The 56477-nt window shown below is 67.0% G+C and carries 58 protein-coding genes (2 of these 58 cut by a window edge); 40 read left to right on the plus strand and 18 right to left on the minus strand.

From position 1 onward, the window contains the following. Positions 1-186, plus strand: the final stretch of a protein-coding gene (gene ribD, locus ROZ37_RS00255) for a bifunctional diaminohydroxyphosphoribosylaminopyrimidine deaminase/5-amino-6-(5-phosphoribosylamino)uracil reductase RibD (RefSeq protein WP_312656554.1). The gene continues 906 nt to the left of window position 1, outside the view; only the last 186 of its 1092 coding nucleotides appear in the window; its start codon lies beyond the left edge, outside the window; its stop codon occupies positions 184-186. A gap of 20 nt (positions 187-206) precedes the next feature. Here ribD and ROZ37_RS00260 read toward each other — a convergent pair whose 3' ends face one another. The 5 genes from ROZ37_RS00260 to gpmA all read right to left on the minus strand — a co-directional run bounded on the left by ROZ37_RS00260 (position 207) and on the right by gpmA (position 5035). Continuing rightward, entirely contained in the window at positions 207-962 is a 756-nt protein-coding gene (locus ROZ37_RS00260; RefSeq protein ID WP_312656556.1) for a molybdopterin-synthase adenylyltransferase MoeB, read from the minus strand. Between the two features lie 68 nt (positions 963-1030). Continuing rightward, positions 1031-1480: a hypothetical protein gene (locus tag ROZ37_RS00265; protein WP_312656557.1), complete on the minus strand. Its 450-nt coding sequence runs from the start codon at positions 1478-1480 to the stop codon at positions 1031-1033. A 20-nt stretch (positions 1481-1500) separates the two neighbouring features. Beyond that, positions 1501-2886, minus strand: a complete 1386-nt coding sequence (locus tag ROZ37_RS00270; protein ID WP_312656559.1) for a S41 family peptidase — start codon at positions 2884-2886, stop codon at positions 1501-1503. A gap of 35 nt (positions 2887-2921) precedes the next feature. Continuing rightward, complete coding sequence (locus ROZ37_RS00275) at positions 2922-4274, minus strand: peptidoglycan DD-metalloendopeptidase family protein (protein WP_312656560.1); 1353 nt, start codon at positions 4272-4274, stop codon at positions 2922-2924. Positions 4275-4285: 11 nt separating this feature from the next. Beyond that, on the minus strand, positions 4286-5035 hold the full coding sequence (gene gpmA, locus ROZ37_RS00280) for a 2,3-diphosphoglycerate-dependent phosphoglycerate mutase (RefSeq protein WP_312656561.1): 750 nt from the start codon (positions 5033-5035) through the stop codon (positions 4286-4288). Positions 5036-5182: 147 nt separating this feature from the next. Here gpmA and ROZ37_RS00285 point away from each other — a divergent pair, with 147 nt between their 5' ends. Genes ROZ37_RS00285 through ROZ37_RS00310 form a run of 6 tightly spaced genes read left to right on the plus strand, consistent with a single transcriptional unit; the run spans position 5183 to position 8199 of the window. After that, the gene (locus ROZ37_RS00285) at positions 5183-5512 is read left to right on the plus strand and encodes a metalloregulator ArsR/SmtB family transcription factor (RefSeq protein WP_312656563.1); all 330 of its coding nucleotides are present in this window, start codon (positions 5183-5185) and stop codon (positions 5510-5512) included. A 29-nt stretch (positions 5513-5541) separates the two neighbouring features. Further along, positions 5542-5958, plus strand: coding sequence for a rhodanese-like domain-containing protein (locus ROZ37_RS00290; RefSeq protein WP_312656565.1), 417 nt, complete (start codon positions 5542-5544; stop codon positions 5956-5958). Positions 5959-5960: 2 nt separating this feature from the next. Beyond that, positions 5961-6221, plus strand: coding sequence for a glutaredoxin 3 (gene grxC / locus ROZ37_RS00295; protein ID WP_409449917.1), 261 nt, complete (start codon positions 5961-5963; stop codon positions 6219-6221). A gap of 60 nt (positions 6222-6281) precedes the next feature. Continuing rightward, complete coding sequence (gene secB / locus ROZ37_RS00300; protein WP_312656569.1) at positions 6282-6755, plus strand: protein-export chaperone SecB; 474 nt, start codon at positions 6282-6284, stop codon at positions 6753-6755. Beyond that, a complete protein-coding gene (locus ROZ37_RS00305) occupies positions 6752-7207 on the plus strand; it encodes an SH3 domain-containing protein (protein WP_312656571.1) in 456 nt (151 codons plus the stop codon). Before secB ends, ROZ37_RS00305 begins: the two co-directional genes overlap by 4 nt. 5 nt (positions 7208-7212) lie before the next feature. Next, the gene (locus tag ROZ37_RS00310; RefSeq protein ID WP_312656572.1) at positions 7213-8199 is read left to right on the plus strand and encodes an NAD(P)H-dependent glycerol-3-phosphate dehydrogenase; all 987 of its coding nucleotides are present in this window, start codon (positions 7213-7215) and stop codon (positions 8197-8199) included. A 22-nt stretch (positions 8200-8221) separates the two neighbouring features. Here the strand turns inward: ROZ37_RS00310 and ROZ37_RS00315 are convergent, their stop codons facing one another. Both ROZ37_RS00315 and ROZ37_RS00320 read right to left on the minus strand, forming a co-directional pair. Then, on the minus strand, positions 8222-8686 hold the full coding sequence (locus ROZ37_RS00315) for a tRNA (cytidine(34)-2'-O)-methyltransferase (RefSeq protein ID WP_312656573.1): 465 nt from the start codon (positions 8684-8686) through the stop codon (positions 8222-8224). 1 nt (position 8687) lies between these two features. After that, complete coding sequence (locus tag ROZ37_RS00320; RefSeq protein WP_312657474.1) at positions 8688-9386, minus strand: ComF family protein; 699 nt, start codon at positions 9384-9386, stop codon at positions 8688-8690. Between the two features lie 73 nt (positions 9387-9459). Here ROZ37_RS00320 and bioB point away from each other — a divergent pair, with 73 nt between their 5' ends. The 3 genes from bioB to ROZ37_RS00335 are packed head-to-tail and all read left to right on the plus strand — an operon-like array spanning position 9460 to position 11997. Beyond that, positions 9460-10446, plus strand: a complete 987-nt coding sequence (gene bioB / locus ROZ37_RS00325) for a biotin synthase BioB (protein ID WP_409449921.1) — start codon at positions 9460-9462, stop codon at positions 10444-10446. Between the two features lie 4 nt (positions 10447-10450). Next, positions 10451-11344, plus strand: coding sequence for a methyltransferase domain-containing protein (locus ROZ37_RS00330; protein WP_312656576.1), 894 nt, complete (start codon positions 10451-10453; stop codon positions 11342-11344). Between the two features lie 5 nt (positions 11345-11349). Continuing rightward, entirely contained in the window at positions 11350-11997 is a 648-nt protein-coding gene (locus ROZ37_RS00335; protein WP_312657475.1) for a pyrimidine 5'-nucleotidase, read from the plus strand. Between the two features lie 20 nt (positions 11998-12017). On the opposite strand, the gene hemB is transcribed toward ROZ37_RS00335, so the two are convergent. Together hemB and yihA are read right to left on the minus strand one after the other, a co-directional pair. Further along, on the minus strand, positions 12018-13034 hold the full coding sequence (gene hemB / locus ROZ37_RS00340; RefSeq protein WP_312656578.1) for a porphobilinogen synthase: 1017 nt from the start codon (positions 13032-13034) through the stop codon (positions 12018-12020). 208 nt (positions 13035-13242) lie between these two features. After that, positions 13243-13893, minus strand: a complete 651-nt coding sequence (gene yihA, locus ROZ37_RS00345) for a ribosome biogenesis GTP-binding protein YihA/YsxC (protein WP_312656580.1) — start codon at positions 13891-13893, stop codon at positions 13243-13245. A 121-nt stretch (positions 13894-14014) separates the two neighbouring features. Between yihA and ROZ37_RS00350 the strand changes: the two genes are divergently transcribed. The 4 genes from ROZ37_RS00350 (at position 14015) to phoU (ending at position 17500) form a co-directional block, all read left to right on the plus strand. Further along, positions 14015-14641 (plus strand): c-type cytochrome, encoded by a 627-nt coding sequence (locus ROZ37_RS00350; RefSeq protein WP_312656581.1) that lies wholly within the window; start codon positions 14015-14017, stop codon positions 14639-14641. 142 nt (positions 14642-14783) lie between these two features. Continuing rightward, a complete protein-coding gene (gene glp / locus ROZ37_RS00355; RefSeq protein ID WP_312656582.1) occupies positions 14784-16034 on the plus strand; it encodes a gephyrin-like molybdotransferase Glp in 1251 nt (416 codons plus the stop codon). A gap of 23 nt (positions 16035-16057) precedes the next feature. Then, positions 16058-16744: a ribose-5-phosphate isomerase RpiA gene (rpiA, locus tag ROZ37_RS00360; protein ID WP_312656583.1), complete on the plus strand. Its 687-nt coding sequence runs from the start codon at positions 16058-16060 to the stop codon at positions 16742-16744. Positions 16745-16795: 51 nt separating this feature from the next. Continuing rightward, positions 16796-17500 (plus strand): phosphate signaling complex protein PhoU, encoded by a 705-nt coding sequence (gene phoU, locus ROZ37_RS00365; protein WP_312656584.1) that lies wholly within the window; start codon positions 16796-16798, stop codon positions 17498-17500. Between the two features lie 113 nt (positions 17501-17613). On the opposite strand, the gene ROZ37_RS00370 is transcribed toward phoU, so the two are convergent. The 4 genes from ROZ37_RS00370 to ROZ37_RS00385 form a co-directional block, all read right to left on the minus strand. Continuing rightward, positions 17614-17886, minus strand: a complete 273-nt coding sequence (locus tag ROZ37_RS00370) for an oxidative damage protection protein (protein WP_312656585.1) — start codon at positions 17884-17886, stop codon at positions 17614-17616. Between the two features lie 24 nt (positions 17887-17910). Then, positions 17911-19596 carry a diguanylate cyclase gene (locus ROZ37_RS00375; protein WP_312656587.1) on the minus strand — a complete coding sequence of 562 codons (1686 nt, stop codon included), beginning with the start codon at positions 19594-19596 and terminating at the stop codon, positions 17911-17913. A gap of 61 nt (positions 19597-19657) precedes the next feature. Further along, positions 19658-20974 (minus strand): amino-acid N-acetyltransferase, encoded by a 1317-nt coding sequence (argA, locus tag ROZ37_RS00380; protein WP_312656589.1) that lies wholly within the window; start codon positions 20972-20974, stop codon positions 19658-19660. Between the two features lie 207 nt (positions 20975-21181). Next, entirely contained in the window at positions 21182-21904 is a 723-nt protein-coding gene (locus ROZ37_RS00385) for a 16S rRNA (uracil(1498)-N(3))-methyltransferase (protein ID WP_312656591.1), read from the minus strand. Positions 21905-21944: 40 nt separating this feature from the next. Here ROZ37_RS00385 and ROZ37_RS00390 point away from each other — a divergent pair, with 40 nt between their 5' ends. The 10 genes from ROZ37_RS00390 to ROZ37_RS00435 all read left to right on the plus strand — a co-directional run bounded on the left by ROZ37_RS00390 (position 21945) and on the right by ROZ37_RS00435 (position 32553). Next, a complete protein-coding gene (locus ROZ37_RS00390) occupies positions 21945-22502 on the plus strand; it encodes a thioredoxin family protein (protein WP_312656593.1) in 558 nt (185 codons plus the stop codon). After that, positions 22502-23311 (plus strand): inositol monophosphatase, encoded by an 810-nt coding sequence (locus ROZ37_RS00395; RefSeq protein WP_312656595.1) that lies wholly within the window; start codon positions 22502-22504, stop codon positions 23309-23311. The genes ROZ37_RS00390 and ROZ37_RS00395 overlap by 1 nt, the downstream gene beginning before the upstream one ends. A gap of 63 nt (positions 23312-23374) precedes the next feature. Further along, complete coding sequence (locus ROZ37_RS00400; protein ID WP_312656597.1) at positions 23375-23638, plus strand: hypothetical protein; 264 nt, start codon at positions 23375-23377, stop codon at positions 23636-23638. Between the two features lie 43 nt (positions 23639-23681). Further along, complete coding sequence (locus ROZ37_RS00405) at positions 23682-24557, plus strand: phosphoribulokinase (RefSeq protein ID WP_312656598.1); 876 nt, start codon at positions 23682-23684, stop codon at positions 24555-24557. A 144-nt stretch (positions 24558-24701) separates the two neighbouring features. After that, positions 24702-26735: a transketolase gene (tkt, locus tag ROZ37_RS00410; protein ID WP_409449918.1), complete on the plus strand. Its 2034-nt coding sequence runs from the start codon at positions 24702-24704 to the stop codon at positions 26733-26735. A gap of 46 nt (positions 26736-26781) precedes the next feature. After that, positions 26782-27798, plus strand: coding sequence for a type I glyceraldehyde-3-phosphate dehydrogenase (gene gap / locus ROZ37_RS00415; RefSeq protein ID WP_312656599.1), 1017 nt, complete (start codon positions 26782-26784; stop codon positions 27796-27798). Between the two features lie 58 nt (positions 27799-27856). After that, positions 27857-29041 (plus strand): phosphoglycerate kinase, encoded by a 1185-nt coding sequence (locus ROZ37_RS00420; RefSeq protein ID WP_312656600.1) that lies wholly within the window; start codon positions 27857-27859, stop codon positions 29039-29041. Positions 29042-29070: 29 nt separating this feature from the next. Then, positions 29071-30519, plus strand: a complete 1449-nt coding sequence (gene pyk / locus ROZ37_RS00425) for a pyruvate kinase (RefSeq protein ID WP_312656601.1) — start codon at positions 29071-29073, stop codon at positions 30517-30519. A gap of 192 nt (positions 30520-30711) precedes the next feature. Beyond that, on the plus strand, positions 30712-31776 hold the full coding sequence (gene fba / locus ROZ37_RS00430; RefSeq protein ID WP_312656602.1) for a class II fructose-bisphosphate aldolase: 1065 nt from the start codon (positions 30712-30714) through the stop codon (positions 31774-31776). Between the two features lie 108 nt (positions 31777-31884). Then, the gene (locus tag ROZ37_RS00435; RefSeq protein WP_312656604.1) at positions 31885-32553 is read left to right on the plus strand and encodes a hypothetical protein; all 669 of its coding nucleotides are present in this window, start codon (positions 31885-31887) and stop codon (positions 32551-32553) included. 32 nt (positions 32554-32585) lie between these two features. Here the strand turns inward: ROZ37_RS00435 and ROZ37_RS00440 are convergent, their stop codons facing one another. The 3 genes from ROZ37_RS00440 to ROZ37_RS00450 form a co-directional block, all read right to left on the minus strand. Further along, positions 32586-34451, minus strand: coding sequence for a diguanylate cyclase (locus tag ROZ37_RS00440; protein ID WP_312656606.1), 1866 nt, complete (start codon positions 34449-34451; stop codon positions 32586-32588). 196 nt (positions 34452-34647) lie between these two features. Further along, a complete protein-coding gene (locus ROZ37_RS00445; protein ID WP_312656607.1) occupies positions 34648-35778 on the minus strand; it encodes an FAD-dependent oxidoreductase in 1131 nt (376 codons plus the stop codon). Then, complete coding sequence (locus ROZ37_RS00450) at positions 35775-36557, minus strand: DUF3047 domain-containing protein (RefSeq protein ID WP_312656608.1); 783 nt, start codon at positions 36555-36557, stop codon at positions 35775-35777. The genes ROZ37_RS00445 and ROZ37_RS00450 overlap by 4 nt, the downstream gene beginning before the upstream one ends. A 335-nt stretch (positions 36558-36892) precedes the next feature. Between ROZ37_RS00450 and arsS the strand changes: the two genes are divergently transcribed. The 13 genes from arsS to ROZ37_RS00515 all read left to right on the plus strand — a co-directional run bounded on the left by arsS (position 36893) and on the right by ROZ37_RS00515 (position 53993). Beyond that, on the plus strand, positions 36893-37843 hold the full coding sequence (arsS, locus tag ROZ37_RS00455) for an arsenosugar biosynthesis radical SAM (seleno)protein ArsS (RefSeq protein ID WP_312656609.1): 951 nt from the start codon (positions 36893-36895) through the stop codon (positions 37841-37843). Between the two features lie 13 nt (positions 37844-37856). Continuing rightward, positions 37857-40028, plus strand: coding sequence for an FAD-dependent oxidoreductase (locus tag ROZ37_RS00460; RefSeq protein ID WP_312656610.1), 2172 nt, complete (start codon positions 37857-37859; stop codon positions 40026-40028). Next, positions 40025-40699, plus strand: coding sequence for a TIGR04283 family arsenosugar biosynthesis glycosyltransferase (locus ROZ37_RS00465; RefSeq protein WP_312656611.1), 675 nt, complete (start codon positions 40025-40027; stop codon positions 40697-40699). The genes ROZ37_RS00460 and ROZ37_RS00465 overlap by 4 nt, the downstream gene beginning before the upstream one ends. 16 nt (positions 40700-40715) lie before the next feature. Then, the gene (locus ROZ37_RS00470) at positions 40716-41387 is read left to right on the plus strand and encodes a TIGR04282 family arsenosugar biosynthesis glycosyltransferase (RefSeq protein WP_312656613.1); all 672 of its coding nucleotides are present in this window, start codon (positions 40716-40718) and stop codon (positions 41385-41387) included. 158 nt (positions 41388-41545) lie between these two features. Next, a complete protein-coding gene (locus ROZ37_RS00475; protein WP_312656614.1) occupies positions 41546-44119 on the plus strand; it encodes a GGDEF domain-containing phosphodiesterase in 2574 nt (857 codons plus the stop codon). A gap of 128 nt (positions 44120-44247) precedes the next feature. Then, positions 44248-44652, plus strand: a complete 405-nt coding sequence (locus tag ROZ37_RS00480; RefSeq protein ID WP_312656615.1) for a PA2779 family protein — start codon at positions 44248-44250, stop codon at positions 44650-44652. A 4-nt stretch (positions 44653-44656) separates the two neighbouring features. Further along, a complete protein-coding gene (locus ROZ37_RS00485; protein ID WP_312656616.1) occupies positions 44657-45616 on the plus strand; it encodes a PA2778 family cysteine peptidase in 960 nt (319 codons plus the stop codon). 235 nt (positions 45617-45851) lie between these two features. Continuing rightward, a complete protein-coding gene (locus ROZ37_RS00490) occupies positions 45852-46550 on the plus strand; it encodes an OmpA family protein (RefSeq protein WP_312656617.1) in 699 nt (232 codons plus the stop codon). A gap of 279 nt (positions 46551-46829) precedes the next feature. Then, positions 46830-48125, plus strand: a complete 1296-nt coding sequence (locus ROZ37_RS00495) for a DUF3422 domain-containing protein (protein WP_312656619.1) — start codon at positions 46830-46832, stop codon at positions 48123-48125. A 44-nt stretch (positions 48126-48169) separates the two neighbouring features. Then, positions 48170-49105 carry a phosphoribosylaminoimidazolesuccinocarboxamide synthase gene (locus ROZ37_RS00500; RefSeq protein ID WP_312656621.1) on the plus strand — a complete coding sequence of 312 codons (936 nt, stop codon included), beginning with the start codon at positions 48170-48172 and terminating at the stop codon, positions 49103-49105. A gap of 369 nt (positions 49106-49474) precedes the next feature. Continuing rightward, on the plus strand, positions 49475-50755 hold the full coding sequence (locus tag ROZ37_RS00505; protein ID WP_312656623.1) for an MFS transporter: 1281 nt from the start codon (positions 49475-49477) through the stop codon (positions 50753-50755). 310 nt (positions 50756-51065) lie between these two features. After that, positions 51066-51836, plus strand: coding sequence for a DUF2189 domain-containing protein (locus ROZ37_RS00510; RefSeq protein ID WP_312656625.1), 771 nt, complete (start codon positions 51066-51068; stop codon positions 51834-51836). 99 nt (positions 51837-51935) lie between these two features. Further along, positions 51936-53993 (plus strand): M3 family metallopeptidase, encoded by a 2058-nt coding sequence (locus ROZ37_RS00515; protein ID WP_312656626.1) that lies wholly within the window; start codon positions 51936-51938, stop codon positions 53991-53993. Positions 53994-54035: 42 nt separating this feature from the next. Here ROZ37_RS00515 and ROZ37_RS00520 read toward each other — a convergent pair whose 3' ends face one another. After that, entirely contained in the window at positions 54036-54215 is a 180-nt protein-coding gene (locus tag ROZ37_RS00520) for a hypothetical protein (protein WP_312656627.1), read from the minus strand. Between the two features lie 184 nt (positions 54216-54399). On the opposite strand from ROZ37_RS00520, the gene xth reads away from it, so the two are divergent. The 3 genes from xth to ROZ37_RS00535 all read left to right on the plus strand — a co-directional run bounded on the left by xth (position 54400) and on the right by ROZ37_RS00535 (position 56222). Beyond that, entirely contained in the window at positions 54400-55194 is a 795-nt protein-coding gene (xth, locus tag ROZ37_RS00525) for an exodeoxyribonuclease III (protein WP_312656628.1), read from the plus strand. Further along, entirely contained in the window at positions 55191-55868 is a 678-nt protein-coding gene (locus ROZ37_RS00530) for a Crp/Fnr family transcriptional regulator (RefSeq protein WP_312656629.1), read from the plus strand. The genes xth and ROZ37_RS00530 overlap by 4 nt, the downstream gene beginning before the upstream one ends. 159 nt (positions 55869-56027) lie before the next feature. After that, the gene (locus tag ROZ37_RS00535) at positions 56028-56222 is read left to right on the plus strand and encodes a DUF2892 domain-containing protein (protein ID WP_312656631.1); all 195 of its coding nucleotides are present in this window, start codon (positions 56028-56030) and stop codon (positions 56220-56222) included. A 125-nt stretch (positions 56223-56347) separates the two neighbouring features. On the opposite strand, the gene rsmA is transcribed toward ROZ37_RS00535, so the two are convergent. Continuing rightward, a protein-coding gene (rsmA, locus tag ROZ37_RS00540; protein ID WP_312656632.1) for a 16S rRNA (adenine(1518)-N(6)/adenine(1519)-N(6))-dimethyltransferase RsmA crosses the window boundary here: on the minus strand, positions 56348-56477 show its 3' end. The gene runs 665 nt beyond the window's last position; the window shows 130 of its 795 coding nt (coding positions 666-795); its start codon lies beyond the right edge, outside the window — the gene reads right to left on this strand; it ends in the stop codon at positions 56348-56350.

The raw sequence follows: 56477 nt of genomic DNA on the forward strand, positions 1-56477 counted from the left end.
CTGCTGCGCGAGGGCTGCGTCGACGAACTGCTGCTTTACGTAGCGCCGATGATCGTCGGCGACGTTGCACAAGGACTCTTCAACCTCCCCGAACTCACCGGGCTCGGGACCGCAATGCGTCTCGAATTGCGTGACGTGCGGAGCGTAGGCGAGGATCTCCGCGTGCTTGCACGGCCGAAAGCCTGACGCGGGACCGGCGCGAACGCTCAGTCCTCGCGCCCGCCGCACACCTCGCACGCCGGATCGCGCCCGAGCAGCACCGTCCGCCACTCCATCGCGAGGCCATCGAGCAGCAGCAAGCGGCCGTCGAGCGACGTGCCGCAGCCGACCAGCAGCTTCAGCGCTTCGGCTGCCTGGGTCGTGCCGATGATTCCGGTCAGGGGCGCGAACACGCCCATCACCGCGCAGCGCACCTCCTCGACATCCTGACCTTCGGGAAACAGGCAGTGGTAGCAGGGACTATCATCTCGGCGCAGGTCGAACACCGACACTTGCCCGTCGAAGCGGATTGCCGCGCCGGAGACGAGAGGCTTGCGGAAGCGCACACATGCGCGATTGATTGCGTGCCGCGTCGCGAAGTTGTCGCAACAGTCGAGAACGAGGTCCGCGGCCGCGACTTGCTCGTCTAGCGCCGAACCCTGCAGCCGCAGCGCGAGCGTCTCGATGCGCGCCTGCGGATTGAGGCGCAGCAGGGTGTCCCGCCCCGATTCGACCTTCAGCCTTCCCACCGCTTCCGCGGTATGCAGGATCTGCCGCTGCAGGTTCGTCAGGTCGACCGTGTCGTCGTCGCACAGGACGACCGTGCCGACCCCAGCGGCGGCAAGATACATCGCAGCGGGAGACCCGAGTCCGCCGGCGCCGACAATCAGCACTCTCGCCGAAAGAATCGCCTCCTGCCCCTCGACCCCGATTTCGGGCAACAGGATATGGCGGCTGTAGCGCAGGAGCTGATCGTCATCCATCGACACGGCTGATTCGGAAAGTTGCTGGATCGGTCGTCCAGGAGCGGCATCGCCGGACGAATGGAAGGCTACTTGTACTCGCGGAACTCCGCCGGGGTATCGTCGTGGTCGCCATGCGGATGCTGGTCGTAGACCGTCACGTACACCTCGTTCGACTTCTTGATCAGCCGCTCCGGCGACACAAGGTTATGACGCTGCGTTTCCTCGCAGAAATAGACGACCGCCCGGACGAGCTTCACGTACATCGTATCGTCGAGACGGAACCCAGCCTCGCGCAGCGCGCCTTCGAGCACTTCGAGGGAATGGTCGAGCACCGAGTAGGAAACGAGCAGACTGCCCGGCCGTTCGGCGTACACGACGCGCACCCCCCTCAACATTTGAAGTGCGCGCAGCGCCTGACGGACCTGACCGTCGGGCGCTGCGGCGAAGCGGATCTCGCGCCGCTTGTGCAGGCCGGCGCCGGCTATCGGGTGATCGTGATGCCTGCCGGCCAGCTTGTAAGCAGTCTCCCGCCGCATCACGCCTCCTGTTAGCCGAATTATTCCTTTTTATTCTGGACGATCTGCAGCCCCTTGAGAAGGTTGATCGCCTGATTCAGCTGATAGTCGTCCTTGCTTGCGAGTTCGAAGCGCGCCGCCGCGCTGTCTTCGTCGCCCGGGCTCTGCTTGGTGTCGGTCTTCGGCTCGACCGCTTTCATGCGCTCGACTTCCGGGTCGCGATCATTGCCGAGATGGCGCTCGAGGTCCGCTTCGCGCAGGCGCCGCGACGAGCCGTTCGTCGTTTCCTCGACGACGATGTCGGGTTCGATGCCTTTGGCCTGGATCGAGCGTCCGTTCGGTGTGTAGTACCGTGCGGTCGTGAGCTTGATCGCCGTGCTGCTGTTCAACGGCAGGATCGTCTGCACCGAGCCCTTGCCGAAGGTCTGCGTGCCCATGACGACCGCCCGCTTGTGATCCTGCAGCGCACCCGCGACGATTTCGGACGCCGAGGCGGAACCGGCGTTGACGAGAACGACCATCGGAAGCGTGCGCGCCCAGGCTGGCAAGGTCTTCAGGAAGTCATCGCGATTGCCGCGCAGGTAGTCTTCGGAGACCGCCCGGTACTCGCGCTTCGCGTCCTCGGTCCGTCCGTCGGTCGACACGACCAGCGCGTTCGGCGACAGGAATGCCGACGCGACGCCGACGGCGCCGTGCAGGAGGCCGCCCGGGTCGTTGCGCAGATCGAGCACCAGCCCCTTCAGCTCGCCCTCCTTGGCCAGTTTGCCGAGATGGTCCACGACCGACTGCGCGGTGTTCTCCTGGAACTGGGCGATGCGCAGGTAACCGTAGCCGGGCTCGACGACCTTCGACTTGACGCTCTGCACCTTGATGACTTCACGCGTCAGGGTCAGCACCAGCGGGCGATCCTCGCCCTTGCGGACGATCGTCAGCGTGATGTCGGTCTTCGGCTTGCCGCGCATCCTTTTGACGGCGTCATTGAGGCTCATGCCCTTCACCGGCGTTTCGTCGAGCTTGACGATGAGGTCGCCCGCCTTCACCCCCGAGCGGAACGCGGGCGTGTCCTCGATCGGCGAAATCACCTTGACGAACCCGTCCTCCATGCCGACTTCGATACCCAGGCCGCCGAACTCGCCATGGGTGCCGACCTGCAGTTCCTTGAACGCTTCCGCATCGAGATACGACGAATGCGGGTCCAGCCCGTTCAGCATCCCGCTGATCGCATGATTGATCAGCGTCTTGTCTTCGACCGGCTCGACGTAGCCCTGCTTGATCGCGTTGAACACATCCGCGAACGCGCGCAACTCCTCGACGGGCAGGGGTGCCGGCGCGACCTTGTCCGCGCTGGCTGAAAAATTGAGGCTGATCAGCACTCCGGCAAAGACACCGGTCATGACCAAGCCCGCCTTCTGAAACTTGTTACGCATGACGACTCCGTCGAGGGAAAATCACCGGGAAAGACCTAGTCGAGCCTGACCCACTGGAGGGGATCGAGCGGCTGGCCGCGGTGACGAATTTCAAAGTATAAACCCGATTCCAGACCGCCTCCGCTCGCTCCGACATTGGCGATCGTGTCCCCGCCGGCGATGCCGTCGCCCAACTCCTTGAGCAGCGCATCGTTGTTGCCATAGATCGACAGATAGTCGTTGCCGTGGTCGATGATGATCAGGTTGCCGTAGCCGCGAAGCCAGTCCGAGAACACGACTTCCCCTGCCGCCACGGCCCGCACCGGCGCGCCTCCCGCCGCGCGGATGAAAACTCCCCGCCACGTCGTTCCGCCTTCCGCCCTTGGAGCACCGAAGCGGCCGAGCAGTTCGCCGCGAACCGGAAAACGCATTTTTCCCCGCAATTGCGCAAAACTGACGCCGGTCGGCGTCGGACCGGAAGCCTGGCGCACCTCGCCGACCACTTCGGAACGCGCGCGCGTCTTCTCTCCACCGCCCGCCGAGCGCGGCGGTATCGCCGCCCTCGTCTGCGCGGCCCGCGCTTCGGCCGCGCGCGCCTCCGCGGCCCTCGCCTCGGCAGCCTTCGCCGCCGCGATCCGCGCCGCCTCGCGCTCGGCCGCCCGCTTCGCGAGAATCGCGACCAGTCGCCCGAGTCGGGACTGATCCTGGCGCAGGGTTTCCTCTTCCTTGCGCTGGCTGCGCAACTGCTCGGACAGGCCCGCGAGCGCCTCCTTGCGTTTCGCCTGCACGGTCTCGAGCGCGGCGTGCTGAGCCGATCGCTCGTTTTCGAGCGCCGCGACTCGGTCGCGACGCGCGGCGATCGTCTCGCCCAGTTGCGCCTTTTGCCGCAGATCGCCGCGCAGGGTTTCGATCAGCTCGATTCGCGCCTTGCCGAGATGTTCGAGATAACGGGCGTCACGCGCGAGCTGGTTCGGGTCTCGCGTCGACAGGAAGGGGGCGACTTCGCCGCCCGCACCGTGCACGTAATGCCGCCTCAGCCACTCCGCTAGTTCGCTCTGTCGCCCGGCGATGCGCTCCTCGACTTCCCGCCGTTCCGCTTCGAGCACTGCGAGCGACTTTTCCGTCGCCTCGCGCTCATCGGCGAGCCGGCGCAGTTCGCGCTGGGCACGGGAAACGGCACGTTCCGCCTCGACGAGCTCGTCGGCCGCGCTCGAACGCGACTCCTCGGTGCCGGCGATTTCCTTCTGCAGCTCACGGATGCGCCGCTTGACGTCCTCGAGATCGGATCGTTTCTGCGCGACGTCGCCGGACTCATTGGCTTGGGCCAAGACCGGGAACGGGGCGGCGAGCGCCAGCGCCCCGGCCGCGACCAAGGCTCCCAGCAGCGCACGCCCTCCCCGACGAGACATCTCTGAAAATCTCAGGCCTTCGCCTTGCCCTGTCCGGCCACCGCGGCTTCGGCCGCCCGGATGGTTTCCTCGTCGGCGAGGTAGTAGCTCTTGATCGGACGCAGGTTCGCATCGAGTTCATAAACGAGCGGCTGCGCGGTCGGAATGTTCAGACCCACGATCTCGCTGTCGGAAATGTTGTCGAGATACTTGATAAGCGCGCGCAGGCTGTTGCCGTGCGCCGCGATCAGGATGCGGCGGCCGGCGAGGATGTTTGGGACGATGGCCGTTTCCCAGTAAGGCACGAATCGCGCGACGGTATCCTTCAGGCATTCGGTGCGCGGGAACTGCGCGCGTGGCAGCGACGCGTAGCGAGGGTCCGAGCTGGTGAGCCGCTGGTCGCCTTCGGGCAGCGGCGGCGGCGGCGTGTCGTACGAGCGTCGCCAGATCAGAACCTGCTCATCACCGAATTTCGCAGCGGTTTCCGCCTTGTTCAGGCCCTGCAGGTCGCCGTAATGGCGCTCGTTCAGCCTCCACGAATGCTCGACCGGCAACCACAGCGCGTCGAGTTCCTCGAGCACGATGTTGAGCGTCTTGTTCGCGCGCTTGAGCACCGAGGTGTACGCGAGATCGAACGCAAACCCTTCACGCTTCAGCAACTGGCCGGCGGCGTGAGCCTCGTCGACTCCTTTCTCGGTCAGATCGACATCGGTCCAGCCCGTGAAACGGTTTTCCTTGTTCCAGGTGGACTCGCCATGGCGAAGCAAAACGATTTTGTACATGAGCACTCGGGAAAAAAGGTTGAGGAAGACGGAAAAAACGGCAACGTGAATGCGAACTGCCACGAAAACCGGAACGGAGGCCCGGCAAAGCGCGCGTAGGCAGCGCAGTATTTTATACTAGTCGTCCCGCCCGCACTCCCGCCTCCCGTGGACCACAACGCCATAATCGACCTGATCGACAAGCACGAGCACATCGAGACTGCCGCACGTGCGCTCAAGGCAATCGCCCACCCGCTGCGGCTGAAGATCCTGTGCGTGCTCGGCGGGAGCGAGATCTGCGTGCAGGAAATCGTCGAGGCGGTCGGCACGTCGCAAAGCAACATTTCCCAGCACCTCGCGATCCTTCGGGACAAGGGCGTGCTGCAGACCCGCAAGGACGCGAACCGCGTCTATTACCGCGTCTGCGACCAACGGACCCTGCAGCTGATCGTGCTGATGCGCGAACTCTTCTGCGGCGTCTCCCCCGGCAAGACCTGAATCAAGAACCAACAACGGAGCAGGATTTCGTGGAATTTCTCCAGCAAAACTGGTATTGGGCCGCACTCGCCGCGGCAAGCGGTGCATGGCTGTTGTTCGACCTCGTCCGCGCCCAGGGTGACAAAACCCTCGTGTCGCCCGTCGAGGCGACGCTCCTGATCAACCGGGAAGACGCCACGGTCATCGACATTCGCGACCAGGCCGAATATGCGAGCGGCCACATCCCGAACGCGCGACATATCCCGGTCAGCGAATTCGAGCGCCGCAAGTCCGAACTCGATAAGCTCAAGGCGCGCCCGTTGATCGTCTGCTGCACGACCGGAGCCCGCTCCGGACCCGCGATCGCCGCGCTCCGCAAGGCAGGGTTCGAGAAACTCTTCAACCTGCGCGGCGGTCTCCAAGAGTGGGAAAAAGCGGGACAGCCGATCAGCCGCAAGAGGAAATGAACATGCCGAACATCAGAATGTATGCCACCGCAGTCTGCCCTTACTGCGTGCGTGCGGAGCAGCTGCTCAAGCGCAAGGGCGTCGCCGACATCGAGAAGATTCGCGTGGACCAGGATCCTGCCCGGCGCGACGAAATGATGCAGCTGACCGGCCGCAGGACGGTTCCACAGATATTCATCGGCGATTACCATGTCGGCGGCTGCGACGATCTGTTCGCGCTCGACCATGCCGGCAAGCTCGACGACCTGCTCGCGGCCCCCTGACACACCCTTCGCCGACCCGCACCCGGGCCGCTCATCGATCCGTAAAACTTCAGGCCAAACATGACCGCAAACGCCCAAGCCGAACAGCCCGTCTTCTCGATCGAAAAGCTCTATGTCAAGGACCTCTCGCTCGAAGTCCCGCACGCACCGCGCATTTTCCTCGATCGCGAAAACCCGCAGGTCAACGTGCAACTGCGAACCGAGGGCAGCAAGATCGACGACGGCGTCTTCGAAGTCACGCTGACCGTCACCGTGTCGGCCAAGCTGCCGGACGACCGCACCGTCTTCCTCGTCGAAGCAGCCCAGGCCGGCATCTTCCAGATCCGCAACGTGCCGGAAGACGATCTCGAGCCGGTGATGATGATCGGCTGCCCGAACATCCTGTTCCCGTACGCACGCGAAACGATCTCCGACGCGATCACCCGCGCCGGATTCCAGCCGGTGATTCTCGCTCCGGTGAACTTCGAGTCGCTGTATCAGGCCCAGCAACAGCAGGGTGCGTCGGCAAACAACACCGAGCTTCCGATCCAGTGAGCGGGTTGCGCGCAATCTCCCGAGCCCTCGGCCTCGCCGCGGTGCTCGTCAGTTCGACGAGTCTCGCGCAGGCGATCGAGTACCGTTCGGTCGGGCAGCCGTCGATCATGTACGACGCGCCTTCGGAAAAGGGCAAGCGCCTGTTCATCGTCGCCGCCGGCACGCCGCTCGAAGTCGTCGTCACGCTCGACAAGTGGGTGAAGGTGCGCGACGCGGCCGGCGCCTTGACCTGGGTCGAGCGGCGCGCGCTGTCCGACAAACGGACCGTGCAGGTGACGGCGCCGCGCGCCTCGGTGCGACAAAATCCCGCCGATGACGCCCCCGTCGCGTTCGAAGCCGCGAAGGACGTCGTTCTCGAGTTCGTGGCGCAGTCGGGGAACGGCTGGATCCAGGTCCGCCACAAGGACGGCTCTTCGGGCTACCTGCGCGTAACCGAGGCGTGGGGCGTTTGAGCCCGATGCGCATCGCCGTTTTCGGAGCCGGCGCGTGGGGCACCGCGCTCGCACTCGCATTCTGCGGGAAACACCGTGTCGTCCTGTGGGGACGGGATGCCGAGCACATGCATGCGCTCGCCGCGAGTCGCAACAACGCGCGCTATCTCCCCGGCGTGCCGCTGCCCGTCGAGCTCGAACTGACCACGGATTTCGGCGCGGCCGCCCGTGAAGCCGATCTTCACCTCGTCGTCACGCCGCTCGCGGGCCTGCGTTCCGCGGTCAATGATCTTCGCCAGTTCCAGCCCGGCACGCCGCTCATCTGGGCGTGCAAGGGGCTCGAAGCCGGCACCGGAAAACTGCCGCACGAAATCGTCGCCGACGCGCTCGGGCCAGACGCCGCCTGCGGAGTATTGACCGGCCCGAGTTTCGCCGCCGAAGTCGCTCGCGGGATGCCGACGGCGGTCACTCTCGCGGCAACCGACGCAGCGTTCGCGAAACATTGGGTGCAGGTGCTTCATCAGCCCAGGTTCCGCATCTATGCGAACTCCGACCTTCCCGGCGCCGAGATCGGCGGGGCGGTGAAGAACGTGCTCGCGATCGCCGCAGGCGTATCGGACGGCATGGGCTTCGGACTGAATGCCCGTGCGGCGCTGATCACGCGCGGCCTCGCGGAGATCGCGCGGCTCGCCGAGGCGCTCGGCGGTCGCGCGGAGACACTGATGGGACTCGCCGGCATGGGCGATCTGATCCTGACCTGCACCGGCGACCTGTCGCGCAACCGCCGCGTCGGTCTCGCGCTCGCGCAGGGCAGGACGCTGAACGAAATCCTCAACGAGCTCGGTCATGTCGCCGAAGGCGTGCCGACCGCGCGCGAGGTCGTGAAGCTCGCCGCGCGCCACAATGTCAGCATGCCGCTGTGCGAGGCGGTCGATGCGCTGCTGCACAGCCCGCGCCTCGGGCCGCGCGAAGTCGTCGAGCAGCTCCTGTCGCGCGAACCAAAGCACGAGTGAGTCGACGCGCGCCAACGCGTTCCTATCTGCCGCCCGCGAACCCCATCTGCCGCCACGCCTCGAAAACGACGACCGCGACCGCGTTCGACAGGTTCACGCTGCGATTCGATGGAAACATCGGAATCCGCAGCCGTTGTTCTTCCGGCACGGCGGCCAGAACCTCCGCCGGCAACCCGCTCGTTTCGCGCCCGAACAGCAGCACGTCGTCGGCCCGGTATTCGGCCCGGTCGTAGCGCGTCTGGCCGCCGGTGCTCAGCGCGAAGATGCGACGTCCGCCGAGCACGAACAAACATGCGTTCCAGTCGTCGTGGATCGCCACCGTCGTCAGGTCATGGTAGTCGAGACCGGCACGCGCGAGCTGGCGATCGGAAAGATCGAAGCCGAGCGGTCGCACGAGATGCAACCGCGCGCCGGTATTTGCTGCGAGCCGGATCGTATTGCCGGTGTTCGGCGGGATTTCAGGCTGGAAGAGGACGATATCGAGCATTTCAAGCGGGTGAAGGCGTTCGGGCGACGACAAGATTTTCGACCCGGGCGGCGCCGTGGCGTTTGAGCGTCCGGGCGAGTTCGTCGAGCGTCGCTCCGGTCGTCATGACGTCGTCGACGACGATCACGGTCTTACCGGTGAACGACGCATCGCATCGGAAGGCGCCGCGCATATTGACGCGTCGCGCCTTCCACGGCAAGGACGCCTGCGGCGCGGTGTTCAGCACTCGCCGGACGGCACCGAGCTCGAGCGGCAGGCCGATGGCGCGGGCGAGCGGGCGGGCGATTTCCACCGCCTGGTTGAAACCGCGCTCGCGCAGCCGCCGGACATGCAGCGGCATCGGCAGCAACACGGCTTTCTCCGGCGGAACGAGCGGAAGCAGCGCATCGGCGAGGAAGCCGGCGAGCGCCAGCCGGTGGCGATACTTGAGCGCCTGCACGATGCGGTCGAGCGGAAACGCGTACGCGAAGCCCGCGTGCGTCGCGTCGAAAGCAGGCGGATCCCGCAGGCAGCGCCCGCAGGTCAAGCCCTCCTCCGTCGGCACCGCGCAGACCGGACAGCCGGCCGGTTGACTCGGAAGCAGCGTCCGGCACGCGGCACAAACGGGGCCGGGACCGCAGTCGTCGCCACAGACGAAGCAGTCCTGCGGCAGCAGAAGATTTGCAACTGCTGGCAGGCCGCGGCGCAGGACAGCAAGCACGTTTGACAAGGTTTACGGCTATCGACGAATATGCGGTAATTTTGAATTACACCGCGGAATCGCTTTCATGACAATGACTTCTGAGTGCAGGACCACCGAGAGCCGGAACGCGGCTGCCGCCGCGCCGCAAAAGAAATGGACCGTCGCCGAAGCGGTCGCGCTGTTCGACCTGCCCTTCATGGACCTGCTGTTCCGCGCGCAGCAGGCGCATCGCGAACATTTCGACCCCAACGCCGTCCAGCGCTCGACCCTGCTTTCGATCAAGACCGGCGGCTGCTCGGAAGACTGCAGCTACTGCTCCCAATCGGCCCGGCACCACACGGGACTCGACCGCGAGCAGCTGATGCGCGTCGCCGAGGTCGTCGAGCACGCGAAGGCGGCGAAGGCGAAGGGTGCCTCGCGCTTCTGCATGGGCGCGGCATGGCGCGGCCCCAAGGACAAGGACATGGAGACCGTGCTAGCGATGGTGCGGGAGGTCAAGGCGCTCGGCCTCGAAACCTGCGTGACGCTCGGCATGCTCAAGGGCGACCAGGCGCTGCAACTGAAGGAGGCCGGCCTCGATTATTACAACCACAACCTCGATACCGCGCCCGAGTTCTACGGCCAGATCATCACGACGCACACGCTCGCCGACCGCCTCGACACGCTCGAGCAGGTCCGCGGAGCCGGCATCAACGTATGTTCCGGCGGCATCGTCGGCATGGGCGAAGGTCGCACCAGCCGCGCCGGCCTGCTCGTGCAACTCGCGAACATGGCGCCGCCGCCCGAATCGGTTCCGATCAACAACCTCGTCGCGGTGCCCGGCACGCCGCTCGAAGGCGTCGAGAAAATCGACCCGTTCGAATTCGTGCGGACGATTGCAGCCGCCCGCATCATGATGCCGGCGAGCTACGTGCGCCTGTCGGCCGGCCGCCAACAGATGAATGACGAGCTGCAGGCCCTGTGCTTCATGGCGGGCGCGAACTCGATCTTCTACGGGGACCGTCTGCTGACGACCGACAACCCGGACGCGGACCGCGACGAGGCGCTGTTCGAACGCCTCGGCCTTCGCGCGATTTGAGCGGATGCCGACGGAGAAAGACTTTGCGCTCGACCGCGAGCTGCTGATCCGGCGCTTCGGCCGCGCCGCCGGAACGTACGACGACGTCTCGGTCCTGGCGCGCGAAGTCGCCCGCCGCATGGACGAGCGACTCGACTACATTCGGCTCGCGCCGAAGCGCATCCTCGACCTCGGCTGCGGCACGGGCGCCGACTTCGACGCGCTCGGCAAGCGATTCCCGTCGGCGATGCGGGTCGGCATCGACTTCGCGCTGCCGATGCTGGAACGGGCGCGCGGGGAGCGCGGGTTGCTCGGCCGGCTGCGCGCCTTCGGCCGCCCTGCCGTGCCGTCGCTCGTTTGCGCCGATGCGGCCTCACTGCCGATCGCCCGGGCCAGCATGTCGCTGGTGTGGTCGAACCTGACACTGAACTGGCTCACCGACCCGCTTCCGGCCTTGCGTGAACTGCATCGCGTGCTCGAGGTCGACGGCATGCTGATGTTCTCGTCGCTCGGTCCCGACACGCTCAAGGAACTGCGTGACGCGCTCCCGCAAGCGTACGGCGAGCGGGTGCACCGCTTCCTGGACATGCACGACGTCGGCGACGCGCTGGTCGCAGCGGGTTTCTCCGACCCGGTGATGGACATGGAGGTGCTGACGCTGACGTACGGCGATCTCGACGAATTGCTGCGCGACTTGCGGCTCTCCGGCAGCACCAACGCGAGTACCGCGCGGCCCCGGGGCCTGGCGGGAAAATCCGGCTGGGCGACGGCACGGACCGCGCTCGACACCTTGCGCCGCGAGGGCCGGTTGCCGGCCACGTTCGAAATCGTCCAGGGTCACGCGTGGAAGGCGCAGCCGAAGGTCACCGACGACGGCCGCGCAGTGATGCGCTTCCAGCCGCGCAAACCTGCAGGGTGAGCGCCGTGCCCGCGCCCCCGGTGTGGCTGTTCGACCTCGATAACACGCTCCACAACGCCAGCGCCCACATCTTTCCGCACATCAACCGCAGCATGACCGCGTACGTCGCGCAGCAGCTGTCGCTCAGCGAGGATGAAGCAAACGTGCTGCGCGTGCAGTATTGGCACCGCTATGGCGCGACGCTGCTCGGTCTCGTCCGCCATCACGGAATGAACCCGCACCACTTCCTCGACGCGACGCATCGCTTCGAGAAATTGCACAAGATGATGGTGTTCGACCGCGCGCTACGCTCGATGCTGCGCCGGCTGCCGGGCAGGAAGATCGTGTTCTCGAACGGCCCGCAGCGTTACGCTGAATCGGTCGTGGGCGTGATGGGCATCCGGCGGCAATTCAACGATGTGTTCGGCATCGAGCAGATGCGTTTCCATCCGAAGCCGGGCGTTGCGGCCTTCCGCCACCTGCTGCACGACCACCGGCTGGATGCCGGCCGCTGCGTTCTCGTCGAGGACACGGCCGAAAACCTGCGCACCGCGAAGCGGCTCGGAATGAAGACGGTGCTCGTGGGCCGCGGGCTGCGGCAGCCGGCGTACGTCGACGTGAAGATCCCTTCGATTCTGGATCTGCATCGCGCCGCCCGGCCCTGGCTGGGCTGACAGCGGCGCGGCAGCGCAGCTCAGGCGGTCGCCTTCAGCCAGCGCGCGGCGTCGAGCGCGAAATAGGTCAGGATGCCGTCGGCGCCGGCGCGCTTGAACGCGAGCAGCGCTTCCATCACGCACGCCTCCTCGGCGAGCCAGCCGTTGGCGATCGCGGCCTTCAACATCGCGTATTCGCCGCTGACCTGATACACATAGGTCGGCACCTGAAGCTCGGTTTTCACGCGGCGCACGATGTCGAGGTAGGGCATGCCCGGCTTGACCATGAACATGTCCGCGCCCTCGGCGATATCGAGCGCGACTTCGCGGATCGCTTCGTCGGAATTCGCCGGGTCCATCTGGTACGTGTACTTGTTGCCCGCGCCGAGATTTCCCGCCGAGCCGACGGCGTCGCGAAACGGGCCGTAGAAGCTCGATGCGTACTTCGCGGCATACGCGAGAATGCGCGTGTGAATGCGGCGGTTGCCGTCGAGTTCGGCGCGGATGCGCGCGACGCGCCCGTCCATCATGTCCGACGGCGCGACGACGTCGGCGCCCGCCTGCGCATGGCACAGTGCCTGTTTCGCGAGCGCCTCGAGGGTCTCGTCGTTCAGCACGTAGCCGCGCGGATCGTCCGGATCGATCAGTCCGTCCTGTCCGTGGCTCGTGTAGGGGTCGAGCGCGACGTCGGTGATCACGCCGAGCTCCGGGAACCGCGCCTTCAGCGCCTGCACGACGCGCGGCACGAGTCCGTCCGGATTCCACGCCTCTTCGGCGCCGGACGTCTTGCCTTCCGCGTCGATGACCGGGAACAGCGCCAGCGCCGGCACGCCAAGCGCGACCGCCTCTTCGGCGACGTGCAGCAGTTTGTCGAGCGACACCCGGTTCACCCCGGGCATCGACGGCACGGCTTCGGTCACGCCACTGCCTTCGAGGACGAACACGGGGTAGATCAGGTCGTCGGTCGAGAGGCGGGATTCGCGCATCAGTCGACGCGAAAAATCGTCGCGGCGCATCCGCCGCATGCGGGTCGCGGGAAAGATTCCGTTAGGGCGCATTGTCGATCCAGGGAATTGAAGGGGGATACACTCGGTAACGACGGCGGGTGGAACTTCGCCGGAAAGTCGCTCATCTTACTCTCCAGATGGCGACGAGCCATCTCCCGCTTCACCTCCCTGAGCGGGTGCCTTAATCCAGTTAAGGCGTTTGACCCCGGGCTTTATCCCCTTTAGCCCGGGGTTTTTTATTTTTCGCGCCGCCTTGCGCTCACTTTCCGGCCGCCCGCAGTTCCGCCGCGGTCGGAATCGCGGGGAGGTCCTCCGTCGGCAGGTTCAGCCACTGCGCGACCTTGTGCTCGACCTCCTCCATGCCGGTCTTCTTCAGACTGGAGAAAAGCTGCACGCTGATCTGCGGCCCGAGCGCCGCAAGCTCACGACGCACGCTCGCAAGCGTCGCCGCGGCCTCGTTGCGCGACAACTTGTCGGATTTCGTCAGCAGCACGTGGATCGGGCGCCCGCCGGGAACGAACCAGTCGATCATCTGCCGGTCGAGCGGCGTCAGCGGATGGCGCGAGTCCATGATCAGCACGAGACCGACGAGGTTCTCGCGCTTCCTGAGGTAGTCCTCGAGCAGTCCCTGCCACTGTCGCCGCACGGCTTCGGGCACCTTCGCAAAACCGTAGCCCGGAAGGTCGACGAGCACTGCCCCGCAATTCAGCCGGAAGAAATTGATCAGCTGCGTGCGCCCCGGCGTTTTCGACACGTATGCGAGCCGCGTATGCCCTGCGAGTGTATTGATCGCGCTCGACTTGCCCGCGTTCGAACGTCCGGCAAACGCGATTTCCGCTCCGTCGGGCGGCGGCAGGCCGGCGGTTTTCGCGACGGAAATTTCGAATCGTGCGTTGCGGAAGATTGGCATCGGGAATCGGAAAAAGCGGAGGCGGGGGTTATACACTTGCCCACCTTGCATCGCGCAAAACGGGGTACTTGATATAGAATAGCGCGTTTGTGACACCCACTCACGGCTTTCTGAGGACATCATGATCAAGCGTTCCCTGCTGCTCTCGCTGCTGCTGGTTGCAGGCGGCCTCCACGCCCAGGACCAATCTCCCGATCTCGCCAAGGCGAAACAGACTGCGGAGACGATCTGCGCCGGCTGTCATGGTGCGGATGGCAACAGCGTCGTTCCGGTGAATCCGAAGATCGCCGATCAGCACGAGGAATACCTCTACAAGCAGCTGCGGGAGTTCAAGTCGTGGGACGGCAAGCCCGCGGTGCGCGAAAACCCGGTGATGGGTGCGATGGTCGCCGGACTCGAAGATGCCGACATGAAGGCGCTCGCCGTGCATTTCTCGTCGCAGCAGCTGCAGCCTGCGGCCGCGACGAACGCGGAAACCGCGAAGCGCGGCCAGGACATCTGGCGCGCAGGCATCGCCGCGAAGGGCGTTCCCGCATGTGCCGGCTGTCACGGCCCCGCTGGCGCAGGACTGCCCGCACAATACCCGCGCATCGCGGGTCAGTTCGCGGAATACACCGAAGCGCAGCTGAAGGCGTTCCGCGACGGCGTCCGCAAGAACGACCCCAACCTGATGATGCAGACGATCGCCCTGAAAATGACCGACGTGGAGATCAAGGCGGTTTCGGATTACGCCGCCGGTCTGCGCTGAAAATCGCACCGCATCGCTGGACAAGGAAGGGGCGGCCGGACCGCCCTTTTTTCTTTGCCCGAGGCGCGGATGCCGGCGACGCGGCATCTGTGATAATAATCGTCCTCACGACGGCCCCCGGCCGTAGCACCGGAAGCGACCCATGGAACAGAAATCGGCGCAGGACCGCTCGCCCCGCTCCCCCAGCCTCTCGACCTCGGACGCGCGGCGCGCGATCTTCGAGCGACTGTCTCCGATAACGGGGTGGGAGCGCGTCGCAGTTCGCGACGCGCTCGGCCGCGTCCTCGCCGAAGACGTGATCGCCCCCTGCAACGTCCCCGCGCACGACAACTCCGCGATGGACGGGTACGCGGTGCGTTTCGCGGACCTCGGGCACGATGAAACGGCGCTCGCCGTCGTCGGCACCGCGTTCGCCGGCAAGCCCTTCACCGGTATCGTCGGCGCCGGCCAGGCCGTGCGCATCATGACGGGCGCACCGATCCCGCAGGGAGCGGACACGATCGTCGTACAGGAAGCGACACGGAGCGAAGCGGGCCGCGTTTTCGTCCCGCCCGGCCAGGAATCGGGACAGAATCTGCGGCTTGCCGGCGAGGATCTCGCGATCGGCGGCGTCGCACTCCCCCGCGGCAAGCGCTGCGGACCGGCCGAACTCGGCCTGATCGCGTCGCTGGGCATCGCCGACGTCGTCGTGCGACGACGGCTTCGCGTCGCATTCTTCTCCACCGGTGACGAGCTCGCATCGATCGGCAGGCCGCTCGGGCCCGGCGAAGTGTACGACAGCAACCGCTACACACTCTTCGGCGCCCTGTCGCGGCTCGGCTGCGACATCCTTGACATGGGCGTCGTGCAGGACGATCCCGCGGCGCTCGAGGCCGCTTTTCGCGAAGCCGCGGGCAACGCGGATGTCATCCTGACGAGCGGCGGCGTATCGGTCGGCGAGGCCGATTTCATTCGCGAACTGGTCAATCGCCTCGGCGAAGTCGCGTTCTGGAAGATCGACATCAAGCCCGGCCGTCCGATGGCCTTCGGGCACATCGGCGACGCATGGCTGTTCGGCTTGCCCGGCAACCCGGTCGCGGTGCTCGTGACCTTCTATCAGTTTGTCCAGGATGCGCTGCTCGCGCTGTCGGGCGTGTCGCCGCTGCCCGAGCCGGTGATGTTCGAAGCCGCGGCCGCCGAAAGCATCCACAAGCGCCCGGGCCGCCGCGAGTTCCTGCGAGGACAGCTTGCGACAACCGGCGGCCGAAACATCGTGCGCCTCGCGGGGACCCAGGGTTCGGGCGTGCTGCGTTCGATGTCCGAGGCAAACTGCTTCATCGTACTTCCCGAGGATTGCGGAGACGTCGCGGCCGGCGAACCCGTTCTCGTGCAGTTGTTCGACGGCCTCGTGTAAGCACCTACATCCGGGATATCGCAATGGACCAGGATCAACTCAAGAAAGCCGCCGCGACCGCCGCGCTCGACTATATCGAGGACGGCATGATCGTCGGCGTCGGCACCGGTTCGACGGTCAATCATTTCATAGACGGGCTTGCGGCGATGAAGGGCCGCATCGCCGGCGCGATATCCAGCTCCGAAGCGAGCTCCCGCCGTCTCGAAGCGCTCGGCATCCGGCTCTTCGATTTGAACGAGATCGCCGACTTGCCGATCTACGTGGACGGCGCGGACGAGATCGACGGCGGATTCTGCATGATCAAGGGCGGCGGCGCGGCGTTGACGCGAGAGAAGATCGTCGCCGCGGTCGCGCGGCGCTTCGTCTGCATCTGCGACGCGAGCAAGCTCGTCGAGTGTCTCGGGCGCTTTCCGCTGCCGGTCGAAGTCATCCCGATGGCACGTGCCCAAGTCGAACGCGAACTCGCACGCCTCGGCGGCTCGCCGAAGCTGCGCGACGGATGCGTCACCGACAACGGGAATCTGATCATCGACGTCCATGGCTTGCAGATCACCGACCCGCGGTCGCTCGAATCCGAGATCAACCAGATCGTGGGGGTCGTAACCAACGGCCTGTTCGCCCGTCGCGGCGCGGACGTGCTGCTGCTCGCCAACGCGGACGGGGTCGAGCAAAGGGTCGCGCCCGCGACCGAGCCGTCCCGCCTTCGTTAAACACCCGCGTCACATTCGGCTGCTAGGCTGCGCGGATCGAGAGGACATCAGATGGTCAACAAACACACCTTTACCCAATTCGACACGGAACTCGACGGCCTGCAGAAACGCCTGCTCGAGATGGGCGGTCTGGTCGTCCAGCAACTGACGCGCGCGGTCGACGCACTCGACAGCGGAGACCTCGCCGCGATCGACGCGGTAATCGCGGACGACCGACGCGTGAATGAGCAGGAAGTCGCGCTGGACGAGGCGTGCATCGAACTGATCGCACGGCACGCACCCCAAGCGGGCGATTTGCGCATGGTCATGACGATGGTGCAGATGGTCACCGACCTCGAGCGCGTCGGCGACGAAGCGAAGAAGATCGCGAAGGCCGGCCGCCACATCATCGACTCGGACGCCGTTTTCGTGCCGAAGGTGGAACTGCGCCACATCGCCTCGATGGCCGTCGACCTTCTGCAACGCTCGCTCGACGCGTTCGCCCGGATGGACCCGTCGTCGTCGCCGGAAATCGCGCGCAAGGACAAGGAGGTCGACGCGATCTTCAAGGGGATCACGCGCCAGCTGATCACCTACATGATGGAAGATCCCCGCCTGATCACCCGTGCGCTCGATGTGCTGTTCATTGCGAAATCGATCGAACGCGTCGGAGATCACGCGAAAAACATCGCGGAATACGTCGTCTACATGGTCAAGGGACGCGACGTCCGTCACGAGGGCATCGAGGCGCTGGAGCGGGCAGCCACGCGGAACTGACGCCACGGTCTGCCGCGCGCCTTCGCTCGTCACCCTGACGCGCGGCAAGCACGCAAGAAAAAAGGGACGGAGCCTCCGTCCCTTTTTCGTTTACCGGCGCGTCGAACCCGAGCTTACGGCGACGGCGGAACGTAACCGCCGACCTGGTCCGCGCCGCCGCCGAAGAAATGCTTCTCCATCTGCTCGGCGAGGTACTTGCGAGCGCGGGCGTCCATGAGGTTCAACCTGTTCTCGTTGATCAGCATGGTCTGATACTTGACCCATTGCTGCCACGCTTCCTTCGATACGTTTTCGTAGATGCGTTTGCCGAGCGCGCCCGGCACCGGCGGCACGTCCAGTCCTTCCGCCTCCCGCCCCAGCTTGATGCATTCAACCATACGGGCCATCTTTCGTTCCCCTCCGCAATCGGGTTAATCGGACTCGAGTCGTCGCATTCTATCGGATTCGCCCTCCTGTCCCGCGAACGTCCAGCGGTTGCGCCCGCTATTCTTCGAGCAGTACATCGCCTCGTCCGCGACCGCGATGAGCCGCTCGGCGCAATCGGCATGACATGGAAAGGTCGCGAGACCGAGACTCGCGGTGACGCCGACCGTCTCGCCGGCGAACACGAAGCGACGGGCACCGATGACGTCCAGAAGGCGGCGAGCAAGTTCGCGCAAATCGGTTTCCTGCGTATCGGCGACCAGTACGGCAAATTCGTCACCGCCGAGGCGGAAGAACATTTCGTTGCGACGGATCACCGCGCCGACGTCATGAGCCAGACCGATGAGGACTTCATCGCCCGCCTGATGACCGAACTTGTCATTGATCGGCTTGAAGCCGTCGAGATCGATCGCGACCAGCCCGACTTCGAAGCGCCGCCGCTCGGCGTCGGCGAGAAGGCGATCCAGCTCCTCATGGAACCGCCGCCGATTGAACAGGTTCGTCAGCGGGTCGCGCTCGGCCAGCTCGACCATCCGCTTCGCGATCTGCCGCTGCTCGGTGACGTCCTCGTAAATCCACACGCGACCGATCCAGCGGCGTCCCTGCGCCGCCTCGACGACCGCCGACACGTCGGTGACCGTGCGACCGTCGCGCATGTGGATTTCATAAGGCTCGCTGACGCCCTGCTTGTGCAGCATGCCCTCGATATGCTCGAAATACGCTTCCGGCTGTTCGAGCAGCGGAGCAACCCGGTTCTGGATCACGACATCACGGACGCCGATCAGGTTCTCGTCCGGCGCGAAACCCCAGATGCGCAACATCGCTTGGTTGTAGTAGAGAACGCGATGGTCCCGGTCCATGAACAGGATGCCGAGCCGGATCACGTTCAGCAGCGCGGCGAGGCGCTGGCGCTCGTCGTTGCTGCGCGACAGGTAGCGCTCTCGCAGCGCCTGCGCGCGGCGCAGTTCGGTGACGGTTTCGAGCAGCTTGTACTCGGTTTCCTTGCGCGCCTGGATATCCTCGGCCGACATGCGCAGGCGGAGCGGGCGTGCGCTGCGGTCGCCGAGGGGGCGCCAGTGGCACGCGACCCAGCAGACCGAGCCGTCCTCGTGCACGAATCGCATCTCGAAGTCCTCGCTGCCGCCTCCGTCGGCGACTCGCTGCGCCATCCGAAGACAGTAGGACCGGTCCGATTCATGCACGAGCAGCGCGAGCGCGTCGGGTGCCGCGACACAGTGAGCGGGGCTCCACCCGGTGAGTCGCTCGATCGACGGGCTGATCCACGCGAGCCGGCCGTCTTCGAACAAGGCTTCGACGCCGTGGACACCACCCGCGATTTCGCGCAGCAGCCGCAGTTCGTCGCCTACCGCATCGAGGCGCGACAAGGTGTCTCGCGTGTCCGGGAGCGGCTCCTCCGGGCCGCAAAGGGAATCGACCCGCGCCCCGAGCAAGCTCTCGTCCTCCTCCTGCCGCCTTTCGCGCCAACCCAGGTGGAGCCGATAGGCGACACCCGCGAGCACACCGATCGCGACGACGACGACGACGGCCGCGAGGCCGTTCCCGTCCGCGGCCGAGTTCCAGCCGACGACCGCGGACAGCGCCGAAAACAAGAACGCGGCGGCACCCGCGGCCAGCGGACCAGCGCCTCTGCGACCGGCGCCCCTCTTCGTCATTGCCGCGCTCCGAAGGACCGGCGCATCCGGGCGGCGCACGGATGCGAGGGGGCGGCTCCGGTCATAGCGGCTTCGTAAAAACCTTGGAGCGACGCTGGTAGTTGTACAACTCGCGTTTCTGCCGCGGCAACGCCTCCGGATCGGTCTCGCTGAAACCGCGCTCGCGGAACCAGTGCGCCGTACGCGTCGTCAGCACGAACAGCCGCTCGAGCCGTTGCGCGCGGGCACGTTGCTCGATGCGACGCAGGAGCTGGTCGCCCAAGCCCGCGCGGCGAAACTCGGGCGTGACGGCGAGGCACGCCAGTTCGGCCGCACGCTCGTCGCTGAAGGGGTAGAGCGCAGCACAGCCGACCAATACCCCGTCATGTTCGACGACCGAGAAACGGCCGATCTCCTGCTCGAGCAACTCCCTGCCGCGCCGCACGAGGGTGCCGTCGGCCTCCATCGGCGAGATCATCGCGACCAGCGCGCCGACGTCCTCGACGGTCGCCTCGCGCAGGCGGAACAGCGGATCGCGCGACACGATCGTCCCGACACCCGCGTGCGTGAAGAACTCGAGCAACAGCCCGCCGTCCTTGTCGTGATCGATCAGATGCGCGCGGGCGACGCCGCGACGCACCGCCCGGATTGCGCACGGCAGATACAGGTGCAGGTCCTCGGTCAGCCCCTCGCCCGCGCGGAACATGCGCTCGGCCTCGTCCGCCGTCACCGAATCGATCAGGCGCTGCTCGGCATCGAGCAGTCCGGGGGCGTCGCACAGGTAGATCAGCTTCTCCGCCCTCACCGCCACCGCGACCGCTTCGGCGACCTCCTCCATCGGGACATTGAAGATCTCGCCGGCCGGCGACACGCCGAGCGGGCTGATCAGCACGACGTTCTGCTGGTCGAGGTCGGCGTTGATTTCCTCGGCGATGATCTTCCGCACTGCCCCCGTGTATTGGTAGTCGACGCCGTCGACGACGCCGACCGGCCGTGCCGTGATGAAGTTTCCGCCGGTCACGCGCATGTAGCTGCCCGCCATCGGCGTGTTCGGCAGCCCCTGCGACAGCAGCGCCTCGACTTCGATCCGGGTCACCGCCATCGCCGCCTTCACGCATTCGAGCGCGGCCGCGTCGGTGACTCTCAGTCCGTTGTGATAACGGGGCTCGAGCCCGCGACGCGCGAGCTCCGCGTCGATCTGCGGCCGCGCCCCATGTACGAGCACGAGGCGGATCCCGAGGGCCGCGAGCAGGTTGCAGTCGTACGCGAGACTTTGCGCACGTTCGCCGGCCGCGACCTCGCCGCCGAAGCCGATGACGAAGGTCTTTCCGCGGAAAGCATGGATGTAGGGGGCGGCGCCGCGCACCCAGGCGACGAACTGATCGGTGGTATCGGGCATTTCGTTCGAAGCCGGAGTGTGGGTCTGAGTCGTTTCGCGGTTCAAGCCGTCACCGGTCCAGGTCGTTGAGCCGCGTCCGTTACGAGCGGAAGCGGGGTCTGCCGCTATTCTAGCGGAATGACGGCTCCTCGAAGCCGCGGCGGTTGCACGCTGTAACGGCGCGGACGAGCGAAGACCCGGTGTCGCCCACGGCCCATTTCTCGGCCGTCAGAAGTCTCCCCACAGGGTCTGCAGCGCCGCGACCGCAGCGAGCCCCGCGGTTTCGGCCCGCAGCACGCGCGGACCGAGTCCGATCGCGGTGCACCCGGCGCGCTGGCAGAGGGCGAACTCCTCGTCGGACCAACCGCCCTCGGGGCCGATCAGCAAGTGAAGCGCGGCGTCGGGCCGGGAGAGCGTCGCCACCCGTACGCCGCCGACCGGCGACAGAACGAGCCTGCGCGCGTTGCCGTCGCGTGCGAGGTACTCGCGCAAGCCGACGATCGGCTCGATCGCCGGGACGCGGTTCCTGCCGCTCTGCTCGCACGCCGCGATCGCGACCTGACGCCAATGCTCGACGCGCTTCGTCGCGCGCTCGGCCGCGAGGCGCAGGACCGACCTCTCCGCCTGGACGGGAATGACCGTCGATACGCCGAGCTCGACAGCCTTCTGGACGATCCAGTCCATCTTCTCCCCGCTCGCGAGCGCCTGCACGAGCACGAGCTCGAGGGGCGACTCGCGCCCGACCGCATGGCGTTCCGAGAGCAGTGCGACGCCGCCCTTTCCGCGCGCGATCAGACGGGCCGAGACTTCGTCGCCGCTGCCGTCGAACAACACCGCCGGCGCGCCGTCGCGCAGCCGGAGCACCCGGAACGCGTGGTGCGCGATTGCGTCGGGAAGGGGAATTTCGCCCTCGGCGGGCAAGGGCTGGGGGAAAAAGAAGCGCGAAATCATCGTGCTATTATAGAAAAACTTGTTTCACGGGAGCGCCCGAATGGCCGCGATGACCACCCCGGTGTGCGACTTCGGATGGCACGCCCCGGATTTCGACCTTCCTGGCGTTGACGGCCGGCGTCACAGCCTTGCATCGGCGCGCGGACCGAACGGCCTGCTCGTGATGTTCATCTGCAACCACTGTCCTTACGTCAAGGCGGTGATCGACCGGATCATCCGCGACACGCGGGATCTCGCGTCGCACGGCATCGGAAGCATCGCGATCATGGCGAACGATCCGTCCGACTACCCCGAGGACTCGTGGCCGAACATGGAGCGTGTCGCGCGTGAGCTCGCGTTTCCGTTCCCCTACGTGATGGACGAGACGCAGGCCGTCGCGAAGGCCTACGGCGCGGTCTGCACTCCGGATTTTTTCGGCTTCAACGCCAAGCTCGAGCTGCAATATCGCGGTCGTCTCGACCCGTCGGGGCGGGGCCCCGCCGCACCGGACGCACCGCGCGAACTCTTCGACGCGATGCTGCAGGTCGCGCGCACCGGCGAAGGCCCGCGCGTGCAGACGCCGAGCATCGGCTGTTCGATCAAGTGGAAGGACAGCTAGTGCATACCGCCGCACAACGCCTCGCATCGGTGCACGCGCTCGAATCGCTGGTGAGGGAAATCGCGCGCGACGTCATCCTGCCGCGTTATCTCAAGACCGCGCGCAACCGCAAGTCCGACGGCTCGCTCTTCACCGAGGCCGACCTCGAATCGCAGCGCCGCTTCGCGCAGGCGCTGCCGGAACTGATGCCTGGGCCCGTGCTCGGCGAGGAGATGACCGGCCCGGAACAGGCGCGCCTTTGGAGCGCCGGCCGCAGCGGAATGTGGTGCATCGACCCGATCGACGGCACGACCAATTTCGCCAACGGCATCCCGTTCTTCGCGGTGTCGATCGCCTATCTCGTCGAACAGGAGACGCAGTTCGGCGTCGTCTACAACCCTGTCACCGACGAGTCGTTCTACGCAGCGAAAGGCGCGGGCGCATTCCTCAACGGCGTCGAACTTCCGCTGCGCCCGGCCTCGGGGCGTCTGCTCGATGCGGTCGCCGGCGTCGACTTCAAGCGCGTCAGCCGGCACCTCGGCGACGAGCTCGCGGTCCGCCCGCCCTATTTCTCGCAGCGGAACTTCGGCTCGAGCGCGCTCGAGTGGTGCTTCGTCGCTGCCGGTCGCCTCGACATCTATCTGCACGGCGGACAGATGCTGTGGGATTACGCGGCCGGACGGCTGATCCTCGCGGAAGCCGGCGGCGAAGCCGCGGCGCTCGACGGCGGTTCGCTGATGGCCGGCCCCGCAGTCAAGCGGGGCGTCATTGCGGCGGCGAATCCGACTCTCTTCACCCAATGGCGCAACTGGGTCACCGCCCACTCCTGACCGACGCACGCCGTCGCCCGATTCACGCTATCATTTTCGACCGCCAGCAGCACCCGAGACCCGATGCTTTCGCCCGCGCCACCCGCCCCTGCGACTTCCGAGCGGCGCAGATACGATCATGTCCGCGGCATCTTCGCGGAAGCGAGCGCACTGATTGCGCCATTCTTCGCGAAGGAGAACCGCTGGGGGAATTCGACTCTCGATCATCTTGCGTACCGCGTGATCCGCGACCGCTATCCGGAGCTGTCCTTCGAAGAAGTATACGTTCTCGTCATCGCGTCGCGCCGCGTGTATTCGGCACGCGTGCCCGAAACGGACATTGCCTGATCGGCCTTTCATTTCCTTCAACCGCTCTTTCCCGGAATCCGCCATGTCCATGAAACATCCGATCATCGCCGTGACCGGTTCCTCGGGGGCGGGAACGAGCACCGTTAAAGACACGTTCGCGGCGATCTTCCACCGCGAACACGTCAATGCCGCAATCGTCGAAGGCGACAGCTTCCATCGCTACACGCGAAACGAGATGAAGCGCCTGATCGAAGACGCCGAGCGCGGCGGACAGCGCGGCATCAGCCATTTCGGACCGGAAGCGAACCTGTTCGACGAACTCGAAAGCCTGTTCCGGGCGTACGGCGAATCGGCGACCGGCCAGTTCCGCAACTACATCCATAACGAAGAGCAGTCCGCGCAGCTCGGCCTGCCGGTCGGCACCTTCACCGAGTGGGAAGACCTCCCGGTCGGCACCGACTGCCTGTTCTACGAAGGCCTGCACGGCGCAGTCGTCACCGACAAGGTCGACGCGTCGCGCCACGTCGACCTCCTGATCGGCGTCGCGCCGACGATCAACCTCGAATGGATCCAGAAGCTGCATCGCGACACGAAGATCCGCGGCTACTCGATGGAAGCCGTGCAGGACACGATCCTGCGGCGGATGTACGATTACGTGCATTACATCGTTCCGCAGTTCTCGCGCACGCACATCAACTTCCAGCGCATTCCGATCGTCGACACCTCGAATCCGTTCATCGCACGCGAAGTGCCGACGCTCGACGAATCGATGGTCGTGATCCGCTTCAAGGATCCGCGCGGCGTCGACTTCCCATACCTGCTTCGCATGATCCACGAGTCGCAGATGTCGCGCGCGAACTCGATCGTGATCCCGGGCGGCAAGATGGATCTCGCGATGCAACTGATCCTGACACCGCTGATCTGGAAGCTGATGGAGCGCCGGCGACAGTGGGTCTGACGCGCTCCCGCGAATCTACCCCGCCGGTAATAACTCCGCTCCACCAGACACTTACCCCTTTTGCGCCGCAGCACGCGCTACCCAAGCCCTGCCCTTTTCGGCGATAATTCCGCTTTTTCCAAGCCCTTCAGGCAAGAGAAAGCCATGCAGCCAGTCGCAGTGCCGAATCCGCGCAACGTCACCCCCCCGGTCTTCAACCCGGTCACCGGCGCGATTCGCGCCCTCGCGATGGACGCCGTCCAGCACGCGAACTCGGGCCATCCGGGCGCGCCGATGGGCATGGCCGAGATCGCCGAAGTCCTGTGGCGCCATCACCTGCGCCACAACCCCGGGAACCCGCAGTGGGCCGACCGCGACCGCTTCGTGCTGTCGAACGGCCACGGCTCGATGCTGATCTACGCGCTGCTGCACCTGACCGGCTACGATCTGCCGATCGACGAGTTGAAGCGCTTCCGCCAGCTCCACAGCAAGACTCCCGGCCATCCCGAGTACGGCTACACGCCGGGCGTGGAGACGACCACCGGGCCGCTCGGCCAGGGCATCAGCAACGCGGTCGGCATGGCGATCGCCGAGAAGGTCCTCGCCGTCGAGTTCAACCGCGCCGGCCACGACATCGTCGACCACCACACCTACGTCTTCCTCGGCGACGGCTGCCTGATGGAAGGCATCTCGCACGAGGTCTGCTCGCTCGCCGGCACGCTCGGCCTCGGCAAGCTGATCGCGTTCTACGACGACAACAACATTTCGATCGACGGTGAAGTCGAGGGCTGGTTCACCGACGACACGCCGAAGCGCTTCGAAGCCTACGGCTGGCACGTCGTGCGCGACGTGCAGGGTCACGTGTCGGCCGAGATCGACGCTGCGATCCGCGCGGCGAAAGCCGAAACCGGCCGTCCGACGCTGATCTGCTGCAAGACGATCATCGGCGCCGGCGCACCGACCAAGCAGGGCGGTCACGACTGTCACGGCGCACCGCTGGGCGCCGCCGAGATTGCCGCGACGCGCCAGCAGATGGGGTGGAACCACGCACCGTTCGAAATCCCGGCCGACGTCTACGCGGAATGGGATGCGCGCGAAGCCGGTGCGAAGCGCGAAACCGACTGGAACGCGAAGTTCGACGCTTATGCGAAGGCCTTCCCCGAAGCCGCGGCCGAGTTCCGCCGCCGGATGGACGGTAAACTGCCAGCGCACTGGGCGCAGCACGTCGAGGCGGTGCTGGCGAAAGTGATCGCGAAAGCCGACACGATCGCGACGCGCAAGGCGAGCCAGAACAGCATCGAAGCCTTCGCGCCCGCGCTGCCCGAGCTCCTCGGCGGCTCCGCCGACCTCGCCGGCTCGAACCTCACGCTGTGGTCGGGCTCGAAAGCCGTCTCGAAGGATTCCGGCGGCAACTACATCCATTACGGCGTGCGCGAGTTCGGCATGGCGGCGATCGGCAACGGGCTCAGCCTGCACGGCGGCCTGATCCCCTACACCGCGACCTTCCTGATGTTCAGCGAGTACGCGCGGAACGCGCTGCGCATGGCCGCGCTGATGAAGATCCGCCAGGTTTTCGTATTCACGCACGACTCGATCGGCCTCGGCGAGGACGGTCCGACGCACCAGCCGGTCGAGCAGACCGCGACGCTGCGCCTGATCCCGAACATGGACGTCTGGCGCCCGTGCGACACCGTCGAGTCCACCGTGTCGTGGGCGCACGCGATCGAGCGTCGCGACGGCCCGTCGTCGCTGCTGTTCTCGCGCCAGAACCTGCCGTTCCAGCCGCGCACGCCGGATCAGGTCGAAGCGATCCGCCGCGGCGGCTACGTGCTGTCGGACGCTGCCGGCGGCAAGCCGCAGGCGGTCATCATCGCGACCGGCTCCGAAGTCGGCCTCGCGATGAGCGCGCAGCAGACCCTCGCCGAAGCCGGCGTCGCGGTACGCGTCGTATCGATGCCGTCGACGAACGTGTTCGACCGCCAGGAAGCCGCGTACAAGGCCGAGGTCCTGCCGCTCGGCATCCCGCGCGTCGCGGTCGAAGCCGGTGTGACCGGGCTGTGGCACAAGTACGTCGGTCTCGAAGGCGCGGTCGTCGGCCTCGACACCTTCGGCGAATCCGCCCCGGCCGGCGACCTCTTCAAGCATTTCGACATTACCGCCGACGCCGTCGTACGCGCCGTGCGCTCCGTCCTTCTCTAATCGTCCGTCCAACGCTTACTTCACATTCCTCGAGGGAGAGTCTTCGATGACCATCAAAGTCGCCATCAACGGATACGGCCGCATCGGTCGCTGCACGCTGCGAGCAGTGTACGAACTGGGCCTGCGCGACCAGTTCGAGATCGTCGCGATCAACGCCTCCGGCGACCTCGCAACCAACGCCCACCTCACGAAGTACGACACGACGCACGGTCGTTTCGGCTTCCCGGTCGAGACCGAAGGCGACAACGTGATGATCGTCAACGGCGATCGCATCCCGTTCTTCTCGACCAAGGACCCGCTCGCGGTCAACTGGGGCGACCTCGGCGTCGACGTGCTGCTCGAATGCACCGGCGCCTACACGGCGAAGGCGAAGGCCGAAGTGCTGCTGAAGCAGGGCGCGAAGAAGGTGCTGATCTCCGCCCCGGGCGGCGACGACGTCGATGCGACGATCGTCTATGGCGTGAACCACGACGTGCTGACCTCGACGATGACCGTGGTGTCGAACGCCTCCTGCACGACGAACTGTCTCGCGCCGGTCGCGAAGGTGCTGCAGGACAACATCGGCATCGAGAAGGGCCTGATGACGACGGTGCACGCCTACACCAACGACCAGGTGCTGGTCGATGTGCGCCACAAGGACCTGCGCCGCGCCCGCGCCGCCGCGCAGAACATCATCCCGACCAAGACCGGCGCCGCCAAGGCCGTCGGTCTGGTGCTGCCCGCGCTGAAAGGCAAGTTCGACGGCTTCGCGCTGCGCGTGCCGACGATGAACGTGTCGCTCGTCGACCTCACCTTCAACGCGAGCCGCGCGACGTCGAAGGACGAGATCAATGCGCTGATGAAGGAAGCCGCGAAAGGCCCGCTGAGAGGCATCCTCGCGGTCAACGAGGAGCCGCTCGTGTCGATGGACTTCAACCACGACTCGCACTCGTCGGTGTTCGACGCCACGCAGACGCGCGTGATGGACGGCAACCTCGTCAAGGTGCTCGCCTGGTACGACAACGAATGGGGCTATTCCTGCCGCATGCTCGACGCAGCCCGCGCGCTGCATCTCGCCAAGTAACTCGAAAAACCCCGACGCCCTGCCCCGCAGGGCGTTTTTTCGTCCGGAAGAACTCTCCATGCAAGTCAAGAAACTCGCTGACCTCGACGTCGCCGGCAAGCGCGTCTTCATTCGTGCCGACCTCAACGTGCCGCAGGACGACGCCGGCAACATCGTCGAAGACACGCGCATCCGCGCGTCGCTGCCGTCGATCCGCTACTGCCTCGAGCGCGGTGCCGCAGTGATGGTGACCTCGCACCTCGGCCGCCCGACCGAAGGCGAAGTGCGCGCCGAAGACACGCTGGCGCCGATCGCGGTGCGCCTCGGCGACCTGCTCGGCAAGCCGGTGCGGCTTATCCGCGATTGGGTCGACGGCGGCTTCGAAGTGAAGCCCGGAGAAGTCGTGCTGCTCGAGAACTGCCGCTGCAACAAGGGCGAGAAGAAGGACAACGAAGAGCTCGCGAAGAAGATGGCGGCGCTGTGCGACATCTACGTCAACGACGCGTTCGGCACCGCCCACCGCGCCGAGGCGACGACGCACGGCATCGCGCGTTTCGCGCCGGTCGCGTGCGCCGGGATGCTGATGGGCGCCGAGATCGACGCGCTGACGAAGGCGACCGAAAACCCGGCGCGCCCGCTCGTCGCGATCGTCGGCGGCGCGAAGGTATCGACGAAACTCACGATCCTGAAGACCCTCGCCGACAAGGTCGACCAACTGATCGTCGGCGGCGGCATCGCGAATACCTTCCTGCTCGCGTCCGGCAAGGACATCGGCGAATCGCTCGCCGAGCCCGAACTCGTCAAGGAAGCGCGGGCGATCATGGACATGATGAAGGCGCGCGGTGCCGAAGTGCCGCTGCCGGTCGACGTCGTCGTCGCCGACGAAGTCTCGGCGCTCGCGCGCGCGAACCGCATCGCGGTCGAGGACGTCGGCCCCCAGGACCGCATCCTCGACGTCGGGCCGAAGAGCTCGGCGAAGCTCGCCGAGATCATCACGCACGCGGGCACGATCGTCTGGAACGGACCGGTCGGCGTGTTCGAGCACAAGCAGTTCGCCGGCGGCACGAAGATGATGGCCTCGGCGATCGCGCATTCGGAAGCCTTCTGCATCGCCGGCGGCGGAGACACGCTCGCCGCGATCGCGAAGTTCCACATCGCAGACGACATCGGTTACATCTCGACCGGCGGCGGCGCCTTCCTCGAATTCCTCGAGGGCAAGAAGCTCCCCGCGATCGCGGCGCTCGAAGCGCGTTTCGTCGACTGACACATCCCCACACCTTCCAGGGAAGACCTATGTCGCGCCACACCAAGATCGTCGCCACCCTCGGCCCCGCATCATCGGAGGCGCAGGTCCTCGAACGGATGGTGCATGCCGGCGTGGACGTCGTGCGGATGAATTTTTCGCACGGCACCGCGGAGGACCATGTCGCCCGGGCGGTCGCCATTCGCGAGGCGGCGGCCCTCGCAGGCCGGCCGGTCGGCATTCTCGCCGATCTGCAGGGGCCGAAGATCCGCGTCGGCAAGTTCGCCGACGGCCGCGTCGAGCTGCATCGCGGCGCGCCGTTCATCCTCGACGCGCGCTGCGAGCTCGGCGATGCCGAGCGGGTCGGGCTCGATTACAAGGACCTGCCGAAGGACGTCAGCGCGGGCGACGTTCTGCTGCTCGACGACGGTCGCCTGAAACTGTCGGTCGTGCGCGTGCTCAACCACGAGATCCACACCGTCGTGAAGGTCGGCGGCACGCTGTCGAACAACAAGGGCATCAACCGCCAGGGCGGCGGCCTCACTGCGCCGGCGCTGACTGCGAAGGACATGGACGACATCAAGACCGCGGCGAGGATCGGCGTCGATTTCGTCGCGGTGTCGTTCCCTAAGAGTGCGGCCGACATGTACATGGCGCGCCAGCTGATGCGCGCGTCCGGCGTCGATGCGCTGCTGATCGCGAAGATCGAGCGCACCGAGGCGGTCGCAAACCTCGACGAGATCCTCGACGCATCCGACGGCATCATGGTCGCGCGCGGCGACCTCGCCGTCGAAGTCGGCGATGCGGCGGTACCCGCGCTGCAGAAGAAGATGATCCGGGCGGCGCGCGACCGCAACAAGCTGACGATCACGGCGACCCAGATGATGGAGTCGATGATCGTGAGCCCAGTGCCGACACGGGCCGAAGTGTCGGACGTCGCGAACGCGGTGCTCGACGGCACCGACGCGGTGATGCTGTCGGCCGAGACCGCCTCGGGGAAATTCCCGGTCGAGGTGGTCGAGGCGATGAGCCGGGTCTGCCTCGAGGCGGAGAAGTCGTCGGACGTCTCGCTCGACCGCGACGTGCTGAACCGCGTCTTCACGCGCATCGACCAGTCGATCGCGATGGCGGCGATCTGGACCGCGTGGCACCTGAAGGTCAAGGCGATCGCGTCGCTGACGCAGACCGGCTCGACCGCGCTGTGGATGAGCCGCCTGAACAGCGGCGTGCCGATCTACGCGCTGACGCCCGAAGCCGGCGCACGCAACCAGATGACGCTGTACCGCGAAGTCTTTCCGCTGCTGATGTCGCAGTCGCACCAGGACCGCGACATGCTGCTGTGGGAGGCCGAGCAGATCCTGCTCGACCAGGGCGTCGTCGAGCGCGGCGATCTCATCGTGCTGACGATCGGCGAGCCGATCGGCGCGTCCGGCGGCACCAACACGCTGAAGATCGTCCGCGTCGGCGATCATCCTCGGCCCGACGGCGCAGAGCATTGATCCGCGCCGGCGGGTCTCGCCAGGCCCGCCGATTGCAGACTCCGCGACTCGCGCGCCCGCCGCCGCAGGCCCGTGCGCGGTCCGCCCCGCGCGCCGGCGGCGCCCCACCGGCCCCCGGCAAAGGCGCTAGAATGCGAGCCAATTTGCCACGTCGCACGTCCGCTATGCCGGCGACCCAACCGGAGATTTAACATGCCCCTCGTTTCCATGCGTCAGCTGCTCGATCACGCTGCCGAAAACGGCTACGGCCTGCCCGCGTTCAACGTCAACAACCTCGAACAGGTCCAGGCGATCATGGAAGCGGCCGCCGAAGCCGACAGCCCGGTGATCATGCAGGCTTCGGCCGGCGCCCGGAAATACGCCGGCGAGGCCTTCCTGCGCCACCTGATCGACGCCGCGATCGAAGCCTATCCGCAGATCCCGGTCGTCATGCACCAGGACCACGGCCAGTCGCCCGCCATCTGCATGGGCGCGATCCGCTCCGGCTTCTCGAGCGTGATGATGGACGGCTCGCTGATGGAAGACGGCAAGACGCCCTCGTCGTACGACTACAACGTTGCAGTCACGCGCGAAGTCGTGAAGTTCTCGCACGCGATCGGCGTCACCGTCGAAGCCGAGCTCGGCTGCCTCGGCTCGCTCGAGACCGGCCAGGCCGGCGAGGAGGATGGCGTCGGCGCCGAAGGCACCCTCGACCACTCGATGCTGCTGACCGACCCGGACCAGGCGGCGGACTTCGTCAAGCAGACCGACTGCGATGCGCTCGCGATCGCGATCGGCACGAGCCACGGCGCGTACAAGTTCACGCGCAAGCCGACCGGCGACATCCTCGCGATCGACCGCGTGAAGGCGATCCACGCGCGCATTCCGAACACCCACCTCGTGATGCACGGCTCATCGAGCGTGCCGCAGGAGCTCCTCGCGATCATCCGCCAGTACGGCGGCGACATGAAAGAGACCTACGGCGTGCCGGTCGAGGAAATCCAGACCGCGATCAAGTTCGGCGTGCGCAAGATCAACATCGACACCGACATCCGCCTCGCGATGACCGGCGCCGTGCGCAAGTTCATGGTCGAGAATCCGTCGAAGTTCGATCCGCGCGAGTTCCTCAAGCCGGCCCGCGAAGCGGCGAAGCTCGTCTGCAAGGCCCGCTTCGAAGCCTTCGGCTGCGCGGGACAGGCGAGCCGGATCAAGCCCGTGTCGCTCGAAAAGGTCGCCGCGCGCTACAAGAACGGCGATCTGACCCAGGTCGTTCGCTAAGCCGCAGCCCCTCCGCCTGCCGCCGGCGCGGCGGGCGGAATTCCGGCGCTCCGCCGCCCGACCCGCCACCCGCGCCGACAATCCGGCCCCGCGCTCCTCCGCCCCTCGATGTCCCAACCCGACCTGAAGCTCAGCATCACCTTTGAGTTCGAACTTTCCGCCCCGGGCGAGCTTCGCGAGCTCGGCCACGAGAATCTGTGCAAGGCGATGCACGACCTTCTCGGTGCGATGGTGCTGCAGGGAATGCCGACCGTCACCTCGAAACAGCTCGGCAAGGCGGGCGTTTCGGTGCTGTCGCATCATCATCACCTGGACGTCGCGAACACCGCCGCCGCGGCGATTCCGCGCGCGGAGTACGTGGCCGCGGCTCCGCACCTCACCGACGACGAACTCGTCCAGCTTGCGCGCCGCACGAGCGGCAAGCTCCCGGTGATCGAAGGCGAACGCGCGCGGGTGCTGCGCCGCAACGCGCTGGCGCTGGTCGGCGAGTTCCGGATGATTCCCTGCGTCGTGCACGCGCGCCTGTCATCGGGGAAGGACGCGCAGTTGCAGGGCCGGCTGAACCTCACCAACGGCAGCGTGCTGCTCGGCGACCGGGACCGGCAGAGCCGGCTGCAGCCCAACCAGGACTCGCTGCGCGTCGAAGGCGGCGGTACCGGCGTCGGGCTCAAGGCGAGCTGCGCCGGCCATACGCTGAGCGGGCCGGTGATCGAAGTCCCGCTCACGGAACTCGCCGCGCATCGCGACACGCTGATCGGGCTCTGGCAGAAAAGCTGAAACCCGGCGGGCGCCGCGGCCCGCCGTTTCCGTCAGTACGACTCGGCGTGGCCTTCCCACATTTCTGAAGCGAACATCACCACGCGGTTGCGCCCCTCTTCCTTCGCGCGGTAGAGCGCGACGTCGGCGAACTTCACCGTCTGCCAGAACGTGTCGCTGTCGTGCGGGAAGGTCGCGACACCGACCGAAATCGTCTTCTGCAACACCGTGCCGCCGGCTTGGACTTTCATCTCGGCGACCGCCGCCCGTATGTTCTCCGCAACGCGCATCGCGCCTTCCGCATCGGTGTCCTGCAGCACGATCAGGAACTCCTCGCCGCCGAAGCGGATGACCATGTCGGACGCGCGCACCGAGTGCTTCAGCACCCCGGCCAGCGCCTTCAGCACCGAATCGCCGGCATCATGGCCGTAGCTGTCGTTGACGATCTTGAAGTAGTCGAGGTCGAGCATCAGGATCGCGATCGTCGCCTTGCGCCGGCGATTCGAGGCGATCAGCGTGTCGACATACTCTTCGAGGAAGCGCCGGTTGTTGAGGCCGGTCATCGCGTCGCGCAGCGAGGACTCGCGCAGCGTCTCGGTCAGCCGCTTCGCTTCGAGCACCGGCGCCATCTCGCGCACGTACACCTGCACGTACGGCATCTGCTCCTGGAACTCGTCGATCTTCGACTCCGGCACGACGAGCTGCACGACGTTGCCGACCGTCCCGCACTGCATGATCGGCACGCAGTAGTGCCGGCGCGCTTCGCCGCCCTCGGCCGACGGCTGGAACGCGTAGCAGATGCCGGGCTGCGCGAACCCGTCGACCGTGTGCCCGGAACGCTTCGCCCGGCACATCTCGCCCCGGGCAAGGATCTGCGGATCGCACCAGTGACAGCTCGCGTTCGGCACGCCGTTGACGCTGACCGTCGCGAGCTGCTTCGGCCCGTCCGTCTCGTAAATCGAGAACTCCTCGATGCCGAAGCGTTCGACGAGCACCTTGCCGAAGCGGTCGAAAATCTGCGCCTTGGTCTCGTCCTCCTCGATCGCCTGCTTGAAGCCCGACGCGTCGGCAAGGCCGTTGACCATGTCGATCGCGACTTCCAACTGGTTCTCGTCGTGGCTGACGGTACGCCCGGTGAGCTGCACGACGCGCTGGCTGATCCGGCCGAGCCCTTGGTCGAGGAAGGTCAGCAGATCGTTGGTGTGGGTCGCGATCTCGCCGACCTCGTCGTCGGTGCGCTGCTCGACCCGGCCGCGGAAGTCGCCTTTCAGCGCCCGCTCGACCGCCCGTTCGACTGCGCGCGCGGTGGAACCCACGGGCAGGATCAGCCGGCGGGCCGCGAGAATCGCGAGCAGCGAGAACACCGCGACCGTGACGATGATCATGAAGACCGTCGCGAGCGCCTTGCGCTTGAGTTCGGCCAGCGACAGCTCGATCGTGACCGCGCCGAGAACGTCCCCTTCGCCGACGTTGTGGCACTGCAGGCAGTTCGGCGTGCCGCGCGCCGACGCGGCGAACGGAATCGTGCCGCGGAAGATCGACTCACCGTCGATGTCGTCGAGGTTGTAGCGCGCCTTGCCGTCGGCGAGAACGAGCTTTTCCGTCTCGTCGGCCTGCATCTCGCGTGACATGCCGGCGCCGAACTGGTCGTTGACGTGCGACGAGCGGACGACGCGAGCCGAACGCAGTCCCTGGACTTCCATCAGGCGGTCGAGGAATTGCTCGCGCTTGTCGATGATGCCGTGGATCATCGCCTCGGTCAGATGGACACGGACCATCTCCGCCGCGGTGCGGACGTGCGCCGTCGAGGACGCGATCGAGTAACTGCGGAAAGCGTAGAGACTGATAACGATCAGCATCACCAGCGTTCCGAGCGAGACGCCACCGAAGAGCAAGGTGACCTTGCGGTTCAGGTTCATTACCACTCCTGCAGCCCGCTCCCGCGGGCATCGATTTACATTTTCTTACGGGTGGAATTATGCCCGAGCGACTTGTCGGCCGACCGCGGACCAGCGGATTTCGCGCTCCGCGCGCAACGTAAGTCACACTCCGCGATGGGCGTCGCGGCGGCCGGCAACAGCAAGGGGTGGGAGGGCTAGAGGAAAGCGGGAGCGGTCAATCGGCGGCGGCTTCCGCGCTCGCACGGAAGCGTTCGACAAAGCGTCGGTCGATGCGGTCCTTCCAGCGCCAGGCCCACGCCCCCCACCAGCCGAAAGCGCCGCGGGCGCCGAGCGCTTCGCCGGTCCCGGTGCTGACGAGATACAGCGCGCGACGCTGCGGCCGCCACGCGCGGAGCGGCTCGCCGGCCAGGGAGCGCAGCAGGTTTTCGGCGAGCGGCGGACCGGCGCGGACCGCGAACACGCCGGACTTCGGCCGCGGAGTCGCGTAGGCCGCGCAGTCGCCGGCCGCGAAAACCTGCGGATGGGAAATCGAGCGCAGCGTCGCATCGACGCGCGCGTAACCTTCATCGTCAGTCGCGAGCCCCGAAGCGGCGATCCACGGTTGCGCCGCCGCCCCGGTCGCGACAAACACGTTGCGCGCGCCGATGCTCGTCCCGTCGTCGAGCACGGCTCCGTGCGCGGTGATCGCGCACACCCTCCGGCCGCCGAGCCACGCGATGCCTCGGTCGCGCATCAGCTTGCCGGCCCGCCACCGGACGACGCGGGGCAGGCCCTCGAGCGGTCGCAGCGCGGCGCCGACGGCTGAGACCTGCGCGTCTCGGCGCCCGAGCGCGGCGAGCCTCGCCTGCAGCGCGAACGCAATTTCAACGCCGGCCGCGCCGCCGCCGACGACCAGCGCATCGCATTCGTGCCCCGCTGCGGCGTCGGCGACGAAGCGCCGGATCGCGTCGATGAAGCCGTCGAGCGGTCGCACCGGCGTCGCAAAAGTCGCCGCGCCCGGAATGGCATGAACGGCGGTCGCGGCCCCGGCGTCGATCGACAGCCGGTCGTATTCGATCATCTGCCGTCCGTCCGCCGTTTCGACGACCCTCGCGCCCGCGTCGAGCCGCACGCAGGCTTGCCGCACGAAGCGCGCGCCGGCACGTGCGGCGAGGCCCGCGAGCGGGATCGAACACGCTGCGAGCGGATACGTGCCCGCGATCCATCCGGGAAGCATCCCCGAATAGACCTGGGCGTCGGACGGCGAGACGAGAGTGACCTCGACCTCAGGCGGCCGTTCGCGCGCGAGACGTTCGAGGACGAAAAGATGGGCGTGGCCGCCGCCGAGCAGCACCAGGCGCTTCATTCGCGCGGCGAGAACCGCAGGTCACCGAACAGCGTGGTCGCCCGTTCGCCGGTGTTGTCGGTGTCCGCGCTCACGGCGATGCCGGTGATGCGCGGCGGCGCTTCGCCGAACGCGGCGCGAAAATCCGCCGCGACGTCGCGGCGCACTTCGACCCATTCCCCCGCGTGCTCGGGGCCGCTGTCCACGACGACCATGCGCACCCGATCCGTATAAGGGTTCGGGCCCGTCACGCCCACGGGCTGCGCGGTGCCCCAGACATAGGCGATCGCGGCGGTCGGAAGCTCGGTCCCGTACGCGGCGCGCGCGATCGTCATCTTCAGGCGGTCGGTGACGGTAAGGCGCTCGACGGGGAGGTCGAACAGCACGTACACGCGACCGGCATAGTCGTCGCCGTCCTTGCGGGTGAAGTCCGACCCGGCGACGGGATTCGACACTTTCCAGCGCCACGCGAGGATCGGCGTCCTTGCCGGATCGACGTCGAGCGGGTGCGCGAGCGCGGACGCCGACGCGTCGGAGCGCACGCGCAGCACCGTGCTGCCGCCGTCGCGGACGAGGTCGAAGCGGTTCGCGCGCTCGACCTTCGGCAGCTTCTGGTGACGCCACTCGCCGGGAAAGGCCTCGCCGGGCGCCGCGACCGAAAACGGCGCGGGCTCTGCCGGCTCCGCGGCGGCCGGATGCGCGACCACCGCGAACGAGAGCGCCGCCGACGACAGCATCGCGCCCGCTTTCGCCCGCGCAGCCGCGGCCTTCGTGCGACGCGCACTCCTGATTGCAGCCATGCTCCTGATATCCTCCGGTCTGTCGCGCACGTCCTTGCACGCGGCCGTTCGGCCGGCAACCGGATTCCGCGCGGGCGAGCGGTCGAAACCCGCCGAGGCCTTCGGCAGGTCGGGGGGGAACGCTTGTCGTTGATCACGCCTCAATATCGCCTGACGCCGAGCGCCTGGCGGGCCCTCCGCCCCTCCCGCCTTGGGGGAGTCTGCAACGCGACCCAACTTGCGCGAAGTGTAGACCGCAGCCGGGAACGACGGCACGTTCGCCGACGTCCCCGGGTCACAGAACAATCGAACGATGCGGAAGCGGCGCGTGCCGCGCCCTCCGACGGAGAAGAATCATGCACGCCACCCTGCCGCTGCTCCAGGCGACCGAGTTTCCCGCGCTGCGTCGGCGAACGCTCGACACGCTCCAGGTCAATCTCGGCTATCGCTGCAACCAGAGCTGCGTCCATTGCCACGTCAACGCCGGACCGAAGCGGACCGAAATGATGGACGCGGACACGGTCGCGCTGATCCCGGCCGTCCTCACCGCGCGCGGTCTCGCGGCCCTCGACATCACCGGCGGCGCGCCGGAACTGCACGACGATTTCCGCCGCCTCGTGCGCGAGGCGCGCGCCCTCGGCGTCCGCGTCATCGACCGCTGCAACCTGACGATCCTGTTCGAACCCGGGCATGAGGACCTCGCCGAATTTCTCGCCACGGAACGCGTCGAGGTCGTCGCGTCGCTGCCGTGCTACTCGGTCGCGAACGTCGATCGCCAGCGCGGCGACGGCGTGTTCGAGCGCAGCATTGCCGCACTCCACCGTCTCAATGCGCTCGGCTACGGGCGCGGCGGCGACCTCGTGCTGAACCTCGTCTACAACCCGCTCGGCCCGGTGCTGCCGCCCGCGCAGGACGCGCTCGAAGCAGCATACAAGCGCGAACTCGGCACGCGGTTCGGCATCGTCTTCGACCACCTGTTTACGCTCACGAACATGCCGATCCAGCGCTTCGGCAGCATGCTGATCTCGAAGGGGCAATTCAACGACTACATGCGGCTGCTGAAGGAAAACTTCGCCGCCGGCAACCTCGACAACGTGATGTGCCGCAGCCTCGTCAGCGTCGACTGGCAAGGCTACCTGTACGACTGCGACTTCAACCAGCAGCTGGGCCTGCCGCTGGCGGGCGCGGGGCGGCCGCATCTGCGCGACCTCCTCGACGACGATCTCCACGGTCGCGCGATCCGCGTCGCCGACCACTGCTACGGCTGCACCGCGGGCCAGGGCAGCAGCTGCGGCGGTGCGCTGTGATTCGCACCCGACCATGAAGAAGGCCGTCCTGCTCGCCGCGCTCGCGCTCGCGATCGCGGCGTTCTTCGCGTTCGACCTCGACCGGCTGCTGAGCTTCGACGCGCTGAAGCAGGGACAGCAGGCGTTCGCGCAGCGCTACGAGGCGTCGCCGCTCGCGTTCATCGCCGGTTACTTCGCGATCTACGTCGTCGTCACTGCGCTGTCGCTGCCGGGCGCGACGATCATGACGCTCGCCGGCGGCGCGCTGTTCGGACTCGTCGCCGGCACGCTGATCGTGTCGTTCGCGTCGACGATCGGCGCGACGCTCGCGTTCCTCGTGTCGCGCTTCCTGCTGCACGACGTCGTGCAGCGCCGCTTCGGCGACAAGCTGAAGGCGATCAACGACGGCATCGCGCGCGACGGCGCGTTCTATCTCTTCACGCTGCGGCTCGTGCCGCTCTTTCCGTTCTTCCTGATCAACCTGCTGATGGGCATCACGCCGATCCGCGCGCGGACGTTCTACTGGGTCAGCCAGGTCGGGATGCTCGCCGGGACCGTCGTGTATGTGAACGCCGGCACCCGCCTCGCGGCAATCGACAGCCCGGCCGGCATCCTGTCGCCGGCGCTGCTGCTGTCGTTCGCGCTGCTCGGCGTCTTTCCGCTGATCGCGCGGCGCATCGTCGCGGTCATCCGCAGTCGGCGCGTGTTCGCGCGCTGGCCGCGGCCGAAGTCGTTCGACCGCAACCTCGTCGTCATCGGCGCCGGCGCCGCGGGCCTCGTGTCGGCGTACATCGCCGCGGCGGTGAAGGCGAAAGTGACGCTCGTCGAAGCGGGGAAGATGGGCGGCGACTGCCTCAACACCGGCTGCGTGCCGAGCAAGGCCTTGATCCGCAGCGCGAAGCTCGCGCACCGGATCCGCCACGCGGACCGCTACGGCCTCGCCGCCGGCGAACCCCGGTTCAGCTTCCGCGCGGTCATCGAGCGGATACGCGGCGTGATCCGCGCGATCGCGCCGCACGACAGCGTCGAGCGCTACACCGGGCTCGGCGTCGAAGTCCTCGCCGGTCACGCGCGCATCGTCGATCCCTGGACCGTCGAAGTCGCGCTGAATGAAGGCGGCACGACGCGGCTGACGACGCGCAGCATCGTCATCGCCGCCGGCGCGCGGCCGTTCGTGCCGCCGCTGCCCGGGCTCGACGCAGTAGGCTACGTGACGAGCGACACGCTGTGGGACGCACTGGCGTCGCACGTCGCGCCGCCCGCGCGCCTCGTCGTCCTCGGCGGCGGACCGATCGGCTGCGAGCTCGCGCAGGCGTTCGCCCGGCTCGGCTCTCAGGTCGTCATCGTCGAAATGGCGCCGCGACTCCTCGCGCGCGAAGACGACGAAATCTCTGCGCTCGTGCGGGCTGCGCTCGCCGCCGACGGCGTCGAAGTCCTCACCGGGCACGCAGCGAAACGTTGCGAACGCGGCAGCCCCGGTGAAGCGGGCGAATCCAAGTGGCTCATCGTCGCGCACGATGAGACCGAGCGGCCGATCCCGTTCGACATGCTGCTGGTCGCCGTCGGGCGCAGCGCGCGGCTCGCCGGCTACGGCCTCGAAGCCCTCGGCATTCCGGCGGAGCGCACCGTCACGACCAACGAATATCTCGAGACGCTGTACCCGAACATCTTCGCCGCCGGCGACGTTGCCGGCCCGTACCAGTTCACGCACACCGCCGCGCACATGGCCTGGTATGCGACCGTCAATGCGCTGTTCGGCAGCCTGCGGAAGTTCCGCGTCGACTACTCGACGGTGCCGGCGGCGACCTTCGTCGACCCGGAAGTCGCGCGCGTCGGCCTGAACGAACGCGAAGCGACCGAGCGCGGAGTCGCGTTTGAAGTCACGCGCTACGACCTCGGCGAGCTCGACCGCGCGATTGCCGACGGCGACGCGCGCGGCTTCGTCAAGGTGCTGACCGTGCCCGGCAAGGACCGCATCCTCGGCGCGACGATCGTCGGCGAGCACGCGGCGGACCTCCTCGCCGAGTTCGTCCTCGCGATGAAGCACGGCCTCGGCCTGAACAAGATCCTCGGCACGATGCACATCTATCCGACGCTCGCCGAAGCGAACAAGTACGCGGCCGGCGAATGGAAGCGCGCGCACGCGCCGCAAAAGCTGCTCGCGTGGGTCGAGCGCTTCCACACCTGGCGACGGGGCCGGCCGTGAAGCTGTCGATCGTCGTCCCGGTGCTGAACGAGGCGGAGAACCTGCCGGCGCTGCTCGCCCGCCTGGTTCCGCTGCGCGCGTGCGGCACCGAGATCATCGTCGTCGACGGCGGCAGCGATGACGGTTCGCCGTCGCTGGTCTCGCGCGCGAACGTGATGCTGATCCGCTCTCCGGCCGGGCGGGCGCGCCAGATGAACGCCGGCGCCGCCCGCGCGAGCGGCGACGCGCTGCTGTTCCTGCATGCCGACACCGCGCTCCCGGCATTTGCCGACCGCATCGTCTCGGCCGCCCTCGACGGTGGCAGCCGGAAGTGGGGCCGCTTCGACGTGCACATCTCGGGGCACTCCCCGCTGCTGCGCATCGTCGCCACGATGATGAACCTGCGCTCGCGGCTGACGGGCATCGCAACCGGCGACCAGGCGATGTTCATGACCCGCCAGGCCTTCAATGCGGTCGGCGGGTTTCCCGACCTGCCGCTGATGGAGGACATCGAACTGTCGCGCCGGCTGAAGACGGTCTCGCGGCCGATCTGCCTCCGCCAGCGCGTGCTGACCTCGGGACGGCGCTGGGAGACGCGCGGCGTGTGGCGGACGATCTTCCTGATGTGGCGCCTGCGCTTCGCGTGGTGGCGCGGCGTGCCGGCCGAGCGCCTGGCGCAGCGATATCGGTGAGCGGGGCCGCGACGCCATGCACGACCGAAACGACATCGGCCAGCCGGAAACCGTGACGCCGCCGCCGAACTCCGGCGCCGTCCGCGTGATCGTCTTCGCGAAGGCGCCGCTGCCGGGCCTCGCGAAAACCCGCCTGATCCCGGCACTCGGCGCCGCTGGCGCCGCCCTCCTCGCCGCACGCATGCTCGACGACACGCTCGCTGCCGCGCACGAAGCGAAGCTCGGCCCCGTCGAGCTGTGCGTCGCGCCCCACGCCGGCGACCCGGCATGGCGGCAAATGGCGCTGCCGCCCGACATCGTGCTCACGTCGCAGGGCGACGGCGACCTTGGCGCTCGGATGTCGCGCGCGGCGGCCCGCGCGATCGCCCGCGCCGAAGCGGTGCTGCTGATCGGCACCGATTGCCCGCAGATGTCGCCCGACGTGCTGCGCGCGGCCGCACTCGCGCTGCGCGACACCGACGCGGTCCTCCACCCGAGCAGCGACGGCGGGTACGTCCTCCTCGGCCTCGCGCGCTTCGACGCGCGGCTGTTCACGCGGATCGCGTGGAGCACGCCGAACGTCGCGGCGACGACGATCGCGCGCATCCGCGCGCTCGGCTGGCCGTTGACGCTGGGCGCGACCTTCGACGACATCGACGTTCCCGACGACCTGCGACACCTGCCCGACTCGGCCGAAAGTAATATCTGAAGCAGAGCGCAATGCAGGAATTACTTCCTATGCACCCACTTGGGCCAAGGGTATATTCGCGCTGAATTCGGCTGTTACCGCTTGTTACTGTCGCGCGTGCGCGCCGACTGCCAGGAAAGGTCCGGTCCGACCCCATTCACCGGTGCGAGCCAGACTCGATGACTCCAATCAAGACGATCCGCGGACTCCTGCTGACCGCGGCAGTAGCGTTTTCGTGCGCCCTCGTATTCACGACGCATTACGTCGTGTCGAGCCTGTTCGAGCGCTCGGTGCGCGACGAGGCGATGCGCGACGCGGCGACGTTCGCGGACATGACGTTCGAGTCGATGTTCCAGCTGATGCGCACCGGCTGGTCGCGCGGGCAGCTCGAAGAATTCATCCAGGCGATCCGGCGCTCGGTCGACAAGACGCAGCACCAGATCGAGATCTACCGCGCCCCGCGCGTCGCCGAACGCTTCGGCGCGATCGCGCAGAAAGAGATGGACGACGCGGTCCTGCAGGCGATCGCCGACGGCGAAGCGCGACGCATCGACACCGGACCGGAGATCCGCTTCATCCATCCGCTGCGCGCCGAAGCGCAGTGCCGCCTGTGCCACGTGAACGCGGCCCTGGGCGAGGTCCTCGGCGTCATCGACGTGCGCCAGAACATCACGCCGCTGCTCGAAGCCGGCAGCCGCAAGTTCCTGTGGGCCTTCGCGCCGATCATCCCGGTCGCCGTCATCGCCGCACTGTTGTTGTTCGTCTATATCCGCCGCCGTCTCGACCGGGCGATCGCCGGGTTCGCGCAGAACATCCGCTCGGTGAGCAGGCTGTCGGACCTCAAGCAACTCGAGCGGGCGACGCTCGACTTCGGCTTCGACGAATTCCGCCCGATCGCGCACGAAGTGCGGCAGCTGACCGAGCGCGTGCGCTCGATCGCGGTCGACAAGGAGATGCTCGAGTTCGAGATCCGGCTGCTCGAGAAATTCATCCTGACCTCCGACGTCGTCAAGGACTGGCGCGAATACGTGAACCGGCTCTTGATCGACATCGACGACGTGATGCCGGCCTACGCGCTGTTCTCGATCTTCAAGATCGGCGACGACATCTTCGACCTCGAAGTGTTCTGGCGCTACGCACCGTCCGACGCGAGCAAGCAACTCTTCGAGGAGACGATCAAGGAATCGCTGAGCCGCAATCCGTATTTCGCCCTCGGCTACGCGGTCAGCATCGAACACAACGTCGCCGACAGCTCGCGGCAGTCGCCGGAGCTCGTGCGCGCCGACATCGAGGTGCAGACGAAGTCGCTGCTCGTCGAGGCGCCGAAGATCGGCGGCATCGTCGGCATCGGCATGCAGGCGCAGGCGAACGCGGATGCGACGCGCTGGCTCGTCGTCGAGAGCATCCTGTCGACGCTGCTGAACGTCGTCGGCTCGGTCAAGGCGATCGACAAATACACGAAGGACCTCGAGTACTACGCGACGCGCGACCCGCTGACGAACCTCTACAACCAGCGCGTGTTCTGGGAGCTGCTCGACAGCGAGGCGATCCGTTCCGGGCGCCACGGCTACAAGTTCGGTCTCGCGGTGATCGACGCCGACAACTTCAAGACAGTGAATGACACTTACGGCCACGGTTTCGGCGACTTGTTCCTGCAGGAAGTCGCGGCGAAGATCCGCGGCGCGATGCGCGAGGACGATCTGCTCGCACGCTACGGCGGCGACGAATTCGTCGCGATCCTGCCCGAAACCGACCTCACCGGCACCGTCGAAGTCACGCAGCGGATCATGGACGCGGTCTCCTCGCTATCGATCGAAACTCCCGACGGCGCGCGCGTTTCCGGCTCGCTGTCGATCGGCATGGCGGTCTATCCGAACCACGCGGTCGAGACGAAGGATCTGTTCCTCTTCGCCGACAGCATGATGTACCGCGCGAAAGCCGACGGTAAGGGCCGCCTCGCGGTGCCGACCGAGCAGGACGTCGTCGACGTGTTCCGCTCGCTGTCCGAGAAGAGCATCCTGATCCTCGCCGCGGTCGAGGCGCGCGGCGTGATCCCGTTCTACCAGCCGATCATCAACCCGCGCACGGGCGAGGTCGAGGCGCTCGAGGTGCTGTCGCGCATCCGGCTCGAGGACGGCACGCTGCTCGTCGCCGACGCGTTCGTCGCGATCGCCGAGAAGATGGGCCTGATGCACAAACTCGACTACATCCTGATGGAGCGCGCGCTCGAAGCGGCCGCGGCGGCGAACTACCAGGGTCTGCTGTTCCTGAACATGTCACCGCGCGCGCTCGTGCTCAACGATTTCGTCCAGCAGACGCGGCGCATCGCGGCCGAGTGCAACTTCGATCCGTCGCGCATCGTGTTCGAGATCACCGAGCGCGAGACGATCAAGAACATGGCGCTGCTCGAACGCTTCATCAACACGCTGCGCGGCGAAGGCTTCCGCCTCGCGATCGACGACTTCGGCTCGGGCTTCTCGTCCTTCCACTATGTCAAGCGCTTCCCGATCGATTTCCTGAAGATCGAAGGCGACTTCATCCTCGGCATGAAGCACAACGACAAGGACCGCGCACTCGTGCGCAGCATCGTCGCGCTCTCGCGCGATTTGGGCATCCGCACCGTCGCGGAGTACGTCGAGGACGACGAGGTGCTCGCGAAAGTCGTCGAGCAGTCGATCGATTTCGCGCAGGGCTACCACATCCGGCGTCCGACGCCGTCGATCGCCGAAGCTCTCGACGTGCATATCCGCTGAATCATTCCGAATCGTCTCAATGCCGGGCGAAAGCCCGCGTCGCTGCCTACAATGAAGCGATCGGCCGCGCCCATCACGGGAATGGCGCCGGTCTTGCTCATCGACGCGCCCACATGAGGAGACGAATCATGAAAAGGCTTCAGCGCTTGTTTTCGATGTTGCTTGTCATCTGCTTCGCCAACGCGACGATGTTCCAGGTCGCGCAGGCGGCACTCGTCACCACCGAGCAGGTCGCGGGCATCGCGTCGGCATCCGGCCGCGACGCGTCGCCGCATGAACGCCTTTCCGCGCTGATGGCACGCAGCGACGTGCAGAACGAACTCGAACGCCTCGGCCTGACCCCGGAGCTCGCGAAGGAACGCATCGCGGCGCTCACCGACGAGGAAGCCTCGATGCTCGCGCAGCAGATCGAGAACGCCCCCGCGGGCGGCAGCGACGTGCTCGGCGTCATCGTGTTCGTGTTCCTCGTGCTGCTGATCACCGACATCCTCGGATTCACGAAGGTCTTCCCATTCACGCGCTCGGCTCGCTGAAGCCTTGAAGGAACGCGCCGTTCCCGCGCCGCGCCAGCCGTCCTCGTTCGTCGCGCTGCTGGCCGGCGCCGCGTTCGCACTCGTGCTGGCGGGCTGCGCGGTGCAGACACCCCGCCTGCTCGCCGAGCCGCCGGCGGATCTGCCGCGGCGGGTCGAGCTCGCGGAAACGCCGTTCTTCCCGCAGGAGGAGTTCCAGTGCGGGCCGGCCGCGCTCGCGACCGCGCTGTCGGCTGCCGGGCTGCCCACGCGGCCGGACGACGTCGCCGACCAGGTCTTCCTGCCCGTGCGAGAAGGGTCGTTGCAGCTCGAAATGCTTGCCGGCTCGAGGCGACGCGGCGCAGTCGCGACGCGGATTCCCGGCACGCTCGAGGCGGTGATGCGCGAAACGGCGGCGGGACATCCCGTCGTCGTGCTGCAGAACCTCGGGCTGTCGTGGATTCCGCGCTGGCACTACGCGGTGGTGATCGGCTACGACCTCGACGAAGGCGCTTTCGTGTTGCGCTCGGGCACGACCGAACGCCTCCAACTCGCGATGCGCACCTTCGAGCACACTTGGGACCGGTCGGAGCGCTGGGCCTTTGTGGCCTTGCCGCCCGGCCGCTTGCCGACCAGCGCGAGCGAGGAGGAAGTCACCCGGGCGCTCGTCGCATTCGAACGCAACGCACCGCCGTCCGCCGCCGCACGCGGCTATCTGGCGGCACTCGCGCGCTGGCCCGGCAGCCTCGTGCTGGCGATGGGGCTCGGCAACGCACGCTACGCGGCCGGCGACCTCTCCGGCGCCGAACAGGCATTTCGGGAAGCCGCGGCCAGGCACGGGTCGGCTGCAGCGTTGAACAATCATGCCCGTGTGCTGATCGAACTTGGGCGACGCGACGAGGCGCGGCAGGTAGCGCAGCAGGCCGTACGGCTCGGCGGACCGCTGCACGACACGGCACTCGCGACGCTGCGCGCGGTCGATGAATGACCCGCGATACCGCATCGGCGCAGCGGCGACCCCGTCCGGCTGCCCGTCCGCTCGCGCCGTCATTCCGGTCGACGGAGCGAGCCGGTCGGCGCTCCGCGACGCTGCAGGATGCACACGAAAAACAACGGGGGAATACCTGTTTTCGGTATCGACTACTTACATCTTGTCATCTCCCGCCTAACGGCGGTCGGGCAAAATCGCTTCGCAACAAAAACGAGCCATGAGGCAAACAGTCATGAAAAAGATCATTCTCGCCGCGGCCACGACGATGTTCGTAGCCGCATGTGCCCAAAACCCCTACACCGGCGAACATGCGAAGACGGCGGGCGGCGCGACGATCGGCGCCGGCGCGGGTGCGATCCTCGGCGGCGTCGCGGCCGGTTCGGGCGACCGCACGAAAGGCGGCCTGATCGGCGCGGCGATCGGTGCGACGATCGGCGGTCTCGTCGGCCGCCAGATGGACAAACAGGAAGCCGAGCTGCGCCAGCAGATGGCCGGCACCGGCGTCGAAGTGCAGCGACAGGGCGACACGATCCGCTTGCAGGCGCCCGAGAACATCACGTTCGACACCAACCGCGCCGACGTCAAACCCCAGTTCCAGCCGGTCCTGGGCCAGCTCGCGCAAAGCATCCAGCAGTATCCGGACACCGTCGTGCAGGTCGAGGGGCACACCGATTCGACCGGCGCCGCGGCCTACAACCAGACCTTGTCCGAGAACCGCGCCGGTGCGGTGCGCAGCTACCTGATCCGCCAGGGCGTCGCCGCGAACCGCCTCGCCGCGGTCGGCTACGGTGCGACGCGCCCGGTCGCCGACAACAGCAGCGTTGCAGGGCGCGCGCAGAACCGGCGCGTCGAAGTGCTGATCGTGCCGACCCAGGCCTCCGCCCAGCAGCAACAGCAACAACAGCAGCCGGCGCCGGGACCGCGCTACTGATCCGCACCACGGCCGCCGCGACCTCACGCGGCGGCTTTCGCCGACGGTCGCGCCCCGAGCATCACCGACACTCGCGCCCCCGGTTTGGATGTTCTCTCACTTCCCCGGCTCAATCATCCAGGGGGCAAGCCGGGGTAAAACGAGCTGCCGATCCGGAGCAGTAAGGTCCGCTCCACGGCAGCGGGGGGATGTGCGAAAGGACGCGCCTCGGCCGAGCGGACTTTCGCCGCGCCCGGCGGACCGCTACGCTAGCGCACTCCCCGGCTCTCCTCCTCCGCCATGCCCTGGTTCGAAGAACATCCGCAACGCCGCCTGCTCAACGACGAAGTCCACGCCCGTCCGCCGGTGCCGCTGGAAACTCCGGAATTCGTCAGCTATCTCGCCTTTCTTCACGTCGAGGACAGCGCGAGCCGCGAAGCGGAGCACCTGAACGACCTCGCCGAGCAACTCGGCCTCGCCGAACCGGACGCATCCACCGGCCACGTGTCGCTCGACGCCGGGGCGTTCCGGCTGCGCTGGGAGCGGCACACCGAGTTTTCGAGCTACACCTTCTTCCACCGCAGCGAAGGCGACGACACGGTCGCGGGCCGGGCCTTGCTCGCGGTGCCGGCCGCGTGGCGCAGCAAGATTCCCGGGCAGCTGATCGTCGCGACGCACGTCGAAGTGCGCGATGCCGACGACGTGCCGCCAGAAACCGTGATCGCGCAGGATGAACACCAGTTCTCGCCGGTCGTCGCGTCGGGCGTCACCGCCGGCGCCGGCTGGGTGCTCACCGACTTCCAGATCGTCGACGGCTTCTCGCGATTCATCGTCTTCAACCGTTCGCTGACGCCGCGCCAGGCGGGCCGGACCGTGCAGCGCCTCGTCGAGATCGAGACCTACCGCGTGATGGCGCTGCTCGCGTTTCCGGTGGCGAAGGAGGTCGGGCGCCTGCTCGCGCGCGCCGAAAACGAGCTCGCCGACCTGACCGACGCGATGGGCCGGTCGACGGCGACCGATGACGAACGCAGCGTGCTCAACCGCCTCACGCGCCTGGCAGCCGACATCGAACGCTCGGTCGCACGGACTTCGTTCCGGTTCGGCGCGGCCGCGGCGTATTACCAGCTCGTGCGCCAGCGCATCGAGGACCTGCGCGAAGTCCGGCTCGACGGCTTTCCGCCGATCCGCGAGTTCATGGACCGCCGCCTCGCTCCGGCGATCGCGACCTGCGCGACGATGGCGCGCCGCCAGGAGGATCTGTCCAGCCGCATCGCGCGCAATTCGCAACTGCTGCGCACGCGGGTCGACATCGAGCTCGAGCGCCAGAACCAGGAACTCCTCGCGCAGATGAACCGTCGCGCCAAGCTGCAGCTACGGCTGCAGGAAACCGTCGAAGGCCTGTCGGTCGTCGCGATCACCTATTACGGCTCGCAGCTCGTGCAATACCTCGCGAAAGGCGGCAAGGATTTCCTCACGCCGGCGACGCCCGAAGTCGTCACCGCGGTGTCGATCCCGATCATCGCCGGCCTCGTCGCGCTCGGGCTGCGGCGGATGCGCCGCCAGCTCGCCGCCGAGGAAGCGGCGCCCGGGCACTGAACAAGCTGGCCTATAATCGCGTTTTGCCCTGAACGAGTCCCGCCGTGGCCCAACCCCTGTTCGAATCCACCATCCAGAGCCTGCCGCTGCTCGGCCGCGGCAAGGTCCGCGACATTTACGCCGTCGACGCCGACAAGCTGCTGATCGTCACCAGCGACCGCTTGTCCGCGTTCGACGTGATACTGCCGGACCCGATTCCGGACAAGGGCCGCGTGCTCACGGCGATGGCTAGCTTCTGGTTCAAGCGGCTCGGTCACATCGTGCCGAACCAGCTTACCGGCATCGACCCGGAATCCGTCGTCGCCGCCGGCGAGCGCGAGCAGGTGCGCGGCCGCGCGCTCGTCGTCAAGCGCCTGAAGCCGCTGCCGATCGAGGCGGTCGTGCGCGGCTACGTGATCGGCTCAGGCTGGAAGGACTACCAGGACACGGGCGCGATCTGCGGCATCACGCTGCCCGCCGGGCTGAAGCAGGCGGCGAAGCTGCCGTCGCCGATCTTCACGCCGGCATCGAAGGCCGACGTCGGCGATCATGACGAAAACATCTCGTTCGGCGAAGCGCAGACACGCTGCTCTGCCGCGCTCACCGACCTCCTAGCCGGCACCGGCAAGAACGGCGCGCAACTCGCCGCGCAAGCCCGCGACGCCGCGATCGCGCTCTACAGCGAAGCCGCGAATTACGCCATCGGGCGCGGCATCATCATCGCCGACACGAAGTTCGAGTTCGGCGTCGATGCGGCCGGCACGCTGCACCTGATCGACGAAGCGCTGACGCCGGATTCATCGCGCTTCTGGCCCGCCGACAGCTACCGCGAAGGCATCAGCCCGCCGAGCTACGACAAGCAGTACGTGCGCGACTACCTCGAAACGCTGACCTGGGGCAAGAAGGCGCCCGGCCCGAACCTGCCGGCCGACGTCATCGCCCGCACCGCGGCGAAGTACCGGGAAGCGTACGAGCGGCTGACCGGGCAGACGCTCGGCTGAGTTCTCCGCGCCCGCTGCCGACGGGCGCGACACGCTGAATCCCCCGGCATCGACCGGGGCAAGCACTCGGAGCCGACGCGCGTCGGCACCCTTTCCGATCCCGGAACGCGGGACGTCGGAGCCGGCTGCGGTTCGACCGGCGACGGGAACCGGCCGCCGTCGTTTGCGGCCCGGCCGCCGTCGTTCGCGGCCCGGCCGCCGTCGTTCGCGGCCCGGCCGCCGTCGTTCGCGGCCCGGCCGCCGTCGTTCGCGGCCCGGCCGCCGTCGTTCGCGGCCCGGCCGCCGTCGCCGGATTCCTCCGCTTCGGCGCGACACCGAAGCGAACCGAAAATTACAAGACGGCGCCCGACGCCGTCGCAGGGGGACACCATGTCATCGCCAGCATCGGGGCGCAACGTCGCGCTCGCGGTCGTCATCGCCGCCTACATCCTGTCGTTCTTCCATCGCTTCGCTCCCGCGGGCATCTCGCAGGACCTCGCGACCGCCTTCCAGACGAACGCCGCGTCGCTCGGCATCCTCGCGGCGACGTATTTCTACGTCTACACGGTGATGCAGATCCCGACCGGCATCCTCGTCGACACGCTCGGTCCGCGCCGCATCCTGCTGCTCGGCGGTCTCGTCGCCGCGGCCGGCAGCGCCCTCTTCGGACTGTCGCCCGACCTGAACCTTGCCCTCATCGGCCGCACGCTCGTCGGGCTCGGCGTTTCGGTCGTGTTCATCGCGATGCTCAAGCTGATCGCACTGTCGTTCGACGAACGCCGCTTCGCGACGATGGTCGGTCTGTCGATGCTCGTCGGCAACCTCGGTTCGGTGCTTGCCGGCACGCCGCTCGCGATGCTCGTCGAAGTCACGTCCTGGCGCGGCGTCTTCGTTGGCGCCGCCGTGCTCTCGGCGCTGCTCGGCGTGGCCTGCTGGCTGTTCATACGCGACGGCAGCGGTACGAAAACCGCGATCGACCGGACGGCGATCCTCGCCGGGCTCGTCGGCGTGCTGAAGAATCGCGAAACCTGGCCCGCGGTGATCGTGAACTTCGGCATCGGAGGCAGCTTCTTCGCGTTCGCCGGGCTGTGGGCGACGCCCTACCTTATGCAGGTCCACGAGATGAGCCGCGTCGTCGCCGCGAACCACCTGTCGCTGTATTTCGCCGGCTTCGCCGTCGGCTGCCTCGCGATGGGCTCGCTGTCGGATCGCCTCGCGCGGCGCAAGCCGGTCCTGACCAGTGCCGGCGTCGTCTATTGCGCGCTGTGGCTGGTCTGGCTTGCCGCGGTGCGCATGCCGGTCGGCGTCAGTTACGGGCTGTTCGGTCTGATGGGTCTCGCGACCGCGGGCTTCGCGCTGACCTGGGCGTGCGCAAAGGAAGTCAATCCCCCGCATCTGTCGGGCATGAGCACCAGCGTCACGAACATGGGCGGCTTCCTCGCCGGCGCCTTGCTGCAGCCGGCGGTCGGCGCGGCGCTCGACCTTGGCTGGGACGGCGCGCTCGTCAATGGCGTGCGCCAGTACTCGGTCGACACCTTCCGCGTCGGCCTCGCACTGCTCGCGGCGGCGGCCTTCACCGGCACGGCCGCCAGCGTGTTCATCCGCGAGACGCGCTGCCGCAACGTGTGGCAACCCCCAGCGGCCGCGCCCCTCGCTAGCGCCGCTCGCTGATCGGCGGCCCGTTCAGCGGCGGAGAGATCGACGACGGATTCCCGCCGTTCGCGAGTGCCGATCCGTTGGCGGGAGCGGAGCCGAGCAGGCCTCCCGTCCGTTGCTCCGGCTGCGTCGAGTCCGTCGACGCCTCAAGCGCGCGCGACGTCCGCACGACGTCGAAAAAAATGACGAAAAGCTACGCTGCGCAACGGCCCCGCCCGAAACCGAACTTCCGCGATCGGCGTTCCTCTAACCACCGCCGACGATTTCGGGTTCGTCATCCGCACCCAGGGTCGCGATGGCACTTCCCGCTCAGAAGGAGGCCGACATGGACAAGCCTTACGGCACACTCGACCGGCATTCCGATCAGCCCCACGTGCGTCCGATCGACATCGGCGATCCGTTCCGCTGGCTGCAGCGGGGCTGGGAGGACATGCGACGGAACCTGCCGGCGAGCGTGAGCTACGGCTTGCTGTTCAGCGGCATCGGCTACTTCATCCTCGCGTATACCAGCGGATTTCCGTATCTGCTCAGCGCGGCGATCTCGGGCTTTCTCCTCGTCGGCCCGCTCGCGGCGGCCGGCCTGTATGAAATATCGCGGCGCCAGGAGGACGGCGACATCATCACCTTCGGGGAATCGCTGCAGGGCTTCCGCGAGCACAGCGCCCACCTGCTGTACTTCGGCGCCTTCCTTGCCTTCGTGCTGCTCGGCTGGGAACGCCTGTCGGCAATCCTGTTCTCGGCCTTCGACGTGCACCACGTCGCGAGCGCCAGTGCCTTCGTGCAGGAGGTACTGCTTTCGGGGCAATACCCGGTGTTCATCGCGTCCTACGTCGTGGTCGGCGGCGTCATCGCCGCGATCGTGTTTTCGCTGTCGGTCGTCTCGGTGCCTCTCCTGATGGACCGCGACATCGACGTCGTGACCGCGATGGCGACCAGCGTGCGCGCGGTCGGGGCGAATCCCGGCGCGATGATCGTCTGGGCCGCGCTCCTCGTCGCGCTGATCGGCATCGGCTTCGCGACGCTCGCCGGCATGATCGTGCTGCTGCCGCTCGTCGGCCACGCGAGCTGGCATGCGTACAAGGACCTGATCGTCTAATGCTGCCCGACTGACGCCGGCCCGCAACCGGCGGTTAGAATCGGAGCGGTCTTCGGACTCGCCCCGCCGCCACCTTCCCACAGGAACAAGAGAACGAGAATGTCCAATCCCCTGCTCGATTTTTCGACCTTCCCCCGCTTCGACGACATCCGTCCGGAGCATGTCGCCCCGGCGATCCGCGAACTCATCGACGAAAACCGCAAGCTGATCGACGAACTCGTCGCCGACCCGGCGCCGCCGACCTGGGCGAACTTCGTGACGCCGATGACCGAGGAAGGCGAACGGCTCGGTCGCGCGTGGGGCATCGTCGGACACATGCACAGCGTCATGGACGTCCCGGAGTGGCGCGAAGCCTATAACGCGATGCTGCCCGAAGTGTCGAGCTTCTTTGCGGAAGTCGGTCAGAACCTCGAGCTGTACGACAAGTACCGGCAACTGCACGACAGCGCCGAGTACGACGCGCTCTCACCGGCGCGCCGGCGCATCATCGACCATGAACTGCGCGACTTCCGGCTGTCGGGCGCGGAACTGCCCGAGGCCGACAAACCGCGCTTCAAGGAAATCCAGGAAGAGCAATCGGCGCTCGCCGCGAAGTTCTCCGAAAACCTGCTCGACGCGACCAACGCCCATGCGGAATGGATCGAGGACGAAGCCGCTCTCGCGGGGCTGCCCGAGGATGCGATCGCCGCCGCCCGCGCCGCGGCCGAGCGGGACGGCCGACCGGGCTGGAAGTTCACGCTGCAGATGCCGGCCTATCTGCCGGTGATGCAGTACGCGGACAACCGCGAGCTGCGCGCACGCATGTACCGCGCGTACGCGACGCGCGCATCCGAGCAGGGCAAGTCCGAGCTCGACAACGGTCCGCTGATCGGCCGCATCCTCGCGCTGCGCGCCGAAGAGTCGAAGATGCTCGGCTACGACAACTTCGCTCAAGTCTCGCTCGTCGCGAAGATGGCGCAATCGACCGACGAAGTGCTCGGCTTCCTGCGCGAACTCGCTCGCAAGGCGAAGCCGTTCGCCGAACGCGACCTCGCCGAGCTGCGGGAATTCGCGCGCAGCGAGCTCGGCATCGAACCGCTGGAGCCGTGGGACGTGGGCTACGCGTCCGAAAAGCTGCGCGAAGCGCGCTATGCGTTCTCGGACCAGGAGGTGAAACAGTACTTCCCCGAACCGAAAGTGCTCGAAGGCCTCTTCGACGTGATCCGCGCCCTGTACGGCGTCGACATCGTCGCCGACGAGGCGCCGACGTGGGACCCGAGCGCGCGCTTCTTCCGCATCGACAAGGACGGTACGACCGTCGGCCACTTCTACCTCGATCTGCACGCGCGCGAAACCAAGCGCGGCGGCGCGTGGATGGATTCGGCGCGGAGCCGCCAGGTCGGCCCGCGCGGCACGCAGACGCCGATCGCCTACCTGGTCTGCAACTTCCCCGGCCCGGTCGGCGGCAAGCCCGCGACCTTCACGCACGACGACGTGCTGACGCTGTTCCACGAATGCGGCCACGGTCTGCACCACCTTTTGACGCGCGTCGACGACCTCGCCGTGTCCGGCATTCACGGCGTCGAGTGGGACGCGGTCGAACTGCCGAGCCAGTTCATGGAAAACTTCTGCTGGGAATGGGACGTGCTGTCCGGGATGACGTCGCACGTCGATACCGGTGCGGCGTTGCCGCGCGAACTCTTCGACAAGATGATCGCGGCGAAGAACTTCCAGAGCGGGATGCAGATGGTGCGTCAGCTCGAGTTCTCGCTGTTCGACCTGCGGCTGCACAGCGAAGTCGATGCCGCTTCCGGGCCGGTGCCGATCGAGCGCGTGATGGCGCTGCTCGCCGAAGTCCGGCGCGAAGTCGCGGTGATCATCCCGCCGGAATGGCATCGCTTTCCGCACAGCTTCTCGCACATCTTCGCCGGCGGCTACGCGGCGGGCTACTACAGCTACAAGTGGGCGGAGGTGCTGTCGGCGGATGCGTTCGAAGCCTTCGAGGAAGCCGGCGCCGGCAAAGGGTCGCTACTCGACCGGGATACCGGCGAGCGCTTCTGGCGCGAGATCCTCGCCGTCGGCGGCAGTCGGCCGGCGATCGAATCGTTCAAGGCCTTCCGCGGCCGCGAGCCGCGCGTCGACGCTCTGCTGCGCCATAACGGCATGGTGACCGCCTGAGTCGTGCCCGGGCGCTGGCCGATGGCTCCCCGGAAAGTCCGCCTAAAGGAAGGTGGCCTTGCCCTGGAGCACGCGGTCCTGCACCCGGCCCGGAACGCCGCGTTCGATCATGTTCATCTTGGCGTTCGCATGATCGCCGCCCCGCGCGAGATACTCGATGATCTCGCCGACGTACTGGCGCATGAGCCAATCCACGCGCATGTCGAGTCCAGCGTGCGCCATGTTGTCCTCCGTTACTGTTCGGCAATGCCCGCCCGCGGGCGGCGTCTCCGGGAGTAAAGCCAGTTCCGTGCCAAAGGGGCGATAACATGGGCGATAGCGACGATTTCCGCCCCAGGGGCCAGCGTAGCTCGAACGACGCGCCGATACTGTAAAAATTACCGACAACTTCTTGATCCCCGACGAAATGAAAATTGCGACCTGGAACGTCAACTCCCTGAAAGTCCGGCTGCCGCACGTGCTCGACTGGCTCGCCGCAAACGGGCCCGAGGTGCTGTGCCTGCAGGAACTCAAGATGGAGGACAAGGGCTTTCCCGTCGCCGAACTCGAAGCGGCCGGATACCGTTGCGCGTACAGCGGACAGAAGACCTACAACGGCGTCGCGATCCTGAGCCGTAGCGCGCCGCGCGACATCGTCGTCGGCATTCCGGGGCTCGACGACGAGCAGAAGCGCGTCCTCGCGGCGACCGTCGACGGCGTACGGATCATCTGCGCCTACTTTCCGAACGGCCAAGCCGTCGGCTCCGAGAAATTCGAATACAAGCTGCGCTGGCTCGCCGCGCTGACGGAGTGGCTGCGGACCGAGCTGAGCGCACACGAGAAGCTCGTGCTCACCGGCGACTTCAACATCGCGCCCGAAGATCGCGACGCTCATCCGAAATGGACCGACGACATCCACGTGTCGCCGCCGGAACGCGCGGCGTTCGCGGCGCTGACCGAGCTCGGCCTGTGCGACGCGTTCCGGCTTTTCCCGCAGGACGAGGGCAGCTACTCGTGGTGGGATTACCGGATGGGCGCGTTCCGCCGCAACTTCGGCCTGCGGATCGACCACATCCTGGTGTCGCCCGCGCTGCGCGACGCGTGTCTGGCGTGCTCCATCGACAAGGCGCCGCGCAAGCTCGAACGGCCCTCGGACCACGCGCCGGTGATGGTCGAACTCGATCGTCGGTGCCTGCCGGCGCCCGCGGAACAGCCGCTATGACTCGCCAGGAGGAAGTGCTCACACGCCTCGCGGAATGCTACCCGGTAATGGCCGCGCTGCCCGCGTCCGCGCAGCAGCGCCTGCTCGAAACCGCACATTGGACGCGCGTACCCGCCGGCGGCCTGCTCTTCGACGATCACCAGAGCTGCGAAGGTTTCCCGTTCGTCATCGAAGGGTCGGTGCGCGTCGTCAAGTCCGCGCCGAACGGGCGCGAGCTGCCGCTGTATCGCGTCGCGCCGGGCGAAACCTGCATCATCTCGTCGTCCTGCCTGCTCGGGCACGAGGCCTACAACGCGCGCGGCATCGCCGAAGCCGACACCTTGCTGATGCTGTTGCCGAAGAGCGAGTTCGATGCGCTGCTCGCCGAGCCGGCGTTCCGGGATTTCGTGTTCCATCTCTTCGCCGATCGCATCGCCGACCTGATGCAGCTCGTCGAGGAAGTCGCGTTCCACCGCCTCGACCAGCGACTCGCCGCGCTGTTGCTCGGCAAGGGACGCGTCCTGCACGTCACGCATCAGCAACTCGCCGACGAGCTCGGCAGCGTGCGTGAGTTCGTCAGCCGCCTGCTGAAGGGCTTCGCCGCGCAGGGGCTCGTCAAACCGTCGCGCGAACAGATCGAGATCCTCGACGCGGCGGGACTGCGGCGGGTCGCGAGCGGAAGCCGCGACAGCTGATGCTCATCTCGGCCGATGCGCAGCAACAAGCGATCGCCGAGCGACGGCGTTCCGCCCCGTGGCGTCTTCTTGGGCGATCGCCTGTGTAACCGGGGTTACAGACGCCGCCTGTCCCGAGTGCTGAAATCCCTCCGTACCCACTCATGGACGGAGAAGATCATGACCTCGAACGTTGGCGGCATCGACAAGGTGCTTCGCATCCTCGCCGGAATCACATTGCTGATCCTCGCGACTCTCGGCATCGGCACGCCGTGGACCTGGATCGGCATCGTCCCGCTCGCGACCGGCCTCCTCGGCTGGTGCCCGGCTTATTCGATCTTCGGCGTCAAGACCTGCCCGATGAAGAAGGCCTGACACGTCCGCCTCCGCAGCGCGAGCGACAATTCAGGAATCCGGAAATTCGAAGATCCGGAAATCCGGGAATCCGGGAATCCGACGAGTTTTCGCCGCGCGGGCGCCGCGATCGCCAGCTCGATACCTTACTCGCGGCCGGCCGCGGAAAGCTTCGCCGCGACGTGGTTCGCGATCGCGACATAGTCGGCGACCGTCAGCCGCTCGCCGCGCAGCCCCGGGTCGAGCCCGAGCGCGGCAAAATCGGCCTCGTCGAGA

Origin of the sequence: Aromatoleum sp., from assembly GCF_032027225.1 — a bacterium.
Classification (GTDB): domain Bacteria; phylum Pseudomonadota; class Gammaproteobacteria; order Burkholderiales; family Rhodocyclaceae; genus Aromatoleum.

Coding starts and splice junctions, on each gene's coding strand:
- ROZ37_RS00260 (WP_312656556.1), bottom strand. CDS start 962: ATGGATGACGATCAGCTCCTGCGCTACAGCCGCCATATCCTGTTGCCC.
- ROZ37_RS00265 (WP_312656557.1), bottom strand. CDS start 1,480: ATGCGGCGGGAGACTGCTTACAAGCTGGCCGGCAGGCATCACGATCAC.
- ROZ37_RS00270 (WP_312656559.1), bottom strand. CDS start 2,886: ATGCGTAACAAGTTTCAGAAGGCGGGCTTGGTCATGACCGGTGTCTTT.
- ROZ37_RS00275 (WP_312656560.1), bottom strand. CDS start 4,274: ATGTCTCGTCGGGGAGGGCGTGCGCTGCTGGGAGCCTTGGTCGCGGCC.
- gpmA (WP_312656561.1), bottom strand. CDS start 5,035: ATGTACAAAATCGTTTTGCTTCGCCATGGCGAGTCCACCTGGAACAAG.
- grxC (WP_409449917.1), top strand. CDS start 5,961: ATGCCGAACATCAGAATGTATGCCACCGCAGTCTGCCCTTACTGCGTG.
- secB (WP_312656569.1), top strand. CDS start 6,282: ATGACCGCAAACGCCCAAGCCGAACAGCCCGTCTTCTCGATCGAAAAG.
- ROZ37_RS00310 (WP_312656572.1), top strand. CDS start 7,213: ATGCGCATCGCCGTTTTCGGAGCCGGCGCGTGGGGCACCGCGCTCGCA.
- ROZ37_RS00315 (WP_312656573.1), bottom strand. CDS start 8,686: ATGCTCGATATCGTCCTCTTCCAGCCTGAAATCCCGCCGAACACCGGC.
- bioB (WP_409449921.1), top strand. CDS start 9,460: ATGACTTCTGAGTGCAGGACCACCGAGAGCCGGAACGCGGCTGCCGCC.
- ROZ37_RS00330 (WP_312656576.1), top strand. CDS start 10,451: ATGCCGACGGAGAAAGACTTTGCGCTCGACCGCGAGCTGCTGATCCGG.
- hemB (WP_312656578.1), bottom strand. CDS start 13,034: ATGCGCCCTAACGGAATCTTTCCCGCGACCCGCATGCGGCGGATGCGC.
- yihA (WP_312656580.1), bottom strand. CDS start 13,893: ATGCCAATCTTCCGCAACGCACGATTCGAAATTTCCGTCGCGAAAACC.
- ROZ37_RS00350 (WP_312656581.1), top strand. CDS start 14,015: ATGATCAAGCGTTCCCTGCTGCTCTCGCTGCTGCTGGTTGCAGGCGGC.
- glp (WP_312656582.1), top strand. CDS start 14,784: ATGGAACAGAAATCGGCGCAGGACCGCTCGCCCCGCTCCCCCAGCCTC.
- rpiA (WP_312656583.1), top strand. CDS start 16,058: ATGGACCAGGATCAACTCAAGAAAGCCGCCGCGACCGCCGCGCTCGAC.
- phoU (WP_312656584.1), top strand. CDS start 16,796: ATGGTCAACAAACACACCTTTACCCAATTCGACACGGAACTCGACGGC.
- ROZ37_RS00370 (WP_312656585.1), bottom strand. CDS start 17,886: ATGGCCCGTATGGTTGAATGCATCAAGCTGGGGCGGGAGGCGGAAGGA.
- ROZ37_RS00375 (WP_312656587.1), bottom strand. CDS start 19,596: ATGACGAAGAGGGGCGCCGGTCGCAGAGGCGCTGGTCCGCTGGCCGCG.
- argA (WP_312656589.1), bottom strand. CDS start 20,974: ATGCCCGATACCACCGATCAGTTCGTCGCCTGGGTGCGCGGCGCCGCC.
- ROZ37_RS00385 (WP_312656591.1), bottom strand. CDS start 21,904: ATGATTTCGCGCTTCTTTTTCCCCCAGCCCTTGCCCGCCGAGGGCGAA.
- ROZ37_RS00390 (WP_312656593.1), top strand. CDS start 21,945: ATGGCCGCGATGACCACCCCGGTGTGCGACTTCGGATGGCACGCCCCG.
- ROZ37_RS00400 (WP_312656597.1), top strand. CDS start 23,375: ATGCTTTCGCCCGCGCCACCCGCCCCTGCGACTTCCGAGCGGCGCAGA.
- ROZ37_RS00405 (WP_312656598.1), top strand. CDS start 23,682: ATGTCCATGAAACATCCGATCATCGCCGTGACCGGTTCCTCGGGGGCG.
- tkt (WP_409449918.1), top strand. CDS start 24,702: ATGCAGCCAGTCGCAGTGCCGAATCCGCGCAACGTCACCCCCCCGGTC.
- gap (WP_312656599.1), top strand. CDS start 26,782: ATGACCATCAAAGTCGCCATCAACGGATACGGCCGCATCGGTCGCTGC.
- ROZ37_RS00420 (WP_312656600.1), top strand. CDS start 27,857: ATGCAAGTCAAGAAACTCGCTGACCTCGACGTCGCCGGCAAGCGCGTC.
- pyk (WP_312656601.1), top strand. CDS start 29,071: ATGTCGCGCCACACCAAGATCGTCGCCACCCTCGGCCCCGCATCATCG.
- fba (WP_312656602.1), top strand. CDS start 30,712: ATGCCCCTCGTTTCCATGCGTCAGCTGCTCGATCACGCTGCCGAAAAC.
- ROZ37_RS00435 (WP_312656604.1), top strand. CDS start 31,885: ATGTCCCAACCCGACCTGAAGCTCAGCATCACCTTTGAGTTCGAACTT.
- ROZ37_RS00440 (WP_312656606.1), bottom strand. CDS start 34,451: ATGAACCTGAACCGCAAGGTCACCTTGCTCTTCGGTGGCGTCTCGCTC.
- ROZ37_RS00445 (WP_312656607.1), bottom strand. CDS start 35,778: ATGAAGCGCCTGGTGCTGCTCGGCGGCGGCCACGCCCATCTTTTCGTC.
- ROZ37_RS00450 (WP_312656608.1), bottom strand. CDS start 36,557: ATGGCTGCAATCAGGAGTGCGCGTCGCACGAAGGCCGCGGCTGCGCGG.
- arsS (WP_312656609.1), top strand. CDS start 36,893: ATGCACGCCACCCTGCCGCTGCTCCAGGCGACCGAGTTTCCCGCGCTG.
- ROZ37_RS00460 (WP_312656610.1), top strand. CDS start 37,857: ATGAAGAAGGCCGTCCTGCTCGCCGCGCTCGCGCTCGCGATCGCGGCG.
- ROZ37_RS00470 (WP_312656613.1), top strand. CDS start 40,716: ATGCACGACCGAAACGACATCGGCCAGCCGGAAACCGTGACGCCGCCG.
- ROZ37_RS00475 (WP_312656614.1), top strand. CDS start 41,546: ATGACTCCAATCAAGACGATCCGCGGACTCCTGCTGACCGCGGCAGTA.
- ROZ37_RS00480 (WP_312656615.1), top strand. CDS start 44,248: ATGAAAAGGCTTCAGCGCTTGTTTTCGATGTTGCTTGTCATCTGCTTC.
- ROZ37_RS00490 (WP_312656617.1), top strand. CDS start 45,852: ATGAAAAAGATCATTCTCGCCGCGGCCACGACGATGTTCGTAGCCGCA.
- ROZ37_RS00495 (WP_312656619.1), top strand. CDS start 46,830: ATGCCCTGGTTCGAAGAACATCCGCAACGCCGCCTGCTCAACGACGAA.
- ROZ37_RS00505 (WP_312656623.1), top strand. CDS start 49,475: ATGTCATCGCCAGCATCGGGGCGCAACGTCGCGCTCGCGGTCGTCATC.
- ROZ37_RS00510 (WP_312656625.1), top strand. CDS start 51,066: ATGGACAAGCCTTACGGCACACTCGACCGGCATTCCGATCAGCCCCAC.
- ROZ37_RS00515 (WP_312656626.1), top strand. CDS start 51,936: ATGTCCAATCCCCTGCTCGATTTTTCGACCTTCCCCCGCTTCGACGAC.
- ROZ37_RS00520 (WP_312656627.1), bottom strand. CDS start 54,215: ATGGCGCACGCTGGACTCGACATGCGCGTGGATTGGCTCATGCGCCAG.
- xth (WP_312656628.1), top strand. CDS start 54,400: ATGAAAATTGCGACCTGGAACGTCAACTCCCTGAAAGTCCGGCTGCCG.
- ROZ37_RS00530 (WP_312656629.1), top strand. CDS start 55,191: ATGACTCGCCAGGAGGAAGTGCTCACACGCCTCGCGGAATGCTACCCG.
- ROZ37_RS00535 (WP_312656631.1), top strand. CDS start 56,028: ATGACCTCGAACGTTGGCGGCATCGACAAGGTGCTTCGCATCCTCGCC.